General features: G+C 67.5%; 52 protein-coding genes. 17 read left to right on the forward strand and 35 right to left on the reverse strand.

Going from position 1 to position 45,967, the window contains the following annotated elements:
• Positions 1-96 precede the first annotated feature (96 nt).
• The gene (locus tag EV643_RS40940) at positions 97-1,134 is read left to right on the forward strand and encodes a COG1361 family protein (RefSeq protein ID WP_255513093.1); all 1,038 of its coding nucleotides are present in this window, start codon (positions 97-99) and stop codon (positions 1,132-1,134) included.
• A 1,028-nt stretch (positions 1,135-2,162) separates the two neighbouring features.
• Here the strand turns inward: EV643_RS40940 and EV643_RS40950 are convergent.
• A complete protein-coding gene (locus EV643_RS40950; RefSeq protein ID WP_133805632.1) occupies positions 2,163-2,906 on the reverse strand; it encodes a GAF and ANTAR domain-containing protein in 744 nt (247 codons plus the stop codon).
• A 954-nt stretch (positions 2,907-3,860) separates the two neighbouring features.
• Here EV643_RS40950 and EV643_RS40960 point away from each other — a divergent pair.
• The gene (locus tag EV643_RS40960; protein ID WP_166665764.1) at positions 3,861-4,712 is read left to right on the forward strand and encodes a transposase family protein; all 852 of its coding nucleotides are present in this window, start codon (positions 3,861-3,863) and stop codon (positions 4,710-4,712) included.
• On the opposite strand, the gene EV643_RS40965 is transcribed toward EV643_RS40960, so the two are convergent.
• Positions 4,709-5,032 (reverse strand): hypothetical protein, encoded by a 324-nt coding sequence (locus tag EV643_RS40965; RefSeq protein ID WP_133805634.1) that lies wholly within the window; start codon positions 5,030-5,032, stop codon positions 4,709-4,711. The genes EV643_RS40960 and EV643_RS40965 overlap by 4 nt on opposite strands.
• 619 nt (positions 5,033-5,651) lie before the next feature.
• Here EV643_RS40965 and EV643_RS40970 point away from each other — a divergent pair.
• Both EV643_RS40970 and EV643_RS40975 read left to right on the forward strand, forming a co-directional pair.
• A complete protein-coding gene (locus EV643_RS40970) occupies positions 5,652-6,386 on the forward strand; it encodes a mycothiol-dependent nitroreductase Rv2466c family protein (protein WP_133805635.1) in 735 nt (244 codons plus the stop codon).
• 35 nt (positions 6,387-6,421) lie between these two features.
• A complete protein-coding gene (locus EV643_RS40975; protein ID WP_238166154.1) occupies positions 6,422-6,838 on the forward strand; it encodes a TIGR03618 family F420-dependent PPOX class oxidoreductase in 417 nt (138 codons plus the stop codon).
• A gap of 371 nt (positions 6,839-7,209) precedes the next feature.
• Here EV643_RS40975 and EV643_RS40980 read toward each other — a convergent pair whose 3' ends face one another.
• The 6 genes from EV643_RS40980 to EV643_RS40995 form a co-directional block, all read right to left on the reverse strand.
• Complete coding sequence (locus EV643_RS40980; protein WP_133805636.1) at positions 7,210-7,926, reverse strand: nitroreductase family protein; 717 nt, start codon at positions 7,924-7,926, stop codon at positions 7,210-7,212.
• Between the two features lie 48 nt (positions 7,927-7,974).
• The gene (locus EV643_RS45230; protein WP_202870010.1) at positions 7,975-8,247 is read right to left on the reverse strand and encodes a hypothetical protein; all 273 of its coding nucleotides are present in this window, start codon (positions 8,245-8,247) and stop codon (positions 7,975-7,977) included.
• Complete coding sequence (locus tag EV643_RS40985) at positions 8,244-9,299, reverse strand: hypothetical protein (protein WP_202870011.1); 1,056 nt, start codon at positions 9,297-9,299, stop codon at positions 8,244-8,246. The genes EV643_RS45230 and EV643_RS40985 overlap by 4 nt, the downstream gene beginning before the upstream one ends.
• A 5-nt stretch (positions 9,300-9,304) precedes the next feature.
• Positions 9,305-9,613, reverse strand: a complete 309-nt coding sequence (locus EV643_RS40990; protein ID WP_202870012.1) for a hypothetical protein — start codon at positions 9,611-9,613, stop codon at positions 9,305-9,307.
• A 192-nt stretch (positions 9,614-9,805) separates the two neighbouring features.
• Positions 9,806-10,171, reverse strand: a complete 366-nt coding sequence (locus tag EV643_RS44525; RefSeq protein WP_166665765.1) for a hypothetical protein — start codon at positions 10,169-10,171, stop codon at positions 9,806-9,808.
• A 275-nt stretch (positions 10,172-10,446) separates the two neighbouring features.
• Positions 10,447-11,559 carry a Kelch repeat-containing protein gene (locus EV643_RS40995; protein ID WP_133805637.1) on the reverse strand — a complete coding sequence of 371 codons (1,113 nt, stop codon included), beginning with the start codon at positions 11,557-11,559 and terminating at the stop codon, positions 10,447-10,449.
• A gap of 272 nt (positions 11,560-11,831) precedes the next feature.
• Between EV643_RS40995 and EV643_RS41000 the strand changes: the two genes are divergently transcribed.
• Positions 11,832-12,812, forward strand: coding sequence for a calcium/sodium antiporter (locus EV643_RS41000; RefSeq protein WP_133805638.1), 981 nt, complete (start codon positions 11,832-11,834; stop codon positions 12,810-12,812).
• A 167-nt stretch (positions 12,813-12,979) separates the two neighbouring features.
• On the opposite strand, the gene EV643_RS44530 is transcribed toward EV643_RS41000, so the two are convergent.
• The 7 genes from EV643_RS44530 to merA all read right to left on the reverse strand — a co-directional run bounded on the left by EV643_RS44530 (position 12,980) and on the right by merA (position 18,221).
• Positions 12,980-13,753 carry an ABC transporter permease gene (locus EV643_RS44530; protein WP_166665766.1) on the reverse strand — a complete coding sequence of 258 codons (774 nt, stop codon included), beginning with the start codon at positions 13,751-13,753 and terminating at the stop codon, positions 12,980-12,982.
• The gene (locus EV643_RS44535) at positions 13,750-14,577 is read right to left on the reverse strand and encodes an ABC transporter permease (RefSeq protein ID WP_166665767.1); all 828 of its coding nucleotides are present in this window, start codon (positions 14,575-14,577) and stop codon (positions 13,750-13,752) included. The genes EV643_RS44530 and EV643_RS44535 overlap by 4 nt, the downstream gene beginning before the upstream one ends.
• Positions 14,561-15,553, reverse strand: a complete 993-nt coding sequence (locus EV643_RS41010; RefSeq protein WP_133805640.1) for an ABC transporter ATP-binding protein — start codon at positions 15,551-15,553, stop codon at positions 14,561-14,563. The genes EV643_RS44535 and EV643_RS41010 overlap by 17 nt, the downstream gene beginning before the upstream one ends.
• Before the next feature lie 12 nt (positions 15,554-15,565).
• A complete protein-coding gene (merB, locus tag EV643_RS41015) occupies positions 15,566-15,898 on the reverse strand; it encodes an organomercurial lyase (protein ID WP_238166155.1) in 333 nt (110 codons plus the stop codon).
• A complete protein-coding gene (locus tag EV643_RS46250) occupies positions 15,865-16,239 on the reverse strand; it encodes a hypothetical protein (protein ID WP_238166156.1) in 375 nt (124 codons plus the stop codon). The genes merB and EV643_RS46250 overlap by 34 nt, the downstream gene beginning before the upstream one ends.
• 79 nt (positions 16,240-16,318) lie before the next feature.
• Positions 16,319-16,765, reverse strand: coding sequence for a MerR family transcriptional regulator (locus EV643_RS41020; RefSeq protein ID WP_202870013.1), 447 nt, complete (start codon positions 16,763-16,765; stop codon positions 16,319-16,321).
• A 16-nt stretch (positions 16,766-16,781) separates the two neighbouring features.
• Positions 16,782-18,221, reverse strand: coding sequence for a mercury(II) reductase (merA, locus tag EV643_RS41025; RefSeq protein WP_133805642.1), 1,440 nt, complete (start codon positions 18,219-18,221; stop codon positions 16,782-16,784).
• 108 nt (positions 18,222-18,329) lie between these two features.
• Here merA and EV643_RS41030 point away from each other — a divergent pair, with 108 nt between their 5' ends.
• Genes EV643_RS41030 through EV643_RS41040 form a run of 3 tightly spaced genes read left to right on the forward strand, consistent with a single transcriptional unit; the run spans position 18,330 to position 20,895 of the window.
• On the forward strand, positions 18,330-18,692 hold the full coding sequence (locus tag EV643_RS41030) for an ArsR/SmtB family transcription factor (RefSeq protein ID WP_133805643.1): 363 nt from the start codon (positions 18,330-18,332) through the stop codon (positions 18,690-18,692).
• Between the two features lie 17 nt (positions 18,693-18,709).
• Positions 18,710-19,018, forward strand: coding sequence for a mercuric ion transporter MerT (gene merT / locus EV643_RS41035; protein WP_133805644.1), 309 nt, complete (start codon positions 18,710-18,712; stop codon positions 19,016-19,018).
• Positions 19,015-20,895 carry an ABC transporter ATP-binding protein gene (locus tag EV643_RS41040; RefSeq protein WP_133805645.1) on the forward strand — a complete coding sequence of 627 codons (1,881 nt, stop codon included), beginning with the start codon at positions 19,015-19,017 and terminating at the stop codon, positions 20,893-20,895. Before merT ends, EV643_RS41040 begins: the two co-directional genes overlap by 4 nt.
• Positions 20,896-21,806: 911 nt before the next feature.
• Here EV643_RS41040 and EV643_RS41045 read toward each other — a convergent pair.
• Both EV643_RS41045 and EV643_RS41050 read right to left on the reverse strand, forming a co-directional pair.
• The gene (locus tag EV643_RS41045) at positions 21,807-22,496 is read right to left on the reverse strand and encodes a 2-phosphosulfolactate phosphatase (RefSeq protein WP_133805646.1); all 690 of its coding nucleotides are present in this window, start codon (positions 22,494-22,496) and stop codon (positions 21,807-21,809) included.
• 423 nt (positions 22,497-22,919) lie between these two features.
• Positions 22,920-23,039, reverse strand: coding sequence for an integral membrane transporter (locus EV643_RS41050; RefSeq protein ID WP_133805647.1), 120 nt, complete (start codon positions 23,037-23,039; stop codon positions 22,920-22,922).
• A 148-nt stretch (positions 23,040-23,187) separates the two neighbouring features.
• Between EV643_RS41050 and EV643_RS44540 the strand changes: the two genes are divergently transcribed.
• Complete coding sequence (locus EV643_RS44540; RefSeq protein WP_166665769.1) at positions 23,188-23,361, forward strand: hypothetical protein; 174 nt, start codon at positions 23,188-23,190, stop codon at positions 23,359-23,361.
• A 299-nt stretch (positions 23,362-23,660) separates the two neighbouring features.
• On the opposite strand, the gene EV643_RS41055 is transcribed toward EV643_RS44540, so the two are convergent.
• The 8 genes from EV643_RS41055 to EV643_RS41085 form a co-directional block, all read right to left on the reverse strand.
• Positions 23,661-24,467, reverse strand: a complete 807-nt coding sequence (locus tag EV643_RS41055; protein WP_133805648.1) for a Crp/Fnr family transcriptional regulator — start codon at positions 24,465-24,467, stop codon at positions 23,661-23,663.
• A 10-nt stretch (positions 24,468-24,477) separates the two neighbouring features.
• Positions 24,478-24,963, reverse strand: coding sequence for a hypothetical protein (locus tag EV643_RS41060; protein WP_133805649.1), 486 nt, complete (start codon positions 24,961-24,963; stop codon positions 24,478-24,480).
• 45 nt (positions 24,964-25,008) lie between these two features.
• A complete protein-coding gene (locus EV643_RS41065; protein ID WP_238166157.1) occupies positions 25,009-25,230 on the reverse strand; it encodes a hypothetical protein in 222 nt (73 codons plus the stop codon).
• 37 nt (positions 25,231-25,267) lie between these two features.
• Positions 25,268-25,429, reverse strand: coding sequence for a hypothetical protein (locus EV643_RS44545; protein ID WP_166665770.1), 162 nt, complete (start codon positions 25,427-25,429; stop codon positions 25,268-25,270).
• 64 nt (positions 25,430-25,493) lie between these two features.
• Positions 25,494-25,820: a hypothetical protein gene (locus tag EV643_RS41070; protein WP_133805650.1), complete on the reverse strand. Its 327-nt coding sequence runs from the start codon at positions 25,818-25,820 to the stop codon at positions 25,494-25,496.
• A 470-nt stretch (positions 25,821-26,290) separates the two neighbouring features.
• Positions 26,291-27,082: a class I SAM-dependent methyltransferase gene (locus EV643_RS41075; RefSeq protein ID WP_133805651.1), complete on the reverse strand. Its 792-nt coding sequence runs from the start codon at positions 27,080-27,082 to the stop codon at positions 26,291-26,293.
• Positions 27,079-28,698: a radical SAM protein gene (locus EV643_RS41080; protein ID WP_133805652.1), complete on the reverse strand. Its 1,620-nt coding sequence runs from the start codon at positions 28,696-28,698 to the stop codon at positions 27,079-27,081. The genes EV643_RS41075 and EV643_RS41080 overlap by 4 nt, the downstream gene beginning before the upstream one ends.
• A complete protein-coding gene (locus EV643_RS41085; RefSeq protein ID WP_133805653.1) occupies positions 28,695-29,015 on the reverse strand; it encodes a DUF427 domain-containing protein in 321 nt (106 codons plus the stop codon). The genes EV643_RS41080 and EV643_RS41085 overlap by 4 nt, the downstream gene beginning before the upstream one ends.
• Positions 29,016-29,219: 204 nt before the next feature.
• On the opposite strand from EV643_RS41085, the gene EV643_RS41090 reads away from it, so the two are divergent.
• Entirely contained in the window at positions 29,220-29,828 is a 609-nt protein-coding gene (locus EV643_RS41090; protein ID WP_133805654.1) for an ankyrin repeat domain-containing protein, read from the forward strand.
• Here EV643_RS41090 and EV643_RS41095 read toward each other — a convergent pair.
• From EV643_RS41095 to EV643_RS41120, 6 genes are all read right to left on the reverse strand, one after another.
• Entirely contained in the window at positions 29,767-31,146 is a 1,380-nt protein-coding gene (locus EV643_RS41095; RefSeq protein WP_133805655.1) for a HAMP domain-containing sensor histidine kinase, read from the reverse strand. The genes EV643_RS41090 and EV643_RS41095 overlap by 62 nt on opposite strands.
• The gene (locus EV643_RS41100) at positions 31,143-31,829 is read right to left on the reverse strand and encodes a response regulator transcription factor (RefSeq protein WP_133805656.1); all 687 of its coding nucleotides are present in this window, start codon (positions 31,827-31,829) and stop codon (positions 31,143-31,145) included. The genes EV643_RS41095 and EV643_RS41100 overlap by 4 nt, the downstream gene beginning before the upstream one ends.
• 32 nt (positions 31,830-31,861) lie before the next feature.
• The gene (locus EV643_RS41105; RefSeq protein WP_133805657.1) at positions 31,862-32,293 is read right to left on the reverse strand and encodes a cupredoxin domain-containing protein; all 432 of its coding nucleotides are present in this window, start codon (positions 32,291-32,293) and stop codon (positions 31,862-31,864) included.
• A gap of 2 nt (positions 32,294-32,295) precedes the next feature.
• Complete coding sequence (locus EV643_RS41110; protein WP_133805658.1) at positions 32,296-33,300, reverse strand: hypothetical protein; 1,005 nt, start codon at positions 33,298-33,300, stop codon at positions 32,296-32,298.
• Between the two features lie 158 nt (positions 33,301-33,458).
• Complete coding sequence (gene nrtS, locus EV643_RS41115) at positions 33,459-34,481, reverse strand: nitrate/nitrite transporter NrtS (RefSeq protein ID WP_133805659.1); 1,023 nt, start codon at positions 34,479-34,481, stop codon at positions 33,459-33,461.
• Between the two features lie 95 nt (positions 34,482-34,576).
• Positions 34,577-35,770 carry a DUF3179 domain-containing protein gene (locus EV643_RS41120; RefSeq protein ID WP_238166158.1) on the reverse strand — a complete coding sequence of 398 codons (1,194 nt, stop codon included), beginning with the start codon at positions 35,768-35,770 and terminating at the stop codon, positions 34,577-34,579.
• Positions 35,771-35,854: 84 nt separating this feature from the next.
• On the opposite strand from EV643_RS41120, the gene EV643_RS41125 reads away from it, so the two are divergent.
• Both EV643_RS41125 and EV643_RS41130 read left to right on the forward strand, forming a co-directional pair.
• Positions 35,855-36,397, forward strand: coding sequence for a redoxin domain-containing protein (locus EV643_RS41125; protein WP_202870015.1), 543 nt, complete (start codon positions 35,855-35,857; stop codon positions 36,395-36,397).
• A gap of 5 nt (positions 36,398-36,402) precedes the next feature.
• Entirely contained in the window at positions 36,403-37,254 is an 852-nt protein-coding gene (locus tag EV643_RS41130) for a cytochrome c biogenesis CcdA family protein (protein WP_133805661.1), read from the forward strand.
• On the opposite strand, the gene EV643_RS41135 is transcribed toward EV643_RS41130, so the two are convergent.
• Positions 37,255-37,770, reverse strand: coding sequence for a DoxX family protein (locus tag EV643_RS41135; RefSeq protein WP_238166159.1), 516 nt, complete (start codon positions 37,768-37,770; stop codon positions 37,255-37,257).
• A gap of 39 nt (positions 37,771-37,809) precedes the next feature.
• Between EV643_RS41135 and EV643_RS41140 the strand changes: the two genes are divergently transcribed.
• From EV643_RS41140 to EV643_RS41160, 5 genes are all read left to right on the forward strand, one after another.
• The gene (locus EV643_RS41140) at positions 37,810-38,169 is read left to right on the forward strand and encodes a peroxidase family protein (RefSeq protein ID WP_133805662.1); all 360 of its coding nucleotides are present in this window, start codon (positions 37,810-37,812) and stop codon (positions 38,167-38,169) included.
• Between the two features lie 454 nt (positions 38,170-38,623).
• A complete protein-coding gene (locus EV643_RS41145) occupies positions 38,624-38,920 on the forward strand; it encodes a hypothetical protein (RefSeq protein WP_133805663.1) in 297 nt (98 codons plus the stop codon).
• Positions 38,921-39,524: 604 nt separating this feature from the next.
• Positions 39,525-39,842: a CopD family protein gene (locus tag EV643_RS41150; protein ID WP_133805664.1), complete on the forward strand. Its 318-nt coding sequence runs from the start codon at positions 39,525-39,527 to the stop codon at positions 39,840-39,842.
• Between the two features lie 1,419 nt (positions 39,843-41,261).
• A complete protein-coding gene (locus EV643_RS41155; protein ID WP_166665771.1) occupies positions 41,262-41,528 on the forward strand; it encodes a helix-turn-helix transcriptional regulator in 267 nt (88 codons plus the stop codon).
• Positions 41,529-41,578: 50 nt separating this feature from the next.
• On the forward strand, positions 41,579-42,796 hold the full coding sequence (locus EV643_RS41160) for a GNAT family N-acetyltransferase (RefSeq protein ID WP_133805666.1): 1,218 nt from the start codon (positions 41,579-41,581) through the stop codon (positions 42,794-42,796).
• 143 nt (positions 42,797-42,939) lie between these two features.
• Here the strand turns inward: EV643_RS41160 and EV643_RS41165 are convergent, their stop codons facing one another.
• The 3 genes from EV643_RS41165 to EV643_RS41175 all read right to left on the reverse strand — a co-directional run bounded on the left by EV643_RS41165 (position 42,940) and on the right by EV643_RS41175 (position 45,843).
• On the reverse strand, positions 42,940-44,046 hold the full coding sequence (locus EV643_RS41165) for a Gfo/Idh/MocA family protein (protein WP_202870016.1): 1,107 nt from the start codon (positions 44,044-44,046) through the stop codon (positions 42,940-42,942).
• Positions 44,046-44,948 carry a sugar phosphate isomerase/epimerase family protein gene (locus EV643_RS41170; RefSeq protein ID WP_166665772.1) on the reverse strand — a complete coding sequence of 301 codons (903 nt, stop codon included), beginning with the start codon at positions 44,946-44,948 and terminating at the stop codon, positions 44,046-44,048. The genes EV643_RS41165 and EV643_RS41170 overlap by 1 nt, the downstream gene beginning before the upstream one ends.
• A gap of 61 nt (positions 44,949-45,009) precedes the next feature.
• The gene (locus EV643_RS41175; protein WP_133805668.1) at positions 45,010-45,843 is read right to left on the reverse strand and encodes an NADP-dependent oxidoreductase; all 834 of its coding nucleotides are present in this window, start codon (positions 45,841-45,843) and stop codon (positions 45,010-45,012) included.
• Positions 45,844-45,967 lie beyond the last annotated feature (124 nt).

Below are 45,967 nucleotides of genomic sequence, written 5' to 3' on the forward strand. Positions count from 1 at the left end.
ATCAACAGACCAGCACCGACACCCCAGAAGGAAACCGACACAAAACTAGCCGCCTAACTCACGCTGGCCTCATCCGCCTTGACAAATTCCGCTGGGGTGATCGTGCGAGACGTGCTGCCCGCACAGGTGAGCGTGGTCGGCGTCACCGGGAGCGGCGGAGCGACATGCAACGCCGGGACACCGGGAGATCCGTTCCTACCGACGACATGCTCCTTCGGCACACTGCTTCCAGGTGCCAGTCGAACCATGACCGTCACGGCCAAGATCCATCCGGATGTCACCGGACCGATCCACAACGACGCCCGGGCCGAGAGTCAGGTCTTCGATCCCGACGCAGCTGACAACTTCAGCAGCGTCGCAACGGAGGTGACGGCCAACGCCGATCTGGCGGTGACCATCGCCGCGACGCCGAACCCGGTCATCGCCGGGGATGAGCTCAGCTACCAGATCAACGTGGACAACAACGGACCGTCGAGTGCTGACGACGTCGTCCTCACGGTGCCGCTGCCGTCCCGCCTTTCGCTGGAGTCGACCGCGGTCTCGGTGCTCGGCGGAAGTTGTGGACTGCAGACCAACACCAACACCGTCGAATGCCAGCTCGGCGACCTCGCGCCCGGTGCCACCGCTGTGGTGACGCTGTTCACCCTGGTCGACCCATCCACTCCTGTCGGGACCACGCTGAGCACCACTGCCTCGGTGGACAGCGACACCCCGGACGGGTCCGTGCCGAACAACTCGGCGATGGTGTCGACAATGGTGGCTACAGCCGCCGATCTCGAGATCGCGCTGACCTCCGACGCCGACGTCTACAAGCCGTCGACGATCATCCACTACCGGATCACGGTGACGAACCACGGACTCTCCGACGCCCAGAACGTCGTCGTCACACAGGTCCTGCCCGACGACAAGGTCGCCAGATACGACTCGAACGACGGCGGCTGCCCGCCGCCGAGCGGAACGACGTTCACCTGCACTATCCCTACCCTCAAGGCGGGAGAGAGCAAGACGATCCAGCTCAACGTCCTGATCCGCGGCAACAAGCGGACGATCACCCAGACCGCGACTGTCACCTCGGCGACATCCGATCCATGGACAGCGAACAACAGTGACACCCGGGTGGTGACCGTCAAGTAGCAACGCGAACCATCCAACGCCACGCCGGCGTGGGCGTCCTCACCGACACCCACGCCGGCGTGGACGCTTGTCCATCAACCGGTTGCAGACGAACCACGCCGCCCCTGCTCAACGAGTGCCTCGGCGGGTTCTTGCCATGGGCAACTTTGACCGGTCGGACGTTGTCACTGGTCTGACGGGGTTGTCACCGGGCGCGGTGTTGTCTATCGTGGCGCCAGGTTGGGAGAACAGCCAGGCGGCCAGGGGTGCCGCCGGTGTCGACGGAGATCGAGAATCCCACCGCTCCAGGTCATTTGGTGTACTGCGCTGTGCTCGCGCTCGGCCTGATCAGTCGTGGTTCGGATTCGTCATCGGCTGTCGCACCGTGCCCATCCCGCCGCCGAGCCGGAACACGAACGCTCAGGGGTGAGAACGATGGCGTTGATGATTCATTGCTGCGACGACCAGGGCAGAGGAAAGTACGAGCCGATCATCTGGGTGGTCTGACTGCGACCGCGGCGATGGTGCCGCGAACGAGAGTGACGTATGTCGACAGGCAGGGGCACCCGATCAACCGCAGCACGTGGTTGGCCTTGTCGGCCCGGCGTGAGTACGTGGTGATCGAGTGGGACTGCGTGGGCGGCGGTGGTCAGCAAGTTCAGATCATGACGATCTGGTTGGGGCTGAGGCTGCCGACGCCAATGCCACCGATCTTCGAGACCTTGGTCCAGCGCGCAGGGAGCAGCCGACCGCGGCGTTGGACCTGGGCGAACCTCGTGGAGGCACAAGCCGGCCACGTGCAGATCGTTGGCGAGCTGACCACCCGCCGCGGCGAGTTCGTGGGGAGGAGGAGGTAACAGGGAACTTGTGACTGGGGCAGGGGCGATTGTCACAGACGCGAGTTTGTGTGCGGCCAGGAGGGCGGGCCGGGTCACAGCGAGCGTTCTTCCTCTCTGCGAGGTACACACAGGCGCCAGGACGTGTGCGGCCAGAAGCGCGGGCCGGGTCACGTCCTGGCGTTCCTCCCGGAGCGGAGCATCGAGTCTGAGTCAGCCGCTCTCTGGACCGTCGGAGTCACCGTCCGGCTCGAATGTGCGAGTGTCGACCGGCGCTTGTCCGGTCAGTTTGGTGATGAGGTCGGCGGCGACGTCACGCAGCTTGCGATTGGTGTTCTGCGAGTGGCGGCGCAACAGTTCGAAGGCCGTCCTGGCATCGCATTTCTGCTGGCCCATCAGCACGCCGAGTGCCTGGTCGATCACCGATCGCGAGGCTAATGCCCGCTCCAGTTGCTCGCCCAGCTGTGACTGCTGCACCGCTCGTGCCGCGAAGGCCAAGGTGGTGGCGGCTTGGTCGGCGACGGCTGCGGCCCGCTCTCGGTCCGCCTCGCTGAACGAGTTCGGCCGGTCGTATCCGTAGAGATTCAAGGCGCCGATGATCTGGTCGTCGACGATCAGCGGGAAGCTGAGAGACGCCGTCACGCCGAGTTCGAGCGCCGAATCACGGTAGCGACGCCAGCGGTACTCGCTCGCCTGGTCCGCGACATCGACGACCTCGCCGTTCTCCAAGACGTCCAGGCAAGGCCCTTCACCGAGGATGTACTGCTGCTCGTCGATCAACGCGGCCCGTGGATCGCTGGTCACGATCGTGCGAGGCTCCCCGTCGTACCGAGTCGTCATGCCGCACGAGGCCGGCGGATCCACCACCTTGGCCGCCATGCCCGCCAGCTTGACGAGCAAGTCCTCCAGTCCGGGACCGCTGAGCAGCAACGAATGCACTGAGCCCAGCACATCCACCAGAGGCTCGTCACTTCGCCCATCCGTAGCCACGGTGCCACCCGTTCCTGCCCTGACCGACCTGCTCCCGGCAGCCGGTCGAGCCCACGGGCGGAGGGCGGACAGCAACAGATGAACAGTGACGGCAGTTCAAACGCTACGCCGCCTGGCGGCGAATACCAGATGGCGGGTGCTCGCGTGGAATCGGGCTGTTCTGCCGGGCTGCTGGTTGGCGTGGCTGATCAAGATGACGCCAGAGCTGGCAGTGATACTTCCGCTGTCCACGCGCTTGCAGTTGACGCACTGCTGACAGCTTGGTCGCACAGCGTGTCGACGGCGCGGTGAGTTCTGACCGCGTCCGGCGCTGCCCTTCTCGCCAAGCTGACCGCCGTCGCCGGCATGCTCGGCGCTGCCGCAGGAAGCCATCGGTACGTGCGCCGACTGCGGTCCGTTGCCACCCCCCGCAGGTCATCGGACTGTTCGTCGGCGCCGAGTTCGCGTTCGGTGCCGTTGCCCTGGTACCCACCGCAGGTCTCGTCAGACTCTCTGGGTGAACCTCAGCCAGCGATCCAAGCCAAGAAGCGGTCGACCAGAGGATGGTGATCGCCGTGTTGACACGGTCGCCGCGAATCCGCCTTTCGGGGCACGGTGAGGGCCTCCGGCTCCGGCAACGTGGTCGGTGGAAGCAGGATCCGCTAGAGGCTGTGCGCGAGTGCTGTCGAGCGTCGATGGTGATTGACAAGGCGCTTGGCGAGGCCCTTCACCAGGCTCGTGCACGAGGTGTCTCGTGGCGTGAGGTCGGCCAAGTACTCGGCGTCTCCCAGAACGCAGCCACCGAGCAAAACGTTGTCGATGCGCTCACGCTAGCGAAGCGCCAGGTCTGGCGTCGGTTCTGGCCATAGCCGATCGATCCATTGGCGGCTCGGCAGCGTTCGGGCGGCACCTTGGCTTCGCGTGCTGTTCGGGTTGGCGGGCGTGCGCGTGGAGCGTGTCGTGCTGCTGCCTGGCGGCGTCCGGGAAGTCCATGTCCACACCGCTGACCAGGCAGCTGCGGGCTGTCCGTCGTGTGGGCTGGTGTCGTCGTCGGTGAAGGGCCACGTGGTCACCGCGCCGCGCGACATCCCTTACGGGACAAGGCCTATCGCGGTGGTGTGGCACAAGCGCCGGTGGCGGTGCCGGGAGCCGTTGTGCGAGCGGCTGAGCTTCACCGAGACGATCGGTGAGCTGCCGTCGGGTGCGCGGACTACCCGGCGGCTGCGGGAGGCGATCGCGATGGCGGTCGGGGACGCGAACCGGGCGGTCAGTGAGGTCGCGGCGGCGTTCGGGGTGTCGTGGCCGACCGCGCATGCCGCGTTGGTCGAGGTCGCCGATCGCGAGCTCGCTGCGCCGGCGCCGACCCGGGTGCTCGGCATCGATGAGACCCGCCGCGGCAAGCCGCGCTGGGAACAGCACCCGGCCACCTGCAAGTGGGTGCTGGTGGATCGATGGCATTCCGGCTTCGTCGACCTCGACGGCACCCGGGGGCTGCTCGGCCAGGTGCTGGGCCGCGCCGGCGCCGTTGTCGTCGGCTGGCTCGCCGCCCATCGACGACACCCTCAAGCTCGTCGACATCGAAGGCGACGAAGCTGCCGTACGAGCCGTCTTCAACGCCCGACGCGCCCATGCCGGAGGCTCCGTGCGCCGATGACCACCCGCCCATCACGCACCCAACGGTGCAGGGCGGACACGTCCAGGCGTTCGACGCTGATTGGGGCCGGAAGCAACGCCCGACAGCGGTGTTCCGGGCAGCGCTTGTTTCCCCAGTTGTCCTGTGGTGCAGGATGCTAGGCGGTCTCGTGGGCGGCGAACTGCATGTCCACGCATGTGTTGGGGCCGTCGCCGAGTCCTTCCGAGCTCTCGGGGGTGCAGGCAACCTCGAACGACTTGATCTGGCCGGGCATGAACGCCGTCAGTTTCGGTCCGTGCGTCCGGACCACGAGGTGGACGTCGGCCTTCCGCGCGTCGATGAGGCCAGCGCACAGGAAGCCCTCGCCGAAGGCTTCGAACGGGCAGTTCGTGGTGTCGCCCTCCGATAGGTAGGAGCCGACGCTGTGCGTGCCGGATGCGCCCACGACGTGCTTGGCGGCGTACTGCACAGACGCGTCCACTGCGCGGTTGAAAAGATCGGGTTCGGTACACCGTGTCGGAACCCCTCGGCACCGGCGCAGTTCTCCGGGTTGTTGAAGATGACCCACCACACGGTGACGGCGTGACCGGCGGGAGCCGTTGTCCGCTGGGACAGTGAAATCCCGCTGTCGGTCCGCACCAGCTGCGAGGAGGCGCCCCCGACGACTGAGCCGTCGGAGAACCGCCACAGGGCGCTGGTGCTGTGCTCGGCTGGAGCGCTGTGCGCGGTCGGTGCCAGGACAGCCGTCAGGGCCAGTGCAGCGGCAAGCTGGGAGAGTACAAGTACGGTTTCATAATGCCCTCCCGTTCCCCCGGCCCAATCGCGGTGCTCCCCCCAGCGGACCTGTCGTCGATCGCCCGGGACCTGTCTGATTCTCGGAGTGTCACTCGCCGGACCGTCACGAACAACGGTTGGCGAGCGGCCGTAAGAGTCCCGTCATGACTCGCCCGGCAGCGGGTCGCGATCTGCGCCGAAACGGCCACCAGCCTGCGTGGACGCCCACCCAACACGGCCCGCTGTACCGTGAAAGTGACCGTGCCCTACTTCTCCGATCCTGACGTCGGCCCGCAGCCGGAATGACCAGGCTGAGAGGATGGAACATGTCGGACGCCGATCTCAACTTCTACTTCGACCCCGTGTGCCCCTTTGCCTGGATAACCAGCAAGTGGGTCCGCCTGGTGATGGCCGAGCGCGACTACACCGTGGACTGGCGGTTCATCTCGCTGCGCCAGGTCAACGCCGATGTGGACTACGCCAGCCATTTCCCGCCCCAGTACGAGACGGGCCACACCGCTGGGTTACGACTTCTTCGTGTCGCGGCAGCGGCGCGCGCGACGCAGGGGCGTGCCTGCGTCGGCCCGTTGTACGCCGCGATGGGTACGCGCCTGTTCGACGAAGAGCCGTCCGCCACCGAACACGACGAGGAGGGGCTGGACCATCGCGGCACATCGACGTACGTGGCACCGATCCTCGCGGGGGTCGGTCTCCCGCATTCACTGGTGGAGGCGCTCGACGACGACTCGTGGGACTCGGAGATCCGCGCGGAGACCGACGAGGCGCTGTCGCTGACTGGCAAGGATGTCGGCACCCCGATCATCCACTTCGAGCCACCCCACGGTGTTGCGTTCTTCGGGCCTGTCATCAGCCGCCTGCCCGACCGTGAGGACGCGGTCGCGTTGTGGGACCACGTCGTCGGACTGACCCGGTTCCACGGCTTCGCCGAGCTCAAGCGGAGCCTGCGCGAGGTTCCCCAGCTCCGCGGCCTCGGCGTCGCCGACGGGCAGGTCGGTACCGTCGAGGACTGGCACGCCGGCCACCGACGTATGCAGAAGTAAGCCATCGGTAAGCCGATTGTCGCAGCGGGAAGAGTATGGCCGTGGACCTTGATCACGCACGCGAGTTCGCCCGCCGCCACCATCACGCCGTCCTCGCCACCCACGCCGGGCCCGCCGGAATTCAGCAGACCCCGGTCCTCGTCGGAGTGGATGCCCAGGGGCGCTTCATCATCAGCAGCCGCGAAACCGCCTACAAGACGAAGAACCTGCGGGCCGATTCACGCGCCCACCTGTGCATCTTCGGCGACAGGTTCTTCGGTGAATGGGTCTTCGTTGAGGGACAGGCCAAAGTGATGTCCCTTCCCGAGGCCATGGAGCCGCTGGTCGACTACTACCGCAGGCTGGCAGGTGAGCACGACGACTGGGACGGCTACCGCGAGAGCATGCGGCGCGAGCGCAGAGTCCTGATCAGGGTCGAGGCGACACGAGCAGGGCCAGACCAGGTGGGATGAACCAGCGGGATCGCTGAAGATGCCGAAGCCCAGGAGAGCCGCCGATGGCGGTGGACCCGTTTTCGCCCGGCCGCGGCGAGGTCGGACGCGCTGAGTCGTCGCGGCACAGGAAGCACCCGATCGAGCGGACTCGATCAACGTCTTCGACGGGACACAGCCGGTGAAGGTGCAGTCGTCGCCTGGCTGACCGTCGGAGACCAGCAAGGTCCTGGCGCCACAGCGACAGCCGCACGAGCAGCGCCGAGCCCCGCGGCCCCACCGCCGATGACCACTAGGTCGTACTCACCAATCACACGTTGCGAATGGCTCACGGCTACCGGCTCAGAATGGAGCCGTTGGCCGCGAGGGTCAGGGCGATTTCGCGGCTGGGGTCAGATCTCCACGAGTACCTGGGCCAGGGACTTGCGGATGAGGTCGGGGACCTCGCAGTCCGGGGCCAAATAGCCGACGGGAATCACTGCGAAGGCCTTCTCGTTGGCCGGACGTCCGAGGATCTCGGACAGGAAGCGCATCGGGCTCGGAGTGTGGATCAGCGCCGCGAGGCCCGACAGGTGCAGGGCGGTGAGTAGCATGCCCACGGCGATACCGACCGACTCATCGACGTAGTAGTGCTTGTGTTTGGTGCCGTCCGGGCCGAGCCAGTAACGCTGCTGGAAAACGACGATCAGCGCAGGCGCGTCGGTGAAGTGGGGTTTGATGCGGTCAGTGCCCAAAGGACGGAGCGCGTCCAGCCACTCTTCGCCGAGCCGACCGTCGTACGAGATCTGCTCCTCGCGCTCGGCAGCCTCGCGGATGGCTCGCCGGATCTCCGGGTCGTGGACCAGCACGAAGGTCCACGGTTGCTGATGGGCGCCGGACGGCGCGGTTGCGGCGCAGCCGATGGCGTCTCGGACAACCTGCATGGGCACGGGGTCGGGAGCGAACTGCCGGACGGTACGGCGCTGCCGCATCCGCTCACGCAGTTCGGCGGCCCTGGCAACGGATTCCTCCGCGGGCATGCGAGCCGGACGGTAGGGGACAGGGCGGTACGGCTCTCCGTGGACCGGCGTCCAGCGCCGCTCGCCCTTCGGTGAATCGGTGTCAGGCATAACACCGAGTCTGCCCGTCCCGCGGACCACTCTGGCCCCGGGGTCGCGTCACGAGCCCGGGGAGGAGCCGAGCCACGGCAGTGACGCGCGGAACTCGGGCTCTGCGTCGATCGGTACGGCGAGGTGGTGGTCACCGATCAGTCGGCAGTGGGTGGGCAGGTCGCGGGCGATCAGCCGAGCAAGCCCGGGATCGGCGCACTCGATCAAGGTGACGTGCCCGAGGTGGGTGAGCAGGCCGGTGACGTCGTCGATGAGATCGGCCACCGTGTCGGGGATTTCGCCGTGACCTCGCTGACTCAGGAATGTCGTCAGCTCGCTCAAGTCGCGTCCGATGTCGAGCGCGGACAGCAGGCTGTGCCGGGGGAGAGGGTCCACACCTGGTCGGCGGCGCGCTCGGCGTATGCGGACACCAGAACCTCGTCACTGGCGTCGAGCGGCTCGGTGGCAGCGATGGTCAGGTCGGGGAGGACACTTACGGCCGGCGGGGCGTTGCGCCTGGTGCTGGGACGGTATTCGTCTTCGATGCCGAACACGTAGCGGCCGAGTGCGGTCATCCGGATCGCCTGCAGGCCGTCGTACCTGCTCAGCGCGTTGAGGTCGTCGGCACCCCAGTTGTCACGGTAGTCCTCACGCTCGCCGTTCGGGTGGAGGTTCTCCAGGTCGAACAGTCCTAGCGTTCCGGCGTACTCGAACAGCACGGCCAGGGTGTAGCGGCCTTCGAGGCTGTTCCAGTCCCCGAAGCCGGCGTAGCCCAGGCTGCCGTGTTGAGGGTCGACGAGGTAGAGCTTCCACAGCGCCATATCGTTGCGCGTGATGCGCGGATTCAGCTTCCTGCGTCGCATGGTTGCGAATAGGGCATCGACGCTGATCCAGTCATGCGGCGGGCAGCCGGCCAGCGCTGTTGCGACGACCTGACGGCGGGTCTTGGCGGCGCTGAGCACGTTGCGGGCGCGTTGGCCCTTGATCGCTTCGATTCGGCTGAACTCGTCGATCACCGCGTGGCTGTTCCAGCGTTGCCACAGGTCACGGATCACCTTGGCCGACGGCTTCCGCTGTGCGGCGAGGCCCTTGGTGGTCAGCCGGAGCCGACCGCTGTCCAGCCGGCCCAAGCCGCCGGCCTGGATCAGTAGCGGCCAGGCGAAGGCGGCGAGGTCCTCGTCGCGGTAGAAGTCGCCGTTCGACAGGTGGTCGGCGACGGTGTCCATCGTCGTCGCGCTCGGGCGCTTGGTCTTCTCGCTACACCGGAGCCGGCCCGCCGCGCACAGCTGCAGCATCGCGCGCAGATTGTCCTGGGCCTCCCGCTCGGTCGGCCGTACCCGATGCTCACCGGCATGGACCAGCGGACCGGTTGCGCGCATCGTGTCGTGGTTCATGCCAGTCACCTCCGCCAGTGCCGGTACGCCGCGATCCACTCTGCCCCGATGGGCAACGGCCTCGGTAACGGCAGGTCCAGGATCGGGATGGATTGCCGCGACCGATCACGAACGCACATCGCGACAATGTGGTCGTCTTCAGTCAGGTGGATGCCGGTGATAATGACGTCGACCCCCAACACCGACGTTCGGAACGGCACTGCGAGATGTTCCTCAAGCATGGTGAAGAACCCGGTGACGCATTCGCTGTCGTTGTAACAGTCGACGGTCGCTTCCTTGACCATGGCGTCCAGTTCGCGCTTTGAAGCTCCCACGAGGCCCGAGACTAGCCGGAAGCCTGGACGGGTTCGGCGGGTGCCCGGGGCGGTCGGTGCTCTCGAGCAGATGGTTGGGCTTCTTGAGTGGAGGCTTGGACAGCGAGAACCTGCGAGACGTTTTCCCTTCGCCGGCATTGTCCGGATCAGGTATCTGGGGGTCGCCCTATGGTCCTAAGATCGTCAGGCCTCTCAGCCTTTCGGCTCCCTCGCCCGCCTCGCAGGCCATTTCCAGCTTGGCCCTGGGCACCGTTCGCTTGCCGAGTGGTTGCCGACCTTCCACAGGCCGGTTGCCCACCGCAGGCCCACCAGGTGTGAGGGGTCGAGGGCGGTCTGCATCAGGGCGGTTCCACGGGTCAGGTCGATGAACCCTGATCTTGGGTTGTCCAGGTGGCTGCACAGCAGGTAGTAGGCGAACCCGGCCTCGATGGCCTGTACGTCCTGGGTCCATGAGTCGCGCGGAACCCCGATGAGTTCCTCGAGCATCCACTGGCTGTACTCGTGCAACACGACGCCGTGGTACTTGGCGGCATGCGCGCCGAGGGCCGCGGCCCGCACGAGTGCGTGTCCGACGGGCCGACGCGCTCGGTTGCGAGGCCGGGCTGAGGTCGGCTCCGCTCCGTTGCCGTACAGAGACACTGGTCACAGCTGCACCTCGCGTACAACACGTCGGCACCCGCAACGCCTTCGGTGTCGCCTGGTGCCGACGACATCCACGGGCTGTTCGGCTGGGGGGTCATGACCCGATCCATCGCATCCAGAGTGAAGTGTCCTCGCGGCGGGCGCGGTTCGGGTCAATGTCTGCGTTTGCGTCTGCTGGTCGGGCGTTTGCGTTACGGGGTGTAGATCTCGGCGGGGTGTAGCGGGCCTTGCCAGCAGTCGCCGTACGAGTCGCACCACTCCTCACGGACGGCGCTGCCTTCGACCAGCACCCGCCCGTCGGCGAGCAGTGCCACACCGGGGCCGCTCGACCGGGCGTTGGCCATCTGACCGGTCGTGCTCCAGAAGCCGGCCGCCGGGTCCCATACCTCTGCGAACCGGCTGAACGTGTTGCCTCCGACGACGAGCACCCTGCCGTCGGCCAGCCGGGTCGCGGCGTACGGCACGGTGTACCGGTCGATGTTGAGGCTGGCCGCGGCCTGCCAGGTGCGGCTGGCCGGGTTGTAGATGGTGGCGGCGGTGCGGTTCGAGCGTACGCCGCCGATGGAGATCACCCGGCCGTCGAGCAGGCGCACCGCGGCGTACGAGGTGATGCCGGACGGCAGGCTCGTGGTTCGTGACCAGGTGCCGGTCGCCGGGTCGTACAGGTCGGTCGGGCCATACTCCACCGCGAGCACCGTGCCGTCGGTGAGCAAGGTCGCGGTGAACAGCGCTCGGGCGGCCGTCATCGCACCGGTCGGTGACCACTGGCCCGTCGCCGGGTCGTACACCTCTGCCGAGGCGATGGGTGCGCAGGTGTAGTAGCCACACTGGGCGTAGGTCTGGTCCTTGCCGCCGGCAACCAGCACTGTGCCGTTCGCCAGCAGCGTCGCGGTGTGGTAGTACCTCCCGACCCCCATGCTGCCCGTCAACGTCCATTGGCCGCTCTTCGGGTCGTACAGCTCGGCGGACTTCTCGACCGTGGTGCCGCTGAAGCCGCCGGCGACGAGCACCTTGCCGTCCGGCAGCAGGGTCGCGGTCGCCGACGTACGACTCCGGTTCATGTTCGCCGCGGCCCGCCAGGTGCCATTGGCGGCCAGGTAGAGCTCGGCGAGGGTGCCCTGACCGCCGACGGCAAGCACGCGCCCGTCAGGCAGGGTCGTGGCGGTCTGGTAGCCGGTCGCCTGAACCGGCGCACCGGTGACGCTCCAGGTGTTGCTCTCCGCCGCGGATGCCTGCGCCGGTGCCAGGCAGACAGCGCCCACCACCAGGCTCACCAGACCGCGGCGTACGGTCAGCGCGAACATGACAATCCCCTCTCAGAGACAGTGCTGAGGTCGAGGCTGGCAGCGCAGCATGAAGACACCGCCTCGGCCTCGATGAAGAATTTCTGAAGATCATCGACACACCCGCCCGCAACAGCCCGCCGACTCGGTTCGCGATGTGTTCCAGCCTCAACTTGGCCGGCGGTGGTGGACGAGTCCTCGAGGGGACCGTTTGGTGTACGGTGTCGCGTGGTTTGCCGGGAAGCCTGGTCGGCTGCATCGCGGTAATTGCTGACCGCTGGGGGGAGCACACGATGGTGTTTCAGATTCTTCTGGCCGCAGCGGGCCTGGTCGTGTTGACTTTCGCCGCCGACCATCTCGTGCTCGGCTCGTCGCGGCTGGCGGAGCGGATTCGGATCAGCCCGGTCGTGGTCGGAGTCGTTGTCATCGGCCTGGGCACCTCCGCGCCTGAGTTCCTGGTCTCCGGCGTTGCCGCGGCGCGGGGGGACACCGATCTCGCGGTGGGCAACATCGCCGGGTCAAACATCTTGAACCTGACCCTCATCCTTGGCGTCGCTGCGCTGGCTGGTTCAGTGGTGGTGACCTCGCAGGTGATTCGTCGCGAGGTGCCCCTCGCGGTCGGCGCGGTCGTCCTGTTCGCGTTTCTGGCCTGGGCGGGGCTGAGCCCGGTCACCGGGGCGGTGCTGGCCGCTGCAGGGGCGGGCGTGGTGTTACTGCTGCTGCGTTGGGCCAGCCAGGGTCGCGGTAACCAGGAACTCGCCGACGACGCTGTGGAGTTCACGCACGCGAACGCAACGGTGGATGTGCCGGTCACCCTGTCAAGACTGCCGGGTTGGTTTGAGCCTGTCCGGGCGATTCTCGGCTTGGCCGGTGTGCTTGCCGGGGCGCAGCTGCTGGTTGCCAATGCTTCGGCGATTGCCACCGATCTGGGCGTGCCGCAGGTCATCATCGGGTTCACCTTGGTCGCTCTGGGCACGTCGCTGCCGGAGCTGGTCACCACTGTCCAGGCACAGCGCCGCGGCGAGTCGGATCTGGTAGTCGGGAATCTGTTTGGCAGCAACCTATTCAACAGCCTCATCGGCGGTGCGGTGGTGGGATTCGCGTCCGGCTCGGCCTCGCCCGGCAAGGCAGCCGTTGCCCTGAGCGTCGCGATGATCCTCACCGCCGGGCTGGCGTGGGCGCTGTTGGGCCGGGGGCTGATCTTGACCCGGGTCGAGGCCGTGGCGCTGCTGGCCGCGTATGCGCTGACCATGCCGCTGCTGCTATCAGCGTGACCTGCCCGGCCGCCGAACCCGGCGAAACCCCAGCTGATGAACAAGTGTGATGAACGGACAGGGCATTGGGTCTCGGCGACGTTCGATTCAGATCAATACATTGACAGGCTGCCGCGACGGCGTGCGATCCGCTCACTGGCCCGGAATACTGCGAATCCGGCGATGAACTAGGCGGCTGCGGTGCCGAGCATCCAGGTCAGACCGCCAAGGCCGGTTGCTGGGATCGTGGCGCCGTCGAGCATGACGGTGCGCAGGCCGGCTATGGAGTGGGTCAGGAACAGGGGCTTGGCGACGGTCTCGGCCCAGGCCGGCATCTCGGTGGTGGGCAGGATGGCGCCGCTGACGAACATGACCAGCATCAGTGCCATGTCGTTGAGCAGTGGGATGCGCTTCCAGACGAGGGTGAGGCCGGCGATCGCCATCGCGAGGCCTGCGGAGCCGACGATCAACAGCGCGATCGGCAGGAGGGCGTCGATCCGCCAGTGCAGGTCGATGCGAACCAGTGTTGCGGTGACGGCGTACATGACTGCGACGACGAAGGCCGACTCGGCGATCGCGGCGACGATCCGTCCGGCGACGACGTGTACCCAGGAGGGTAGTGGGCTGAGGTAGGTCTGTTCGAGGGTGCCGGACTGGATCTCGGTGAGTAGCCGCCAGAACATCTTCACCACGTGCAGATAGGTGTAGGCGTAGGCGACGAACCCGAGCAGCAGCCAGGCCATCTGATGTCGATCCAGGGCCCATTCGAGCTGCCCGGTGGCCGCGATGGTGTCGGCCTTGCCGGCGGTGAAGCCGATCAGCAGCAGGAAGACGATGAACAGTGGTAGCTCGATAAGGATCTGCAGCCGTTCGCTCCAGCCGTGGCGCAAGCCCTTGACGGTCTCGTTGCCGACGGCGGTGAGTGTCTGCCGTGCGGTCCAGGCGCGGACGGTGGTGCTCATGCTCCGAGCCTTCCTTCGCGCAGTCCGCGGCGGATCGCGGCCTGGTACGCCGCCCAACCGACGACCAGTTGCACTGCGGCGTGGACCACGGCCCAGGGCAGCGTGCCACTCGACCACACGTTGTCGAGTGGCGCGCCTGCGACGAGGATCTGGCGGGTGGCGTCGAGGCCGAGGGTGGTGGGGACAACGATCTTGGCGGCGAGTTCGAGCCAGTCGGGGAAGACGAAGACGGGGATGAAGGCGCCATTGAGCATCATGATCACGTTCTGGACGACGTGGATGATCGCGCCGACCGAGTTGACGACCAGCGCCATCCCGCCGAACAGCAGCACGAAGCCGGCAATGTCGACGAGCGTGACTGCCAGCGGAACCACCGCGGACCACCGGAACGACAACTCGACGCCCTGAACGGCAAGCAGGATGACCAGGTTGAACCCGGCAACGATCGCCGCGATCACCAGGCCCTCGACCAGTGCGGCGGCGAGCCGGCCTGTCGAGGCCACCCATGGCCGCAGTGGGCTGAGCAGGCTCTGCTCGAGGGTTCCGGTGTACATCTCCTCGAGCACGCCGCTGACCATGCGGAGCGATGCGATGTAGAGGACGACGTACCCGAGGAACGCGACGAAGGTCATCGCGAGCACCTCGCCGACCAACCGACCGCCGCCGATGAAGAGCTGGATCACCCAGTAGAGCATGGCCACATAGGCCAGCCCGAGCGCCAGCGGTGCTTTGTGGGCCCACATCACCCGCAGGCCCTTGGCCGTCTCGTTGCCGAGCATCCTCAGCCCAAGGCGATACATGGGCGCATCAGCTGTTGTTGCCATGATCAACCTCTCCTTTCAGCAGCGAGACGAAGACGTCCTCGAGGCTGGGCCGGACCCGGCTGACCCTGAGTACCGGTACCGAGCCGTGGTGCAGTCCGGTCAGTACGGTGTGCAGCGTGTCTTGATCAGAGGTCGGCAGTTGGATGGTGGTCTGGCCGTTGGCGGACTCCGTCGCGACCTTCGCCCCGAGCACGTCGGCCACTGTGGTCGTCGTACCGGCTACGTCGATTTCTAAGCGGTCCTCGGCGTAGCGGTCGAGCAGCTCGGCGGTGGGCAGGTCGGCGATGATGCGGCCGTCGCGGAGGACGGCTACCCGGCCGGCAAGCTCCTCTGCCATCGCGAGTTGGTGGGTGGTGAGGACGACGGTCTTGCCTTCCTCGCGGGTCAGTCGACGTACCCAGTGCCGCACGGTCCGGGCGGCTTCCACGTCCAGCCCGATGGTGGGCTCGTCGAGCAGCACGATCGGCGGGTCGGTCACCAGTGCCGCGGCGACGGCGACCTTCTGCTGCATCCCGCGGGAGAACCCGCCGACCTGCTGGTTGCGGCGGTCCCACAGGTCCAGGTCACGCAGCAGCCGCTCCGCTCGCGGCCTGATTTCCGCTGCTCGCAGGCCCTTGAGACGCCCGAAATAGAGCAGGTTCTGCCAGGCCGACAGCGACCAGTAGACGTTGCGGGAGCCCTCCAGCACCGCGCCGATCTGCTGGACGGCCCGGCTGCGCTGCTTGCTGATGTCGTAGCCGCGTAGCCGTACCGTGCCCGCTGTCGGGGTGATCAGGCCGGCCATCATCTTGATGATCGTGGTCTTGCCCGCACCGTTCGGTCCGAGCAGCCCGAGGACCTGGCCAGCCGGGACGTCGAGGGACACGTCCTGGACGGCTGTCAGGTGTCCGTATTTCTTGGTGAGATGCCGCAGTTCGATGGCCGGGGGCGCGGCTGTGCCGGCGGTGGTGTGCGGCTTGAGCAATAGTTCAGGCATGGCCGCCCCTGCTCAACGGCCCAGCAGGGAGCCGAAGATGATCCGGCTTCCTTCGATGGAGTCAGCCTGGTCGTAGACCTCGCCGGACAGCGCCGGATTGGCCTCCAGGTATGCCCGGGCGTGTTCGGGGTGGGTGAAGAAGTGGACGTAGCGGCAGGCGGCTTCGGCGGCCGTGCCGCAGGCATGCCTGGCGGCGACCAGCGTGACTGTGCTGTCGGGTTCCCACGTCCAGCCGTGGTCGTCGTACCGGATCCGGATCGGCTCGCCGGTATGCGGGTCGGTGCTGGTGATGGTGGCGTTGCGGCCGGTCATCAGCGGGATGCCAAGGGCGTCGGCGCCGCACATCGCCCAGGTGGCGGGGCCGTCGTCGAACTCGACTCGGTGCGGCGTCGGGCTGCCGGAGAACGGGGGTAGGCCACGGTGACCGAGCCGTCGGCGGTGTGCACGAGGTCGGCGTCGGCCAGGCTCGCCAGTGCCTGGTCGGGGTCGGTTCCGAGCAAGCTGGCTCGGTCGGCGATCCACGCGACTGTCGGCGCGACGCCGGTGTCGCCGAACGCGGTCAGGATGGCCCGGTGCAGCTCGCGCAGCTGAGGCGAGAGCTTGGCCTGGGCCTGATTCATCAGGGTGAAGCCGAAGGTGTCGGCGAAATCGGTGATGGCACTGCCGACGTCGCTGGTCCTGGTCATCGTGGTTCCTCCATCGCAGTGATTCGATCGGGTGTCGATTGCGACGGTAGGCACTCACCCCGGGGTGAGGGTCAAGCGTTCATCGGTGCGCGTGCTCCGGGTCGATTGGGCATCGTGGATCGCTGTCCCAGCACGCCTCGCCTTCGGAGGCCAGATCCGCGTGGTAGCTGGCCTCGAACTCGTCGATGCGCTGAACTGTCTCTTCCAGCTGGGTGATCCGTGCCTGCAGCCGCCGGCGAGAGGTCTGCAGCCGTTCAGCCAGCTGCGGCCCGAACGATCGCCGCGCATGAGCGGCGGTCAGGTCGCGGATCTCGGCCATGGTCAGGCCGAGACCGCGGAGCGTGCCGATCCACCGCACACACCACAACGCGTCGGCGTCATAGAGGCGGTAGTTCGACGGGCTGCGACCGACCGTGTAGATCAGGCCCCTGTCGGTGTAGTCGCGCAAATTCTTGATCGGCACCCCGGTACGGCGGGACAGGTCCCTGACCGTCATCAAGCGGGAGCCGTTTCTGGTCATCGTCATCGTTTCGTCCCCTGGTTCAGGCAGCGCAGCACGACAGCTTCGACACGTCCCGGGTGTAGGTCTGGGCAGCGAGTTTGAGGGCTTCGGCCATGGTCAGGTACGGCGCCCAGGTGTTGGCGAGCTGGTCGACGGTCATCCCGGCGCTGAGCGCGTAGGTGGCGGCGGTGATCACGTCGCCTGCCCCTTCGGCGACGACATGGATGCCGAGCAAACGGTGGGTGCCAGCCTCGGCGACGATCTTCACAAGGCCGCGGGTATCGCGGTTGACCATGGCGCGGGGCACGTACTCCAGCGGCAGCGTGCGGCAGTCGCACCGGATCCCGGCCTCGACGACCTGGGCGTCGGTCCTGCCGACGGCGGCGATCGTGGGGCTTGTGAATGTGACTCGGGGTACCGCGGTGTAGTCCAAGGTCCGCTCCGCCGTATCGAGCGCGTTGTCTGCGACAAGGGTGCCGTGGGCGGCGGCGACGTACACGAACTGAGGTTGGCCGGTCACGTCGCCGGCGGCCCAGATCCGTGCGTTGGTGGTGCGCAGGTGGTCATCGACGACGACCTCGCCGCGCTCACCGGTCTTGACCCCGACCTGCTCCAGGTTCAGTCCGGTGGTGACCGGGCGGCGGCCGGTGGCGACGAGGAGCTGCTCGGCATGTAGCTCGAAATCCTTGCCTTGTGAGGAGTGGATGATTGCGATGGTTTCGCTGTCCTGGGTACGGACCGCGGCCAGGGTCGTGCCCGTGTGCACCGTGATGCCTTCGTCGGTGAAGATCTGCTCGATCATGGCGGAGACCTCGGGCTCTTCGAACGGCGCCAGCCGGTCGAACGTCTCGATCACCGTGACTGTCGTGCCGAGGCGGGCGAACAGTTGGGCCTGCTCCAGGCCGACCGCGTTGCCGCCGACAACGATCATCGAGGCCGGTAGGTGATCGAGTTCCATGGCTGTAGTCGATGTCAGGTAGCCGACGTCGTCGAGGCCGGGCACTGGCGGGGCCGACGGGGCCGAGCCGGTCGCGATCAGGAGATGCGCCGCCTCGACTCGCCGGCTTCCACCGTCGTCCATGCTGACTTCCAGGACAGGATCGTCGCTGTTCCCGGCGAAGGCCGCGGTCCCGTGCGCGATCTCCCAGGCGTAGTCCGCGGCCAGCTCGGTGTATTTCTCCGAGCGCAGCTGCTCGACCAGCGCGTCCCTGCCTCCGATGAGGGCCGCGAAACCAAGCGGCAGTTCTGCCGGCCAGAGTCCTGGGAACCGGCCGGCCGCATCGGCGACATGGCGCGCCTCCGCGGCGGCCAATAGCGCCTTGGAGGGCACACAGCCAACATTCACACAGGTGCCGCCAGTGGTGTCACGCTCCACCATCACCACCCGCCGGCCCTTGTCGGTGGCAGCGATCGCCGCGGCGAACGCCGCCGCACCGGAGCCGATGATCGCCAGGTCGACGCCTGATCGGGATGCGGTCATGTTGCAGCCTCCTCGCGCCCGGTGCCGAGCCGATTGCTATACGGCTTGCCGAATACGACAATGCCACCATACTATGCGGATAGGCGAATAGATCTGGAGGTGCTCGCGGTGACCGAATCCGCAGTCCTAACGTCCACCGCACCAGCCGACGCCTGCTCGCACACCGGCACCGTGGCACGGTTCTTCCGTGCACTGGCCGACCCGACTCGGCTGCGCCTGCTGGAGTTCATCCTGCGCGGCGAGCGCACCTCCGCCGACTGCATCGAGCACGCCGGCATCTCCCAGCCGCGAGTGTCGGTGCATCTGTCGTGCCTGATCGACTGCGGGTACGTCACAGCCCGGCGGGACGGCAAGAAGCTGCACTACTCCGTCGGAGACCCCCGCGTAACCGAGTTGGTGGTGCTGGCCCGTGCACTAGCCGCCGACAACGCGGCCGCCCTGGATTGCTGCCCCCGCATCGGCCAGGACTGAGCCGGCAGGGAACCGCCATGCCTACCCGGGTTCCGCCTACGCCTCGTGATCCTCACAGATCCGGCGGCAGCGTCGTCGGCGCCGCCATCCTGCTGATCGTCTGTTGCGCCGCTCCTGTCCTGCTCGCCGCGGGTGTTCTGGGTGTGGTCGGCGCCTGGTTGTCCAATCCGTGGGTGATCGCCACGGCCGTCGTACTGCTTGCTGCGGCTGGCATCTCCACCGTCGCGCGGCGCCGTACCTCCCGTGCCCGCCGCTCCGCCTTCGGCCCGGATGCCAGGCCCTCCGACCTGGATCGGCCGGTCAGGGAAGACCCGCGCCAGCAATGACCAGCCCGCCCGCCGACGCCCCGACACCACCACCGCCGACGTGTGAGGACCTGTACGACGAGGCGCGGGCACGGCCGAAGTCGCTCCGTCTCCTGCCTAGCATCATCCGGGATGCGGTCCGGCTGGTGAGGGCCGCCGCACCGCGGGAGCTGGCGATCAGCATCGTGCTGAAGCTGATCAGCGGCGCCGGGCTGGCCGTCGTGTTCCTGATGGGCAAGAACCTGATGGCAACCCTGCTGACCGACGGGCAGCTGCCCCGAACGGTCGACGTACTCCCGAAGATCCTTGCAGTCGCTGCCGTCATCTCCGGACTCGGCCTGATCGCCGCCGCCGGCCGGGAGGTCCGCGAGATCCTCTCCGAGACGACCGCCCGATATGCCAGGGAACGCATCATCGACGTGGCCGCCGCGGTCGAGCTGCAGGCGTACGAGACCCCGTCCTTCCACGACCGGTTGGCGCGCGCGGCGACCGGCCAGCATCGTCCGATCCAGCTGGTGGACGGTCTGATCGGCACGCTCGGCGCGGTCGCCGGCGTCGCGGGTATCGTCGTGGCGCTGCTCGCGATTCAGCCATGGCTGGTTCCGGTGGTGGCTGCAGCCTCGGTTCCGCTCATCGCCGGAGTGCTCAAGGCCGGTCAGGCGCTGTTCGGGTTCCACCTGCGGATGACCGCGGCGACCCGCGCCCGCAACTACCTGTTCGAGCTGCTCACCGGCAAGCAATCCGCCACCGAGGTCCGCGCGTTCGGGCTCACCGATCACCTCCGGACCCGGCACTCCGACTTGTACGACGCTCACATGGTCGAGCTGCGGCGTACCGCCCGCGAACGGTTCCGGCTCGCCGTCGCCGGCAACCTGGCACTCGCCATCAGCCTGGCCGGCTCCATCGCCCTGCTCCTGCACCTGGCGCTGACCGGCCGGATCGCGCTGGCGGATGCGGCCACGGCCGGCGCGGCGCTGCTTGTTCTTGCCGAGCGGATCATGATGACCGTGATGAGTGTCGGGGACATCTACGAGTCCGGCCTGTTCGTGGAGGACTTCACCTCGTTCCTCGCCTTCGGCCCGGCCGCGATCGCCGACCGGGCATCGGGCCCTGCACCGCGTGACTTCGGCAGGCTGGTCGTCGACGACGTCACCTTTACCTATCCCGCGGCCACCGCGCCGGCACTCCGGAACGTCTCGCTCGAGGTGGGTGCCGGCGAGGTGATCGCCCTGGTCGGCGAGAACGGCTCCGGCAAGACAACACTCGCCAAGCTGCTGTGCCGGCTGTACCTGCCGCAGAGTGGGCAGATCCGCTGGGACGAAGCCGACACCGCGACCGTCGATCCGGACGAACTGCGCCAGAACATCGCGGTCATCTTCCAGGACTTCCTGCACTACGCCCTGACCGCGCGGGAGAACATCGGGTTCGGTTCCGTCGTACACGTCGATGACCTCGAGGCGGTGCGTGCGGCTGCCCGGCGTTCGGGCGCCGAGCCGGCGATCAGTGCGCTGCCGGAGGGGTACCGCACGATCCTGTCGCCGGAGTTCAGCGGCGGCCGCGACCTGTCGATCGGCCAATGGCAGCGGGTCGCTCTCGCCCGAGCGTTCATCCGGGACGCGCCGCTGGTCATCCTCGACGAGCCGACTGCTGCGTTGGACCCCCGTGCCGAGCACGACCTCTTCGCCAGCATCCGCACCCTGTACGCCGGCCGCACCGTGCTGCTGATATCGCACCGGTACTCGACCGTCCGGAACGCGGACCGGATCTACGTACTTCGCGACGGTCAGATCGCTGAGCACGGTTGCCACGAGGAGCTGATGGCGCGAGGCGGCCACTATGCCGAGCTGTTCACCCTGCAGGCCGCCGCCTACTCCGACCTGGATCCCACCACCGACTGACATCTCGCCCTCCAAGGTCAATCAGCCGTCGAGCCGGATGATCCCGCGCTCGATGCCGGCCGTGACGACCGCGGTCAGCACCTCGATGGCTGGTAGGCCCGTCGACCATGCCACCCTTCCAGCACCAGGAGGCGAAGGTGCCAAGACCACGCTGATGGGGTTGTAACGCCCGTCAGCGGCGGGCCTTTCTTTCCTTCCGGCAACGTCCCGTGATGTCGGCGTGATTGAGTCCGCCTCTGTGGTGACCGGACCTGGAGGTCCGCGAACGCAGATGACGGCCCTGCCTGAGAAGCACGGCCGGCACGACGAGGCTTGCGAGTACAACTGTCGCGGTGGCCCTTTCCAACAGCCAGGTCCAGGTGATGTCGTGCCCTGTCCACGCCATTACTGCCGCTGCGGATGCCAACAGGCTCAGTCGCCGCGACCACCAGGCATGGCGCAGGGCGACATCATCTCTGCGGTGTTGCACGGTACGCCGTTGCGATCGGTGGGCCATCGCGGATCCCCAGACATCCTCACGCCCCGTCGGGCAGCGAGGTCGAGCTGCCACCAAGTCCAGGATCTCACCGCATGCCAACGCCCGCCCAACCACCCGAATGAGTCCTGAAGGCCGTTGGGCCGACTGCATCATCCTCGATGTCGACCCAGCCGAGTCGCCGGAGGAAGTGGCAAGGGCCTTCGCAGCAGAGGGGAGTTGCGCTCCAGGAATCAGACTCATTCCCGGCCTGTCAGGGAAAGGCATGCAAGGCTCGCTTTGCACGCACTCGTCGAGCACGCAGCTCTCCCGTGGAAGGAGCGGACACGGCTATGGAACAGCGAGTATCCAAGCTGGCGCCAAAGCGATGCCAACTACCGCCGTGACGCACTCGACACACGAAATCGTCTACGTCGGGGGCCTGGTTTGGCAGCTATCAGGGGGACGGGGCAGGTGTGGGCGGCACCAAATGCGTCGGCCGCAGCACCATGTGCGAGTGCTCCCTGGTAGCCAGCATGACGAACGAAAACGCGTTCAGATCTAGGCAGAGGTCCACGTCTTCTGGATGAATGCCCGGGTGGCCCTGCCGTGCGCCCTCAGTCAGCTTGGCAGCGGCGATGGAGTTCCTTGCGCGGTCGATGTAAGGAGCGGCATGCACTTGCGAGACCGCAGCTCGCTTGGCGATGTACTCAGCGCATGCCCTGTCCTCCTCGGCTTGGCCACCGTCACCGGTGACAACGAACACCACCTCATCCGGCTTTTGGTCCAGCAGAAAGCTGGCTGTGGCGTCTGCTACGACAAAGCTTGCGCATAGGACGATTTCGGCATCAGCAACCGAGAGTGCGCCAACAGTCCCTGCCGTCGTCTTCTGAACGAGGGTGCGTCCCTTCAAGTCGAGCGAACGCAGCAGCGCAGGGGAGTTCACGAGATCAAAGCCGGGTAGTGGCACTCCATCCTGCAAAGCCAGCCAGTCCGGGTTACGAGCCTTCAAGTCGCGCGCGGAATCGAGTGTCTCCGCAAAGACAATCCTCTGCGCACCTTTCGCGAACGCCCTCATCACGTCGATGACGGCGGCTAGTTTGGGAACCTCATGCACGTCAGCGATACCAATGAAGTTCGAACGCATCGGCACATCATGCCGGATCGGATCGGTCGCCGCTCTCGAATCCCGGCTTGGGAGGCCCACGGAGCCAATTGTTTGAGACGGTCGACGCTCGCCCGGCGAGCGATTACGAGGGGTCAGCCAGGGTCAAATGGGGCCACCTGACGGGCACAGGTCCGCGCCTGGGAAGACCTCCGACCGGGCCGTCGACCGATCTTCCAAGCTGGCGATCTTGCTTCTGGTCTGCCCTGGGCAGAGCGGAGCCGCACTGCCCAACTTCACCATCCGACCTCATTGCTAACGGATTCACTAACAGGAGGGGCGGACAGCAGTAGACGCGTCGGCTCGATCTGAGCCTGTTGTACGCCTACCGCCGGCTGTGGGGTGTAGTTCGGTGGACCCGTGTCGACACCCGGTTCAGCGACTAGGCGTGTCTCGGGTCGGGGATCAGCGGCCAGCACCGAGTTGGCCGGCGAGTCGTTGGTGGCGTTCGGCGCTGGCGGCGTTCAGTCCGACGATAAGGACGGTCTTGCCGTAGCGCTCGTACTTGGTCGTGATGGCGTCCAAGGTGGCGACGGTGGAGGCGTCTCAGATGTGGGAGTCGGTCAGGTCGATGACGACGTCGGCCGGGTCGTTGCGGTAGTCGAACTGGTGGACGAGGTCGTTGCTGGAGGCAAAGAACAGCTCTCCGGTGGCGACGTGCACCTTGGTGTCCTTGGGTGGATGCTCGACCTCGCTGACGGTGGTGAAGTGGGCGACGCGGCGGGCGAAAGAGGACCATCGCGACGAGGACTCCGACCACGACGCCGATCGCGAGGTTGTGGGTCAGTACGACGACCGCGACTGTGGACAGCATGACGGTCGTCTCGCTGCGCGGCATCCGGCGTAGGGCCTTGGGGCGGATGCTGTGCCAATCGAGGGTGCCGACCGACACCATGATCATCACCGCGACCAGGGCAGCCATGGGGATGGCGCCGACGAGGTCGCCCAGGCCGACCACGAGGATTAGTAGGAACACGCCGGCCAGGAAGGCGGAGAGCCGGTGATGATGTTCGCGGCACCCTGGCCCCAGGCCTCGCGGGTCTTGACCGAGTGGGTGTCGGTGATGTCGTCGACGACACCTCGACGTGCACACCGAGGAGGAAAGGCGCGAGCCGAGGTAGTCAGCGCCGGTCGAGTCGACTCACGCTAGTTGCCGGCTTCAGTGGTGATGGTGTCGGGGTCGAGGATGGTGACCTTGCCGCGACCGAGCCGGAGCAGTCCGCGGTCGGCGTACTCGCCGAGGACCTTGGTGGTGGTTTCGCGGGATGTGCCGGTGAGGGCGGCGATCTGTTCGTGGGTCAACGCAAGTTGTACACCGCGGCCCAGTGACCGTTTCTGCTGGTCGGCGGCTAATAGGCACAAGGTGGCGGCGATGCGTTGCGGGACGCTCTTGAAGACGGTGTCGGACAGGCGGCGTTCGAGTTCGGCGACGCGGCGGCCGAGGATCTCGGAGATCCGGAGCGCGATGCGTGGATCGGACAGTAGGAAGCGGTGGACGTCCGCGCGGGCCATCACGCAGACCACGACGTCGTCGAGGGCTTCGGCGAAGTTGTCGTGCATCTGCTGCCCGAGCAGCATCATGTCGCCGAAGATCGTTCCCGGGGTGATGAGGGCGGTGGTGAGGGCTCGTCCGTCGGGGGAGACGCGGAAGATCCGGACCCTGCCCTTCTTCAGGATGAACAGGGTCTCGACTGGTTGGTGAGGCGAGTACAGCAGGGCACCGGCCGAATAGGTCTTCATCGGCGCGGCGGCTGCCATTGCCTCCATCTCGGCGGTGGACAGGTCGGCGAAGATGTCGACCTCGGCCATGCACCAGATGTCGTCGCCGGTGGCTCGTTCCACGTCGGCCCACTCCTCGCGTTGTCCCGGTGCCCAGGGGGGCAGGGCCCCAGACTGCTGGTCGAGGGCTTCGAAGCCCTCGACCAGACAGTACCGCTCGCCGGCATCAGCCACGACGCACCGCTCAGGACGACTTGGACAGCATCGGCCGTCCCATCATGTAGCCGACGACGAGGAGCAGGCCGTAGATCAGATGCCCGGCCAGACTCCACCACTGGTTCGCGCCGACCTCGAACACCATTGCGTCCATGCCCAGCCAGGCCGGCATGATCCACAACGCACCCACGACCCACCACGCGACGCCGTACAGGAGCCCGAGCAGCATCGCCGGGCCGCGCCGGGTGAGCCAGCGGGAGAACAGCAGAACGAAGACCACGCCGAACAGCGCGGAGTTGAACAGGTGGATGAGCCAGCCGAGCCCGGTCGAGGGGTCGGAGATGAGGTCTCCGACCTGGTCGATCATCTGGACGCCAGGCATCGTCTTCGGGTCGGCGTCTCGGATCTGCATGATGATGCCGAGCGGGATCCCGGCCACCACACCGGCGGCGGCGCCGGTGACCAGGTTCATCGGTAATGCACGCATGCTTGTTGTCGCGCCTGTCGAAGCCATGAGAGTTCCTCCTCTAGCCGTCGACGGTGAAACTACGCCGGGTGATCACGCTCGTTCGGTGATGGCGCTCACAGTTCTGGCGGTGCGGCCATCGATGGTCATGAAGAATTGGGCCGCGGCGAGCTGCACCGCCATCGACCAGGTGGGGTAGGCGTGGCTGGTGGCGGCCAGCCGGCCGGTGAACATGCGGGTCGCCATCGCCGCAGCCGTCGTGGCGCCTTGGCCGTCGGCGCATCCTCGGTGCACGGTGCCGCGGACACGAGGCACTGGCAGGCTGACCTCGCCGCGTTCGAGACGTCCGCGGTCAACGTGTGTCGATTTGCCCGTCGAGGACGTACTCCGTCGGCAGCACGAATTCGAACGGGGTCAACAGCGTGAGCTGCAGCGTGCCCTCACTGGGCCCGCCCTCGGTGACGACCACACGGAAGGTCGCCGGGGACTTCCCCTGGTTGCCGGTCTGGAACATTCCACGGGACTTGGGCGGGCACACCGGCAAGATGGCGCAAGCTGCGCGGCGGCCCGCTCCTCCGTCACTCAGGGATGAAGACGGTGAACCCGCTGGGCACGGTCTTGTTGAAGTTGATCAAGTCGTTCACGTTCAGCCGGATTCCCTCGTGCCGGGCAGGGTCGCCGCCGGACGGGATCTTGTCGCCGATCAGGCAGTCGATCCACAGAGTCGCCGGGAGCTGCAGAGAGGTGCCTGCCGGGGTCAGGGTGACCTCCAGCTTGGCCAGCCCGCCGCAGAGGGTCGCGCCAGGGACGATCTGGTCGCTGCAGCCGTAGAACTGGAAGCTCGTCAGGCTGCGGGCAGTGAAGGTGCCCTGCGCGAAGACGCTGGCGTCGGCGCGCTTGTGCACGACTGGCCGCCCCCGCTCGCGGTCTTGTCGGCGGCGTTCAGCACCCCGGCACCGTCGAGCTCAACCGTGTCACCGTTCGATGCCGCGGCGATCGCTACGGGTGGCGACCCCGCCGCCTCTTCCAGCAAGGCATCGGCGACGTGCCAGCTGTAGGCTGCCTTCGACGTTCCCGCCGATGCCACTCCGGTCGCACCCAGCGTGGATGCGACGAACGCGAGTGGAAGCATTGCGGCAATAGGCGCTCGCCTCATGACGAACCCCCTCCCGCCCGCCCTGATGCGGCGCGATCATTGGATGGCCCGCGTGCTGGTCGTGCCGCTGCCAGATCGCCGGAACAGAGATCGGCCTGGCTCCCCAGATGCTCGTCGCCCTCCCCGCGAGCCCTTCCATCAAAGGTCGCGCGGCGGGTGCGTCACGTCAAGGCATCGAGTCTGCGTCCCGTGCCGGAGTCAGCGTGCGCAGGCTGAGCGCTACGCGGGCTTGTCGGCGACCAACAGCGCGTAGCCGAGGATACCGTCGGCTACTGCGGCTCTTGCTGCGCCTAGCACTGGTTCGGTGCGGTCGAGGTCGACGCCGTACGCCTCGAGCTTCGGTCGGGAGGTCAGGCGCAGGAACTGCAGGCGGGCTTCGATCTGGTCGATCATCCGGCCGATGGTGGCGTCGTGGTGTTCGATCTGGGTCACGCGGAGGCCGGCGTCGGCGAGGATGTCGGCGTACTCGGTGGCGGGGCGGGCGTCGGCGACGCAGGCGATCCAGGCGGCGAGCGTGGTGAGTTCGGGAGGTAGCAGGTCACGGTCGGCGGTGACGTCGGTGATGCCGACCCGGCCGCCCGGTCGCAGTACGCGGGCGAACTCGCGCGCGGCCGCCGGTTTGCCGGGAAAGGTGCAGAGCGCACATTCGCACAGTACGGCGTCGACGGACTCGTCCGGCACTGGGAGCTTCTCGGCGTCCCCGAGCTGGAAGCCAACGCGGTCGGACAACCCACCTGCCTGGGCCGCTCCGTTGCTCAGTGCAACGTTTGCCGGTGACAGGTCGACGCCGGTCACCGTGACGTCGTACTGGTGGGCGATCGTGAGCGCCGAGGTGCCGCGCCCGGACGCGACGTCGAGCACCGATTGTCCGCCGCTCAGTGCCATCGCGGCGGTGAGCCGTCGGGTGAGGGTTAGGCCGCCGGGGTGGTAGGAGTCGCCGAGCAGCAGCGCGACCAGGTCCGAGGAGTACGCCGTTGCGCAGCACGCCTTCACCTCGCCGGGATTCGTCATCGCAATCTCCGAGGGTCGTTCGAGGGGTCGTCGGGTCCAAGGCCGTTGCTCTGGGCAATCTTGGATCCGTACGGCGAGTCGGTGAGGATCGGCTGCAGCGGTACGGCGTTGGGGACGACGCCGGCGACCGGTACGCCGGACATGTCGGCGCGGACCTGTTCGCGGTAGCCGACGGAGTTGTACGCGCAGAACGGGATCAGCCTGCCGTCGGGGGTGATCTCCTCCACGCAGCACTTCATCAGTTGCCGCACGTTAAGGGTGTAGGGGTCCTGGAAGTCCTGGACGACGATCATGAACGCCTTGTCACTGACCTCCTTCACCGCCTCGGGCAGGTTCACCCCGCAGGCGTCGGCGCAATCCAGCGCCTCGGCGACCTGGCGGAGGCGGTTGTTGGAGGTGTCGGTGCCGATGAACGCCGACGCGCTCCACAGCTTCTCCAGTGCCTCGCGTACGCCATCGTCGGGTAGCACGCGGTTCGAGACGTAGTCGAGGTAGTCCTCGACGTTCACCAATCGCGGGATCGGCACCAGCCCGAAGTCTGGGTCCCCTGGGACGCCGTCGGTGATGAGGTAGGTGATGGATCGGCAGGTGGGAAAGCAGCACGGCACCGGGAAGAAGTCGTCGGTGCGGAACCATTCGGGCAGTTGGTCGGCGATCAGGTGCAGGACGTCGGAGTTGGTGAGCCGGGTCAGCGGGTCGAATGCTGTGTGCCGGCCGGAGTGGGTGACGGGCTGGAAGGCGATCGACCGTACGGCGGGATGCGTGAGGCCGTGCTCGATGATGGGGCCGATCTCGTGCTCGTTGAGTCCGCGTTCGATCGCCGCGACCAGCGTCACGGTCAGTCCCGCCTCGGCACAGTTGTCCAGCGCTCGCTGCTTCACGGCCCGCAGATCCCGGCCGCGGATCTCGCGGTGGGTGTGTTCGTCGAGCCCGTCGAACTGCAGATAGATGTTCACCGCTCCCGCCGGCTGGTTGCGGCGGCCGAGTTCGGCGACGAACCGCTTGTCGGAGGCGAGCCGGATCCCGTTGGTGTTCAGGTTGACCGACTTGATCGGCCGCTCCTGGGCCAGGTCGATGAAGTCGAGGATCTGCTTGTGGATGGTCGGTTCGCCGCCGGAGAACATCACCACCTCGGCCTCACCCTCGCTGGCCACGAACACGTCCAGCATCCGCGCGCACTGGTCGAGGGTGATCGAGTAGCCGTCGGGTTGGTGGCCGGAGTCGGCGAAGCAGATCGGGCAGTCCAGGTTGCAGCCGGTGTTCACCTCGATGATCCCCAGGCAGGCGTGCTGCTTGTGCTCCGGGCACAGCCCGCAGTCGCTCGGACAACCGTCCTTCACCTCGGTTTGGAAGGTCAACGGGATCGTGCCCGGCTTGTTGAATCGCGCCGAGTCCATGTACATCTGGGCGTCGCCGTACACCAGCGCCTCGAACTCGCCATGCTCACGGCACCGCTTGCGCAGATAGACCTTGTCATCGCGAATGTTCACCTGGGCATCAATCACCACCTTGCACACCGGACAGATCGACCGGGTGAACTCGACGAACACCTCATCCCGATCCTGCTTCTGCTGTGCCGGCGCGGGCTCGGTCACTCTCTCCAGCGAATCGGTCATCGGCCATCCCGTCCGTGGTCGTCGGGGTCGTGGACGAGCACCTGCAGGCCGTTCCAGAACGCGACCCGGTTCTTGACCTTGCGGGCAAGCGGCCACGGGTGCCGGTAGCACCAGGCGGCGTCGGGATTTGTCACGCCGTTGACGGTGATCGAGTAGTACGACGCGACGCCCTTCCAGGGGCTGAGTGTCTTGGCGGAGCTTTCGGTGAAGTGCTCGCGTCGCAGCGAATCGGGCGGGAAGTAGTGGTTGCCCTCAACCACGACAGTGTCATCACTCTCGGCCACCACCACGCCGTTCCAGACAGCACGCACAGACATCGCAACCGATCCCTTCCAGGGAGGAACCACCACTCTGACGCGTCCGACGCTAGGCGCAAACCCGCGCCACGGTCGGTGACCGCGGTCACTGAACAGCCGCCGGCCTCGCAGGATGTACCAGCAGTCCTCTCGGAGGCCGCTCCTCATGGAAGCAGTTGCCGATCGTGGAGGGGACTCTGAAGCGGCGGCAGATCCTCAGCGATCGTGAACGTCGACCGACTCGCCGCCTTGCTCACCGAACACCCCGAGCTGGCCACCGAGCAGATGAAGAACTGGTGCGACCACCCGCTGGGCCCAGCACCGCTCAGCTATGTTGCGATGCTTCGTTACGACACAGCTCGGCGCGTCTGGCGGGACTGCCCCGGTACCGGCACGATCGCCCGGATGCTGCTCCGGGCTGGAGCCTGCGTCAACGGCAGCGCCGACGACTCGGAGACACCGCTGATCACCGCGGCAAGTTACGGCGACGTCGAGGTCGCCCGCGCGCTCATCGAGGCCGGCGCCGACCTCGACGCCACCGCCTCGGCCACTGCCGGCGGCGTACCTGGTGGCACAGCACTGCGCCATGCTGCGGTGTTCGGCACGACCGAGGTTGTCGACGTCCTGGTTGCGGCCGGAGCACGCATCGATCACATCAGCCAGGCTGCGGCTGCCGGAGACATCACCGGTTGGCTACAGCCTGACACGACCGTGTCCGGGCGCTGCAGGTCTCGTCTGCGGCATCGACCGCTTGACGCGTCGGCTGGCCGGGTTAACCAGCCTCGGTCAGCGGGAGGCGGAGGGAGAAGGTGGAGCCGTCGCCGGGGGTGTTGAGCAGTTCGATGGTTCCGCCGTGCTGGGTGGCGATCCAGGCGGCGATGGCGAGCCCGAGTCCTGTGCCGGTCGCTGCGCCGGCGTTTCGACCGCGGTAGAAGCGGTCGAAGATCTTGTTCCGGTCCTCGGGCGGTACGCCGAGGCCGGTGTCGGTGATGTCGATCCGCGCCTGGCTGTCCTCGCACCGCGCACGAACGAGTACCTGGCCGGGTGGCGGGGTGTACTTGAAGGCGTTGTCGAGGAGGATCAGGACGGCCTGCTCGAGGTGGTCGGCGTCGCCGAGGACGATCGCATCGGCGAGACCGTCGGCGTCCGGTGGTCGAAGCGTTACTCCGTTGGCCATCCGGCCCGCCTGCCGGTAGGCGGCGTCGATGACATCGGCCAGGCGTACCGGTCTCCGTTCGATCGTCGCGCCGGCGTCGGCGCGGGCGAGGATCAGGAGTTGCCGGACCATCCGTGCCATCCGGTCGGTGTCCGCGGCGACGTCGGCCAGGGCCCTGGACCGGAAGGCCGCGTCGTCGGTGTTGGGTTCGTCGAGTCTGGTCAGTACGTCGACCGTGCTGCGGATCCGGGCGAGCGGCGCTCGCAGTTCGTGTGAGCAGTCGGCGAGGAATTGCCGCAGCCGCTGGTTGGAGTCGTCCAGGGACTGGTAGGCGATCTCCAGTTCGGCGAGCATCTCGTTGAACGTTTCGACCAGCCGTCCGACCTCGTCTCCCGCGCTGTGCGGTGGGACCCGGCGGCTGAGGTCGCGGCTGTCGCGCACCGACCGGGCAGCTGTGACGACCTGGCCGATCGGACGGAGTGCTCCGCGGGCGTAGAGCCAGCTGGTCAGCGCGGTGAGCGCCACCGCGGCTGTGATGACGCCCGTGAGCAGGTTGCGGAGTGTCCTCAAAGCGCCGTACGTCGTCATCGGTGACCGTGCGACGACGATCTGACGGCCGGCGTCGAGTGGTGCCGCGGTGAGGAACAGCGGGCGGCCGCCGACCCGGGCTTCGACGACCTCGCCCCGGCCGGCGGCGTCCGGGATCGGCAGCACCCGCTCGCCGAGGCTGGCCGATCTGGCGATCGCGGCGCCGTCAGGGCCGACGACCTGAAGGAACACGTCAGGTGCGCCGAAGGTGTCGAGCTCGTACGGCGGCGTCGGCGGCGTGGCGCGGAAGGCGGCCGCCCGGTGCGCGACGTCGCGTTCGATCTCGGCGAGCAGGTTTTGCCGGAGTAATTGATTGGTCGCCACCCCGACCAGGACGAGGATCACACCGACGAGCAGGGTGAAGGTGATGGCGAGCCGGGTCCGGAGCGATGGCCGCCAGCGGATCACGGCTCGCTCCGCAGTGCGTAACCGACACCGCGCATGGTCTGGATGAGGGGCGGGTCGCCGAGCTTGCGGCGGAGGTGGCCGATGTGGACGTCGACCACGTTGCTATCGACGGGTACGTCGTACCCCCAAACGGCTCGGAGCAAGCCTTCGCGGCTGTGGAACCGTCTCGGGTTCCGCAGCAGGTAGCTGAGGAGATCGAACTCCGTGACCGTGAGATCGATTCGCCTGCCGCCGCGGACAACCTCGCGGGTGCCGAGGTCGCAGGTCAGGTCGTCGTAGCTGAATCGGTCCAATGCGTCCGCGCCCCGGCGGCGCAGCACCGCGCGGATGCGTGCGACCAGCTCGTCGAAATCGAACGGCTTGGCCACATAGTCGTCGGCGCCGAGACCCAGGGCGCCGACTTTGTCGGATACTTCGTCTTTGGCGGTGAGCATGACCACCGGTACGTCGGTGTGGCGGCGCAGCTCCTGGAGGACGCCAAAGCCGTCCAGGTCGGGCATGCCGACGTCGAGGAGCACGAGGTCGGGCAAGGTGTGCTTGGTGGCCGCGAGCGCTTCGGCACCAGAGTAGGCGCAGACTACGCCGAAGCCCTCGTAGCGCAGGCCTCGCTCCAGCAACGGCACCAGTTTCCGGTCATCGTCCACGACCAGTAGCTGTGGCACCTGAGCCCTTGCCGAGTTCACCGTTGTCCTCCCGTCGCTGTCTGTAGATCACGCTACTCCGGGACTACGCGGACCACGCCGGCCATGAACTCAGCGTGCGGTTGACAGTAGTACGCGAATTCGCCGGACTCGGTAAACGTGACCGTGAACGCCTCCTCCCGCTCATCCACCACTCCGTCGAACCGGCCGCTCGGCCGTCGTACGTCGGCCCGCTCGGTCGAGGTGATGGTGTGGTACGTCGCGTCGTCGTTCACCCAGCGCACCGTGTCACCGACGTGGATGGTCACCTCGGTGGGCTTGAACGCGCACGGGGCATCGGGATCGCCGGTCGAGCAGCTCAACCGGACCTCGACCTGCTCGCCGGCCGGTGCCGAAGCCGGCGGGGCCGAGGTGGCGGGGGCAGCCGGCCGATCCTCCGCGCAGCCGACAGCGCCCAACGCAATCGCCAGGGCCAGCAGCGCTCCCGCGGCTCGAGCTGTTGCCATGCTCAACAATCCGGCGGCGGTGTCGGCGAGAATTCGCGGTCCACCCCGGGGATGACCTGACGCCCGTCCCGTTGCTCGAAGGTGTCCGTTGCCATCCACAACAACCAGTAGCCGCGGTCGCCTGGTGCCTGGCCGTGGCCTTTGGCGTATTCCGCGGCGTGCGTGCGGTGGAAGTGCGGGAAGTCGGCCGACGGCTGTTTCGTCTTGCAGAACTCTCCGCGCACGCTGATTCCGACGTACCGGAGCGCGGTAGCCTCCGCCGGGTCCGATTTGTCGAGCTGGATGAAGACTGAGACGTCCTCATTCACCCAGCGGTACAGGCGTGGCGCGGTCTGTCCGCCGGTCAGTGGGTTGTCCGTGAAGAAGCCGGCCAACGTTGCGATGTCCTGCTTGGACAGGGTTTTCGCCCCTGGCGCGGTGAAGTCGGCCTTGGGCAGCTTAGCGCCGCACTTCGGGGGAGCGGGGGTCGGTGAGAACTCGTAGTCCACCCCCGGTTTGACCTGGCGTCCGTCCCGCTGGGTGAATGTGTCCACGGCCACCCAGCTGAGCCAATACCCGGGCGTGCCGGCCGGCCCCGCGTGCCCCTGGGCGTACTCGGCCGCGTTCAACCGGTGGAAGTGCGGGAACCCGCCGTTGGCGCCGCCGGGCTGGTTCTCGGCGCAGAACACACCCTTGACGCTGATGCCGACGTACCGCAGCGTGCTCGCCTTGGCAGGGTCCCGGTCGTCGAACTGAAGGAACACAGCGACTTGGTCGTTCACCCAGCGGTACTGCCGCGGCGCGGTCTGGCCACCGGTCAGCGGCTGGTCCGCGAAAGCGGACGCCAACGTCGCGATGTCTGCCTTGGACAGCGGAGCCCCCTTCGGCTCGGCGGGCGACGGGGTGGCTGTCGGTGACGGGCTTTGTGTCCCCGCTGGGGCACCTTCCTCATCAGTCCCGCCACAGGCTGACAGGAGGAGCAACGCCGACGCGCTGATGGCAATGATCCGGGTTCGGGTGGGCGACATGGCGAGCTCCTCCGTGGCGGCGCAACTGGGTCTCGCCTGCGACGCTAGGGTCGGTGCCCGTCGATAGCCCTGTTGCCTTCCTAAAGACTCGATGAAGGAGCACAACCGCCGGTCATTGCTCGGCGTTGGCGTCGTACAGGCTGACGGGTGGAAGTTGGTCACCGATCTTGACGATGCGTTGCAACGGTTCCTCCGGTTCCTGTGAAGCTGTGGGGAAGGTGGGCGACGACCCGGCGTAGTGGAAGCGGCAGCCAGCGCCCTGGACCGGCCCACGAGGACAGTGCGCGTTTGGCTCGAGCGACGGACTCGCTGTCCGCGCCGGGCAGGTACAACCCGTCGATCATCAGTGCGGCGTCGGTCGGGTCGGCGACCGCGAGGCGGAACAGACGACGCTGGTTGGAGTCGACTGTGAAACCGTGTGCCTGCAGCAGCTCGGCCAGGCCGTCGCGGGCCTGTGGATTGGGCCACGGCTCGGAGCGGATGCCCAGCGCCCTCAGTACCCGGACCCAGCCGATCACTCCGGACGGATGCCGCCACAATTCGGACGGGATCAGCCGGGACGGCACCAGTGCCGTCACCGTTCCTCCCGGTCGAAGGACTCGCCGTACCTCGACGAGAACGGCATCAAGCGGGATGAGTACCTGCAGGCACATCGCAGCACACACCGCATCAACTGACCCGTCGGCCAGCGGCAGCGCGTCCGCCCGCGCTCGCGCCAATGGCTCGCGGCCTACTGCTGCGGCGACAGCCAGCTCACTTGCCGACGCGTCGATCCCGAACCATTGCGCCCCGCCCAGCAGCGCTCGTGTAGGCGCGGATCCGCACGCGAGGTCAAGGATCGGTCCGGGCGTATCGCGCAGCGGCTCCACCGTCCAGGGGTACGGCGCTGCGTGCCTTCCGGACACCGCGCGCGTCAGCAGTCGCTCGGTGATGGCGGGCCGGTCCCGGTGATAGTCGGCGAGGTAGCGCGGCCAATCGATGGCGGGTGCCCGCACGCGACGTCCCGAGAGGTACCCGATGCTGGCGACGAGGAACGGCACCAGGTAGTTCACCGCAACCCGAACCCAGGTGCCGGGTGTAGTGGCGCCGCTCGCGATCACCGACCCCTGGTTGACCAGCGACAGCACGGTGCCGACCACCGCCGCTACCGGCAGAGCTTTAGCCGCTGTGCGGCCGCGCACAACCAGCAGTACAGCGTCGCGTGGTCGTACCCAGGAGCACCGGGGACAGATCTGGCCGCCGGTGTGTCGGCACGCCTCGACCGCTGTTCGGGCGGTCACCCGATCACCCGGGTCTCGGGATGGAACGCCACCCACGCGAACCAGAAGGTGTCCAGGTGTTGGTGTGGTACGAGCCGCTGTCCCTTCAGCAGACCGGTGGTTGCCTGCCCGAGAACAGTCCACTGCGAATCGGTCTCACGGTCACGGAAGCCGTTGCCAACAGCAATGAAATGTAGTCGGCGGCCTTTCACGACAGGGTCGAAGACAGCGACGGTGCCGACGTCACGGCCGCGCACGATGCGTTCGTCGTCGAGGGCGGAGGCCTGACCTGGCCGGTGCCACATGATCAGATGTTTCCCCTCGACGGTCACTTCGAGGACGCCGGTCCGGGCGATAGCCGACCGCACCACGGCCACCGCGTCGTGCCCGCGGCTGACACCGACGACGCGTTCCTTCACCGGTAGCCGCGCGTCGGTGCTGGGCAGCTCGAATAGAAGTCCTCCGGAGGGGTTGTCATACCCGGCGTAGGGGTTGCGTCCGTAGGGCCGCCTGTGGCCGGTGTCGCGGGTCAGAACCCATGCCTCAGAGTGCACGGCGCGGAAGTCGCGCCACGCCACAGTCCCCATCGGGATCGCCCGCAGCGTCGTGCCGGTGAGTACGCCGAGCGCGGCCTGCCCGGTGAGCTGGGGCCAGAGCGATTCGGTTTGCCGGTCGTACATGACGAGGTTGTCGGCGTACAGGCGTCCCGACGTACCGAACGACAGCACCCGCCCGGTGGCGCGCCGATCGAACGCCACTCCGGAGTTGCACAGCGGGCAGTACGTGACCGCGACCGGCACCCCGTCGACGGTGTCGTTGACGATTTCGTGCCAGGGCATGATCTGTAGCGGGTACCCGCGGGTCTCATCGCCGACCGTCAGCGACAGCAGCGGCTCGGTGTCGGTCAGCCAGCCGACCGTGTTGGCGCGGCTGAATCGCGGCTCGTCGATGGGCGGGATCCCGTCCGGTGGCGGTCCGCCGGAGAGGATCTTCCAGGGGTCGAGCAGCGGTCTCGGCAGTCGCTGATCACGCATGTTGTCCAGCGCGGACGGGCCGTCCTCCCGCGGGCCGGCAGCGACCTGAGGTAGCTCGACGTGCTCGATCTCCTCTGGAGGGGGGTCGCTCTGCCGGTCCGTCGTGTCCGATGGCGACGAGCACGCCGTGACGGCAAGTAGCGTCACGGCCAGGAGCCTGACGATCCGTCCGCGCATGTCCCCAGCATCGCTCCTGAGCGACGGTTGTTCGGTGATCGCGCTCACTGTTCTGTCGTCGTCGGCCACGGCACGATGGGTGTCGTGAAGACCACCAGGCAGCGTCCGAAGGTGATCCGGCGAACCGCAACGGCATCGGGCCTTATCGTCGCGGCCGTTGTGGTCAGTGGCTGCGGTGGTACGCCATCGACCGGGACGACACCGGCACCGGCGGTGACCGCTGGTCAGACCTTGGCCGACCTGACCTTCACAGCGCGAACTGTCACCGGGGCGGCATTCGAGGGCAAGCAGCTCGTCGGCAAACCGACGGTGCTGTGGTTCTGGTCGCCGTGGTGCCCGACCTGCCGGGCTCAGGCGGGTTGGGTGAGTGCGCTGGCGGAGAAGTACGTCGGCAAGGTCAACGTCGTCGGAGTCGGCGGTCTGGACGAGAGTGCCGCGATCCGCGACTACGGCGCTGGCCTCAGTAGCTTTCCGCAGTTGGATGATGCGCGGGGCGATGTCTGGACGCGGTTCGGTGTGATCGTCCAGAGTTCGTACGTCGTACTCGACGCGGCCGGCCGGGTCCAGTTCCAGGGCTACCTGGACAACGACGAGCTGGACCGCCGCGTCGACCAGCTCGTGGGCTGAGCCGGATGTCCGAGGGTCTGGTCGCGGTTGCCCTCGGCGCGGGCATGCTCGCCGCGGTCAATCCCTGCGGATTCGCTCTGCTTCCGGCCTATCTTTCCCTGCTGGTGGTCGGGGATCAGCCACCGAACCGGAGTGTCGCCGTGGCGCGCGCTCTGGTGCTCACCGCCGGTATGACGCTCGGATTCGTGGCGGTGTTCGGGGTGTTCGGGCTCGCTGTCGCACCGGTCGCCTCATCGGTTCAGCGGTACCTGCCGTGGTTCACCGTCGGGCTTGGCATCCTGCTCGCCAGCCTTGGAGTCCGGCTACTCGCCGGCCGGCCACTCCCGACACTCGCCCTGCACCGACGTGGTCACGCCACTCTGACCCGTTCCTGGCGGTCTACGATCGTGTTCGGCGCGTCCTACGCCGTCGCGTCGCTCGGTTGTACCATCGCGCCGTTCCTGGCCCTCGTCGTGTCCAGCTTCCGAGCCGACTCGATCTGGGCCGGTGCCACCTTGTTCCTCGTGTACGCGGCTGGGATGGGACTCGTCGTCGCGACCGCCGCCGTTGCGGTCGCACTGGCCAGGACCTCGTTGATCGGACGGCTACGCCGGGCAGGCGCCGCCGTACCCAAAATCGCAGGCCTGCTGCTGATCGCCTCCGGTGGCTACGTCGCGTACTACGGCTGGTGGGAGATCCGGACCCTCCGAGGCGACTCGACCACCGACGACCCAGTCATCGACACCGCATCCGCCATCCAGCACTACCTCGCGAACACCATCGACCGCCTGGGCCTGCCCGGGATCGCCACGCTGCTCGCACTGGTCCTGGTCATCGCGGGGCTCGCCTGGGCCCGAGGACGCCGCAGCCAACCGTGACTACAGGTCGAAGAGTGGGCCGATGATGACCAGGCCAAGATCGTCGCCGAGGTGGGCGAACAGCGCGAACAGCATCAGCGAGGCGCCGGCCAGCGCGGTGTCCTTGAAGAATTGCACCTGTTCGGTCTGCTTGGCCTGCGCATCCGATTCCCGCCAGAAGCCGTGCATCAGCAGCGCGGTCGGGATCAGGAACACGACCAGCAGAAGCGCGCCCAGATCCGGCCAGATCCCGAGCAGTAACGAGACCGCGCCGAGAGCAAGGAGCACACCGCCCGACAGCACGGCGAGTCGGGCGGCCGGCACACCTTTGCTCTTCGCGTAGCCGGTCATAGCGCTGGTCTGCCCGAAATGTCCGAATGCGGAAACGACGAAGAGCGCAGCGAAGAGGATCCGGCCGATCAGTACGACCTTCTTCGACGTCGGCGACGGCCAGGTCAAGCCGAACAAGCGGATCGACACCCAAATCTCGACACCGCTGATGACGCTGCCGGGCGCAGCGATCCGTGCCTTCGGCAACGGCCCGACCTCGCTGCCGGCCGGAACCTGCTGCGCCAGGTGACCTGGTCGCTGCCGTCCGGCCAGGCGATCGCGAAGCAGCTCGGTGCACCTGTGCTGTCGTCGGCCGACCTGTCCGAGCTGCGTTCTTACTCGCTCGGCCTCGAGCGCAGTACGCCGCTGTGGTACTACGTGCTGAAGGAAGCCGAGGTCGAGGAGGACGGTCTGCGCATGGGCCCGGTCGGCGGCCGGATCGTCGCCGAGGTCCTGATTGGTCTGCTGCAGAACGATCCCACGTCGTACGTCGCAGTCGCGCCGGACTGGCGTCCCACCCTTCCGAGTGCGGCGGGCACGGGCGAGTTCCGGATGGTTGACCTGCTCACCGTCGCGGGTGTCGATCCGGCCAGCCGTGGACAGTGACCATGCGCGAACCGTACGGCGGGGACCCGAACTCGGTGCCCGGCAGCCGACTGGAGCGGCTCGGCCAGCGGCAGCGCGCCCGGCGCCGCAGGCTGCTCGGAGTCGCGCTCGCCGTCGCGTTGGTCGCCGCCGTAGCCGGCCTGGTCGCGTTCGGGTCCGACGATGGTGACGGCACGGCGACCAGGGCGACGAAGCCTGGTGGCGCGGGCTCGAGCGGTACGAGCCAAACCGAACAACGCACCGCTAGCGCGGCCGCTGTTGCCGACTGCCGTAAGGCCTGGCAGCTGCAGGTTGCGTCGCGCTCGGCTGTGAAACGCTCATTGGCCCAGTGGCGGGTGCACATCGACGCTAGAACAAGCTCACCGCAGGCAAGCTCACTCTTGACCAGGCCAAGCAGTTCTCGCAGCAGTCCCGAATCGGCGCCACCGCCAACGCCACCGCCTTCCGGGCGGCTGTGCGGCAGTACACGAGCTCGCCCTCACGGTGTCAGGCGCCACCTGAGACCGACGGCGACGACGTACGGGCGCTGGTGGACTGCCACGACGCCGAGGCGGCGGCGAACAAGGAACTGGACAACGCCAGCGCCGCGATCGCGACCTGGGAAACCCACATCCGCCACATGGAGATGCTGCGTGCCGGACAGCTCGTCCCCACGCACGCCCTGCATCTATGGCTACAGAACTGGCGCGCCGGCGCCGCCCAGGTGGACGAGTACGACAAGGCGACCATCACGACCGACTGCACCCTCTGAGAAAGCAGATGGATGAGGCTGCGGTGGCTGTGCTTGGCCGGGATCATGGGCGCGACGATCGCGACGGTGGCGGCCGCCCGGCCAGGGTCTGCCCGCCCCGGCTCGGTCGTCCTGTTGACCGATGCGGCGCGCGTGACCGGGTACGCCGGGGTGACCTTGTTTGTCGGCACGCTGGCGTTCTGGTGGCTGGTTTGGCCGTCCGGGCGGGGTGACCGCAGTCTGACCAGACTGGCGTGGCTCGGACTTCTGCTGGTGGCCGTGTCCGCGCCGGCGGGCCTGGTCGCGATACTCGCCGGGGCCGGACCGGAATCGGCCGTGCACCTTCTGGAGCGACCGGCGGCGCCACTGATTGCACGGATCGTGATCTGTGCGGTGGCGGCGGCGTGGCTGGCCTCGTACGCGCGGCAGTCGGCCACTGGCCCCACGGTCGGCGCCGTGGTCGTCTTCTCGCTGGCCCTCACCATCGTCGCCGCCCGCCCTGGCGAGGTACCGGTGCCGGCCATCGCGCTGACCGAGCTGCACGTCATCGCCGCCGCCGGATGGGTCGGCGGCCTGGCGGCGCTCGCGGCGGCCCTGATACCGAGACGCGACCCGGCCGTTCTCCATGCCACCCGTCGGCAGCTTCTCCTGGCTGTCGATGGCCTGCGTCGGGACGCTCGCGGTCACCGGCACTGCGCATGCGCTGATCCATGCGGGCGGCCTCGCCCCTCTGCTGACGTCCGCCTACGGCGCCGCACTTCTCGCCAAGCTGACCGCTGTCGCCGGCATGCTCGGCGCCGCCGCGGGAAGCCACGTGTACGTGCGCCGGCTGCGGTCCCTTACCCCACCCACGCAGGTGATCGGACTCTTCGTTGGCGCGGAGTTCGCGTTCGGTGCCGTTGCCCTCGTGCTCACCGCAGGTCTCGTGAAGATCTCCGGGTGAACCTCAGCCAGGGATCACACGGGATGCTCGGATCTTTGAGCGGACGCATGGACAGCAAGGACCTGCGAGACGTTTTCCCTTCGCCGGCATTGTCCGGATCAGGTATCTGGGGGTCGCCCAATGGTCCTAAGATCGTCAGGCCTCTCAGCCTTACGGCTCCCTCGCCCGCCTCGCAGGCCAATTCCATCTTGACCCCGGGCACAGTCGGCGTCAACAGGTACCTGGCGGAGCCGAACGCGCTCTTCACCCGGGGGTTGTCGACGTCGCTGACGAGGTTCAGCGCGACGCCCGCCATTGTCAACGGGCGCAGCGCGCTCTCGGTCGTGCGGACCCATGCGAATGGCCCGGCGATGATGGCGATGGCGTGTCCGTGGCGAAGGCGCCGGCGGTCAGGGCGTCGCTGGGGGTGTTCAGGTCGATCACGCCCTTCCTCGGACTCCACGATCAGCCTGCTCAGGGTGCTCCAGATCAAGCCGGTGATGTAAGCTCGCCAACATTGACCCAGCATCAACGGCCCTGGAGCGACACGCACCTTAAGCGCTCGATTGAGTCTTCGCCCACGGCCTCTGCGAGCTGCGCGTAAACGCGGGCGTTTTCAGCCACCGCGGCCGCCGCCCACTGGGGCCCAAGGATCCGCTGGACCAAGCCCAAGTCGCGCGCAGTCCCGATGAGAGAAGGCGGCATCGGAGTTGGCGTCAGGCGGCGTTAAAGGGGTCAACAAGCGTTACTCATGCATGTTTCGTTGCTATGGGCAATCATTGACATTGGGTGTATCTCCTCGCGTCGCGGTGACCCGGCGGGGGGCGTGATCCTGTCCGGGGGCCATTCGGCCTGCGCTCGATCTGGTGGACGACTTCGAACCCTTACCTCGCAATCACCGAGCTTGATGGTCCCGACTTGCGTGTCCGAGGCTGGTGGCGAAGCGTTCAGCGGCGTTCTCGGCCGTGGGCGCCGTTCTGAAGGCCTCGTTTGGCGAGTGGCGTCGACGACGTACTGACCGGTCACGAACCCATTCGGCCATCGCGCTCACGTCGTTGAGTGTCGGCACAAAACGTCCGGCGACCACGCTGACCGTTCGGAGCAGGCCGGCCGGGCCAGCGGAGATATCTTCGTCCCAGGCAGCTCGGGGCTCGCCCAAACACGGATGGAGCACGGCCTCGTAGACCGCTATCACCTCTGCTTCACCTCTTACTCCTTGCCTCCGGCAAGGAGTTGTCCACGCCGGCACGCCAAGAACCAACCTCTGGCTGGCGGATACGACCCGCCACCCAGAGCGGTCTCGCGATTCTCACCTACGAGCCCGTTCGCGCGAACTGATCGACCGAAGGTGGGCGGCTCGATTCGGAGTTGACGACGTCACCAACGGCACAGCGGATTGGAAGGGGGCCCAGGGAAACCCGTTCTTCGGATCGACGACGTGTGGCGGATGCACCGTCGCGCGGCCGACTCGGTCGGCCTCGCCCGTCGTACCTGGCCGAACTGTTCGCCAACCACCTCGGCCAATCCCCACCCCGCTACCTCAACGGACGCCGCATCGACCGCGCCCACCAACTCCTGGACTCCATCGACCTGGCCATCACCGCCATCGCCCACACCCTCGGCTTCAGCTCCAGCCCGCACTTCGCCCGAGTCTTCCGCCAGCTGACCGCCACCACACCGACCGCGTACCGGACCAGCGTCCGCTGATCCCCGAAAAGGCGTCGGCCGTTGTGGGTGGGGCGTGTCAAGATGCGGAGATGACGGGATTCGACGTTCGTGCGGCGGTGGCTGAGGACTACGAAGAGTTTCTGGCCCTGTTCCGCGGGGCCATGATGTTCGAGATGCAGGCGGACGACCTGGGTCGGCGGATGTTCGAGCCGGAGCGGGCGCTGGTCGCCGTCGACGGCGACGAGATCATCGGTACCACCAGGGCACTGACCCGTGATCTGTCCGTGCCGGGTGCAGTGGTGCCGGCCGCGCATGTGACGGCTGTCGGTGTCCGGGCGACGCATCGCCGGCGCGGTGTCATGTCGGAGCTGATCAGCCGCCAGTTGCGTGAGGTGCCGGAGGCGATCGCGGTGCTCTGGGCCAGCGAACCCGGCATCTACGGACGGTTCGGGTACGGCGCGGCCGCCTGGGGAACGTCGTACGAGATCGATCTGCGCCGGGTCGGACCGCCCGCCGTGAGGCTCCGTCCGGGTGAGCTGGGTGAGCTGCCAGCGGAGGACGCCGGGAAGCACCTCGCGCCGCTGCTGAGAAGTCTGCAGGAGCGTCGGCCTGGCATCTCCGGCCGGTCCGAGCTCGGCTGGCAGAAGCATCTGCTGGACAAGCCGGACGATCGTGGCGGAAAGACGGCCCGCCGGATCCTGGTGCACCGTGACGACACCGGTGCGATTGACGGGTACGCGCTGTGGCGGGGAAAGCTGAGCTGGGAGTCGAGCGGACCCGCCAACGAGGTGTCACTGGAGGAGCTGGTCGCGATCGAGCCGTCCGCGTACCGGGCCCTGTGGCAGCACCTGCTGACGCTGGATCTGGCCGCGAAGCTCGAGTTCGGGTACGCCGCGATCGATGAGCCGTTGCAGCAGCTCGTCACCACCCCGACCGCACTGAACCGGCGAGTGACCGAGTCGCTGTGGCTCCGGGTGACGGACGTCGTTCGGGCCCTTGATCAGCGGCGGTACGCCGTTCCCGTCGACCTGGTGTTCGAGGTCGCCGATGACCTGATCCCGGCCAACGCGGGCCGGTACAGGCTGACGGCTGCCGGTCCGGTGGCGGAGGCGCGGTGCGAACGGACCCTGGACCCGGCCGACCTGAGCCTGGCCGTGACCGAGCTCGGCGCCGCGTACCTCGGCGGCCGGCCGCTCGCCGAGTTCGCCGCGACCGACCGGATCACCGAGCACACCCCAGGCGCCCTGGCCACCGCCACCGCGGCCTTCGGCTGGCCAGCGCACCCGGTCAGCATCGAGATCTTCTGAGTATGCCGGTGCACCGGCGGCGAAAGCATAGCCTGTGCCGCCTTCTCAAGATGAAACACTTGTTTCAGTGTCCGAGGGGGGACACGCGCCCTAACCACACGGCTCCAGTTCGACGTTTGATTGTCGGTGGAGTTGGCGGTCGGTCAAGCGGTGGCCGACGACCATAGCGGTGCCGGGCGGTCGCAGGTGGTGGTGAGGTGTACGGGGGTGCTGTTGTCGGATGAGGTTTGTACGGCGGTGAGGGATTCGAGCACGTGGAAGGCGAAGGTGGCGTTGGCTCGGTGTGGGCCGCCTTCGATCGCGGTGGCCAGGTCGTGCACCCCGAGACCGCGGCGGGTTTGTTCGCGAGTGCCGACGGCGCCGAAGAGTTCGGTGGCGGGCGGTAGGACGATCCACTCGTCGTCGGTGTGGCGCTTGACCCGGACGTCGCCGTCGAAGTGGTTCGGGTTCGCCAGCGAGAGGGTGCCCTTGGTGCCGTAGACCTCGATGTGCGGCAGGTCGCTGTCCCACACGTCGAAGCTCAGCTGGGCGGAGGCGATCGCACCGGAGGCGAAGGTGAAGATTGCGGCCGCATGGGTGGGTACGTCGACGTCGATCGTGTCGACCGCGCGGTTCGGGGACGTCACGGTACGGACGGCTGCCCCGATCCGGCTCGAGGCGGTCACCGAAGCGACCGGGCCGAGGAGGTTGACCAGGATCGCGAGTGAGTACGGGCCCATGTCCAGTACCGGCCCGCCGCCGGCCTGGAACAGGAACCGCGGGTCCGGATGCCACTTCTCGGCCTTGCTGTGGCCGATGAAGAAGGACGCGCCGATCGGCTCGCCGATAAGGCCGTCATCGAGCGCCTTCCGCGCGGTCTGGCTCGCGCTGCCGAGGAAGGTGTCCGGCGCCGAGCCGAGGATCTTCCCGGTCTCCGCAGCCACCTCCAGTACGGCGCGAGCGTCGTCGACCCTGGTCGCCAACGGCTTCTCGACGTACACGTGCTTGCCGGCCCGCAGAGCGGTCGTGATTGTGGCGGCGTGATGTACCGGCGGGGTGAGGTTGACGACGATGTCGATCGAGTCGTCGGCGTACAGGTCCTCGTCGTCACCCCAGGCTGGGATGTCGAACTCGGTCGCGGCCTCCTTGGCCCGGGCCGTGTCGATGTCTCCGACCCGGGCGATCTTCAGCGAGGGGTAGCGGCTCAGCCCGGTGACGTAGCGACCGAAGATGTTGCCGCTGCCAAGGATTCCGATGCGGTGCTCCGCCACTACCGACCGCCTCCGAACGTGGCCCGCATCCAGGTCACCGACGCGACCGCGCTCTCGTACGGGTCCTCGATGTCGGGCTTGTCCACCTCGACCATCAGCCAGCCGCCGAAGTCGTTGCCCAGGGCACTGAGGATCTCGACCAGCGGCAGCTCGCCGCGGCCTGGCTCGGCCCACAGACCGGCCCGGACGATCTTCTTGTAGTCCCAGTCCCCGGCACGACCCTCCTGGGCCACGCTGAGACGGCAGTCCTTCACATGGACGAAGGGCACCCGGTCGGCGTAGTCGCTGATCAGGGCGTGGACGTCGACGCCGGCCCAGGCGAGGTGACCGGTGTCGGGCAGGAAGCCGAGCTGGTCGGCCGGCACCGCCTCGAGGACGGCGCGGCCCTCGCTGTCGGTCTCGACCCAGGTGCCGACGTGTGGGTGCAGGGCCGGCCGGACGCCCTCGGCGACCATCGCCGCGGCGATCCTGCCGACCAGGTCGGTGATCGCGCCGAGCCGCTCAGCCGCCGGATCAGTTCCCTGTGCGGGGTGCGCGAGCCGCGCCTCCGCCGCGCCCATGCCCAGGCCCAGGCCGACCACGTCTAGTCCGAGCTCGGCGTGCTGCCGGGCGATCCGGGCGGCGTTCTCGACCACCTCGGCCTCCTTGCCATCACGGCCGTCGGACCGGCACACGGCGTACCCGGGGGCGAGTTCCAGACCGGTGTCGGCGACGAGTTCGGCATACTGCTGGACCGGCCAGCCGGCCGGGACCTCGGCCATCACGCCGTCGAAGCCGGCCTTCTTCACCAGCGACAGCAGCTCCGGCGTCTCGGGTGCCTTGGACGGGTCGAGCCAGCCGTCGTCGGTGGCCATCCACTGGATCGGGTTGAGCGCGAGACGCGAGCCGGGCAGTGCGGTCATGGTCGTCCTTCCGTCGGGGTGAGGCCGTCGCCGCATGGTATGGACGAATCGGCCGGCGAAGTCAGCGTCGTGGTCCGGTAGGCAGACCGATCACCACTTTTCCGGCCACGTGGCCGGCTTCCACCAGCGCGAGCGCATCACCTGCTTCGGCGAAGGGGAACACGTTCCGCACGCCCGGATCGAGCTTGCCGTTCGCGACCAACTCGGTCAGTACGGCGAGCACACCCGGATCGCCGCTGCGCTTCAACGGACTTGCTCCGTACTGCGCAGCGACGTCCGGGTCCGCCACGGTGAGGATCCGGGTGCTGTCGGTCAACGCGCCGGCCACCTTGTGCAAAGCGTCCCCACCGACCAGATCGAGTACGACGTCCGCCCGCTCCGGATGCTGGTCATGGTCATAGGCAACGACTCCGAGTGACTCGACGTAAACCCGCTTCGCCGCGCTGGCTGTCCCGGCCACGTCGATCCCGCGCATCACCGCCAGTTGTGCGGCAACGGTCCCCACGCCGCCGCCGACCCCGAGGATCAGCAGGCTCTCGCCCGGTCTGAGGCTCAACGCTTCGAGCGCGTCGTACGCCGTACCTGCCGCGATCGGAAGCACGGCGGCGTCCGTGAACGACAGACCGGCGGGCATCCGGGCCGCGCGTTCGGCCGGGAGCACCGCGAACTCGGCGTAGCCGCCGCAGCCACCGATCGTGGGGCCGCAGATCCGGTCGCCCGGCTCGAACCCAGGTCCGGACCGCACGACCAGCCCGGCGACTTCGCGACCGAGAACTGCGGGCAATTCGAGCGGAAGGAAGGCCCGGTGCATGCCTTCGCGAACCTTCCAATCCACCGGGTTCACACCGGCTGCACGCACCTCGACGAGCACCTCACCGCGCCCTGGTTCGGGCATCGGGATGTCGAGGAAGCGCTGGCCGTCAGGGTCAAGTCCATTCGCGTGGTGTAGCGGTCGTGTCGCGTGATCCGTTGGTTGGTTAGGCGCTGAGCGCCTTGAGGTCGGTGTTGGGTGTCACCTC

Origin of the sequence: Kribbella caucasensis (assembly GCF_004361855.1) — a bacterium.
GTDB lineage: Bacteria > Actinomycetota > Actinomycetes > Propionibacteriales > Kribbellaceae > Kribbella > Kribbella caucasensis.

What these genes read in the sequence shown, in the direction of transcription:
- EV643_RS41020 (WP_202870013.1), bottom strand. Translation starts at nt 16,765, where the DNA reads ATGACGATGACCAGAAACGGCTCCCGCTTGATGACGGTCAGGGACCTG.
- EV643_RS41110 (WP_133805658.1), bottom strand. Translation starts at nt 33,300, where the DNA reads ATGTCGCCCACCCGAACCCGGATCATTGCCATCAGCGCGTCGGCGTTG.
- EV643_RS40985 (WP_202870011.1), bottom strand. Translation starts at nt 9,299, where the DNA reads ATGAACCACGACACGATGCGCGCAACCGGTCCGCTGGTCCATGCCGGT.
- EV643_RS40970 (WP_133805635.1), top strand. Translation starts at nt 5,652, where the DNA reads ATGTCGGACGCCGATCTCAACTTCTACTTCGACCCCGTGTGCCCCTTT.
- EV643_RS41000 (WP_133805638.1), top strand. Translation starts at nt 11,832, where the DNA reads ATGGTGTTTCAGATTCTTCTGGCCGCAGCGGGCCTGGTCGTGTTGACT.
- EV643_RS41010 (WP_133805640.1), bottom strand. Translation starts at nt 15,553, where the DNA reads ATGCCTGAACTATTGCTCAAGCCGCACACCACCGCCGGCACAGCCGCG.
- EV643_RS41150 (WP_133805664.1), top strand. Translation starts at nt 39,525, where the DNA reads ATGCCACCCGTCGGCAGCTTCTCCTGGCTGTCGATGGCCTGCGTCGGG.
- EV643_RS41170 (WP_166665772.1), bottom strand. Translation starts at nt 44,948, where the DNA reads ATGACCGCACTGCCCGGCTCGCGTCTCGCGCTCAACCCGATCCAGTGG.
- EV643_RS44545 (WP_166665770.1), bottom strand. Translation starts at nt 25,429, where the DNA reads ATGTTCCAGACCGGCAACCAGGGGAAGTCCCCGGCGACCTTCCGTGTG.
- EV643_RS41040 (WP_133805645.1), top strand. Translation starts at nt 19,015, where the DNA reads ATGACCAGCCCGCCCGCCGACGCCCCGACACCACCACCGCCGACGTGT.
- EV643_RS41105 (WP_133805657.1), bottom strand. Translation starts at nt 32,293, where the DNA reads ATGGCAACAGCTCGAGCCGCGGGAGCGCTGCTGGCCCTGGCGATTGCG.
- EV643_RS41045 (WP_133805646.1), bottom strand. Translation starts at nt 22,496, where the DNA reads ATGCGTTCGAACTTCATTGGTATCGCTGACGTGCATGAGGTTCCCAAA.
- merT (WP_133805644.1), top strand. Translation starts at nt 18,710, where the DNA reads ATGCCTACCCGGGTTCCGCCTACGCCTCGTGATCCTCACAGATCCGGC.
- EV643_RS41120 (WP_238166158.1), bottom strand. Translation starts at nt 35,770, where the DNA reads ATGCGCGGACGGATCGTCAGGCTCCTGGCCGTGACGCTACTTGCCGTC.
- EV643_RS41060 (WP_133805649.1), bottom strand. Translation starts at nt 24,963, where the DNA reads ATGGCTTCGACAGGCGCGACAACAAGCATGCGTGCATTACCGATGAAC.
- merB (WP_238166155.1), bottom strand. Translation starts at nt 15,898, where the DNA reads ATGTGCGGCGCCGACGCCCTTGGCATCCCGCTGATGACCGGCCGCAAC.
- EV643_RS44530 (WP_166665766.1), bottom strand. Translation starts at nt 13,753, where the DNA reads ATGAGCACCACCGTCCGCGCCTGGACCGCACGGCAGACACTCACCGCC.
- EV643_RS41160 (WP_133805666.1), top strand. Translation starts at nt 41,579, where the DNA reads ATGACGGGATTCGACGTTCGTGCGGCGGTGGCTGAGGACTACGAAGAG.
- EV643_RS41080 (WP_133805652.1), bottom strand. Translation starts at nt 28,698, where the DNA reads ATGACCGATTCGCTGGAGAGAGTGACCGAGCCCGCGCCGGCACAGCAG.
- EV643_RS41075 (WP_133805651.1), bottom strand. Translation starts at nt 27,082, where the DNA reads ATGACGAATCCCGGCGAGGTGAAGGCGTGCTGCGCAACGGCGTACTCC.
- EV643_RS41130 (WP_133805661.1), top strand. Translation starts at nt 36,403, where the DNA reads ATGTCCGAGGGTCTGGTCGCGGTTGCCCTCGGCGCGGGCATGCTCGCC.
- EV643_RS40975 (WP_238166154.1), top strand. Translation starts at nt 6,422, where the DNA reads ATGGCCGTGGACCTTGATCACGCACGCGAGTTCGCCCGCCGCCACCAT.
- EV643_RS46250 (WP_238166156.1), bottom strand. Translation starts at nt 16,239, where the DNA reads ATGACCAGGACCAGCGACGTCGGCAGTGCCATCACCGATTTCGCCGAC.
- EV643_RS41085 (WP_133805653.1), bottom strand. Translation starts at nt 29,015, where the DNA reads ATGTCTGTGCGTGCTGTCTGGAACGGCGTGGTGGTGGCCGAGAGTGAT.
- EV643_RS41175 (WP_133805668.1), bottom strand. Translation starts at nt 45,843, where the DNA reads ATGCCCGAACCAGGGCGCGGTGAGGTGCTCGTCGAGGTGCGTGCAGCC.
- merA (WP_133805642.1), bottom strand. Translation starts at nt 18,221, where the DNA reads ATGACCGCATCCCGATCAGGCGTCGACCTGGCGATCATCGGCTCCGGT.
- EV643_RS40995 (WP_133805637.1), bottom strand. Translation starts at nt 11,559, where the DNA reads ATGTTCGCGCTGACCGTACGCCGCGGTCTGGTGAGCCTGGTGGTGGGC.
- EV643_RS44535 (WP_166665767.1), bottom strand. Translation starts at nt 14,577, where the DNA reads ATGGCAACAACAGCTGATGCGCCCATGTATCGCCTTGGGCTGAGGATG.
- EV643_RS40980 (WP_133805636.1), bottom strand. Translation starts at nt 7,926, where the DNA reads ATGCCTGACACCGATTCACCGAAGGGCGAGCGGCGCTGGACGCCGGTC.